The organism is Sporosarcina sp. FSL W7-1349, from assembly GCF_038003045.1.
GTDB lineage: Bacteria > Bacillota > Bacilli > Bacillales_A > Planococcaceae > Sporosarcina.
Genome location: NZ_JBBOOK010000001.1, coordinates 1,902,079 through 1,959,749, shown reverse-complemented (window position 1 = coordinate 1,959,749; position 57,671 = coordinate 1,902,079). Strand labels below are relative to the sequence as shown.

Annotated in this window: 51 protein-coding genes (2 of these 51 only partly in view); 33 read left to right on the top strand and 18 right to left on the bottom strand. The window is 45.2% G+C overall.

The features are described 5' to 3' along the window. Positions 1 to 1,100, top strand: partial view of a polysaccharide pyruvyl transferase family protein gene (locus tag MKY41_RS09690; RefSeq protein ID WP_340744810.1) — the 3' portion only. It extends 43 nt beyond the left edge of the window; 1,100 of the gene's 1,143 nt are visible here — the last part of the coding sequence; its start codon lies beyond the left edge, outside the window; its stop codon occupies positions 1,098 to 1,100. Between the two features lie 342 nt (positions 1,101 to 1,442). Here MKY41_RS09690 and MKY41_RS09685 read toward each other — a convergent pair whose 3' ends face one another. Together MKY41_RS09685 and MKY41_RS09680 are read right to left on the bottom strand one after the other, a co-directional pair. Further along, positions 1,443 to 1,610: a hypothetical protein gene (locus MKY41_RS09685; RefSeq protein WP_340744809.1), complete on the bottom strand. Its 168-nt coding sequence runs from the start codon at positions 1,608 to 1,610 to the stop codon at positions 1,443 to 1,445. A gap of 55 nt (positions 1,611 to 1,665) precedes the next feature. Next, on the bottom strand, positions 1,666 to 2,310 hold the full coding sequence (locus tag MKY41_RS09680; RefSeq protein ID WP_340744808.1) for a LytTR family DNA-binding domain-containing protein: 645 nt from the start codon (positions 2,308 to 2,310) through the stop codon (positions 1,666 to 1,668). A gap of 221 nt (positions 2,311 to 2,531) precedes the next feature. On the opposite strand from MKY41_RS09680, the gene aceA reads away from it, so the two are divergent. The 3 genes from aceA to MKY41_RS09665 all read left to right on the top strand — a co-directional run bounded on the left by aceA (position 2,532) and on the right by MKY41_RS09665 (position 5,319). Then, positions 2,532 to 3,815, top strand: coding sequence for an isocitrate lyase (aceA, locus tag MKY41_RS09675; protein ID WP_041076508.1), 1,284 nt, complete (start codon positions 2,532 to 2,534; stop codon positions 3,813 to 3,815). An 88-nt stretch (positions 3,816 to 3,903) separates the two neighbouring features. Further along, entirely contained in the window at positions 3,904 to 4,032 is a 129-nt protein-coding gene (gene yhfH / locus MKY41_RS09670) for a protein YhfH (RefSeq protein ID WP_144399668.1), read from the top strand. 120 nt (positions 4,033 to 4,152) lie between these two features. After that, positions 4,153 to 5,319, top strand: a complete 1,167-nt coding sequence (locus MKY41_RS09665; protein WP_340744807.1) for a pyridoxal-phosphate-dependent aminotransferase family protein — start codon at positions 4,153 to 4,155, stop codon at positions 5,317 to 5,319. A gap of 69 nt (positions 5,320 to 5,388) precedes the next feature. On the opposite strand, the gene MKY41_RS09660 is transcribed toward MKY41_RS09665, so the two are convergent. From MKY41_RS09660 to MKY41_RS09645, 4 genes are all read right to left on the bottom strand, one after another. Then, positions 5,389 to 5,829: an SRPBCC family protein gene (locus tag MKY41_RS09660; RefSeq protein WP_340744806.1), complete on the bottom strand. Its 441-nt coding sequence runs from the start codon at positions 5,827 to 5,829 to the stop codon at positions 5,389 to 5,391. A 30-nt stretch (positions 5,830 to 5,859) separates the two neighbouring features. After that, the gene (locus tag MKY41_RS09655) at positions 5,860 to 6,291 is read right to left on the bottom strand and encodes a hypothetical protein (RefSeq protein ID WP_340744805.1); all 432 of its coding nucleotides are present in this window, start codon (positions 6,289 to 6,291) and stop codon (positions 5,860 to 5,862) included. Between the two features lie 319 nt (positions 6,292 to 6,610). Beyond that, positions 6,611 to 8,314 carry an N-acetylmuramoyl-L-alanine amidase gene (locus MKY41_RS09650; RefSeq protein ID WP_340744804.1) on the bottom strand — a complete coding sequence of 568 codons (1,704 nt, stop codon included), beginning with the start codon at positions 8,312 to 8,314 and terminating at the stop codon, positions 6,611 to 6,613. A 224-nt stretch (positions 8,315 to 8,538) separates the two neighbouring features. Then, entirely contained in the window at positions 8,539 to 9,438 is a 900-nt protein-coding gene (locus MKY41_RS09645) for a C40 family peptidase (protein ID WP_340744803.1), read from the bottom strand. 362 nt (positions 9,439 to 9,800) lie between these two features. Between MKY41_RS09645 and MKY41_RS09640 the strand changes: the two genes are divergently transcribed. The 23 genes from MKY41_RS09640 (at position 9,801) to MKY41_RS09530 (ending at position 34,852) form a co-directional block, all read left to right on the top strand. Next, a complete protein-coding gene (locus tag MKY41_RS09640) occupies positions 9,801 to 10,907 on the top strand; it encodes a glycosyltransferase family 4 protein (protein WP_340744802.1) in 1,107 nt (368 codons plus the stop codon). Beyond that, positions 10,900 to 12,183, top strand: a complete 1,284-nt coding sequence (gene murJ / locus MKY41_RS09635; protein ID WP_340744801.1) for a murein biosynthesis integral membrane protein MurJ — start codon at positions 10,900 to 10,902, stop codon at positions 12,181 to 12,183. Before MKY41_RS09640 ends, murJ begins: the two co-directional genes overlap by 8 nt. 707 nt (positions 12,184 to 12,890) lie before the next feature. Further along, on the top strand, positions 12,891 to 14,276 hold the full coding sequence (locus tag MKY41_RS09630) for an aspartate aminotransferase family protein (RefSeq protein ID WP_340744800.1): 1,386 nt from the start codon (positions 12,891 to 12,893) through the stop codon (positions 14,274 to 14,276). Between the two features lie 41 nt (positions 14,277 to 14,317). Further along, positions 14,318 to 15,316, top strand: a complete 999-nt coding sequence (locus tag MKY41_RS09625; RefSeq protein ID WP_340744799.1) for a TAXI family TRAP transporter solute-binding subunit — start codon at positions 14,318 to 14,320, stop codon at positions 15,314 to 15,316. A gap of 34 nt (positions 15,317 to 15,350) precedes the next feature. Next, the gene (locus MKY41_RS09620) at positions 15,351 to 17,306 is read left to right on the top strand and encodes a TRAP transporter permease (RefSeq protein ID WP_340744798.1); all 1,956 of its coding nucleotides are present in this window, start codon (positions 15,351 to 15,353) and stop codon (positions 17,304 to 17,306) included. 361 nt (positions 17,307 to 17,667) lie between these two features. Next, positions 17,668 to 18,684, top strand: coding sequence for a LacI family DNA-binding transcriptional regulator (locus MKY41_RS09615; protein ID WP_340744797.1), 1,017 nt, complete (start codon positions 17,668 to 17,670; stop codon positions 18,682 to 18,684). A gap of 9 nt (positions 18,685 to 18,693) precedes the next feature. Continuing rightward, positions 18,694 to 20,046, top strand: coding sequence for an adenylosuccinate lyase (gene purB / locus MKY41_RS09610; protein ID WP_340744796.1), 1,353 nt, complete (start codon positions 18,694 to 18,696; stop codon positions 20,044 to 20,046). Positions 20,047 to 20,048: 2 nt separating this feature from the next. Continuing rightward, positions 20,049 to 20,237: a tautomerase family protein gene (locus MKY41_RS09605; protein ID WP_340744795.1), complete on the top strand. Its 189-nt coding sequence runs from the start codon at positions 20,049 to 20,051 to the stop codon at positions 20,235 to 20,237. Between the two features lie 20 nt (positions 20,238 to 20,257). Further along, on the top strand, positions 20,258 to 21,250 hold the full coding sequence (locus MKY41_RS09600) for a thiamine pyrophosphate-dependent dehydrogenase E1 component subunit alpha (RefSeq protein ID WP_340744794.1): 993 nt from the start codon (positions 20,258 to 20,260) through the stop codon (positions 21,248 to 21,250). Further along, entirely contained in the window at positions 21,240 to 22,244 is a 1,005-nt protein-coding gene (locus tag MKY41_RS09595; protein ID WP_340744793.1) for an alpha-ketoacid dehydrogenase subunit beta, read from the top strand. The genes MKY41_RS09600 and MKY41_RS09595 overlap by 11 nt, the downstream gene beginning before the upstream one ends. Further along, positions 22,241 to 22,711, top strand: a complete 471-nt coding sequence (locus MKY41_RS09590; protein ID WP_340744792.1) for a VOC family protein — start codon at positions 22,241 to 22,243, stop codon at positions 22,709 to 22,711. Before MKY41_RS09595 ends, MKY41_RS09590 begins: the two co-directional genes overlap by 4 nt. Then, entirely contained in the window at positions 22,712 to 24,130 is a 1,419-nt protein-coding gene (lpdA, locus tag MKY41_RS09585) for a dihydrolipoyl dehydrogenase (RefSeq protein WP_340744791.1), read from the top strand. A 15-nt stretch (positions 24,131 to 24,145) separates the two neighbouring features. Continuing rightward, complete coding sequence (locus tag MKY41_RS09580; protein WP_340744790.1) at positions 24,146 to 25,381, top strand: dihydrolipoamide acetyltransferase family protein; 1,236 nt, start codon at positions 24,146 to 24,148, stop codon at positions 25,379 to 25,381. A gap of 20 nt (positions 25,382 to 25,401) precedes the next feature. Beyond that, positions 25,402 to 26,172, top strand: a complete 771-nt coding sequence (locus MKY41_RS09575) for an SDR family NAD(P)-dependent oxidoreductase (RefSeq protein ID WP_340744789.1) — start codon at positions 25,402 to 25,404, stop codon at positions 26,170 to 26,172. A gap of 20 nt (positions 26,173 to 26,192) precedes the next feature. Continuing rightward, positions 26,193 to 27,023, top strand: coding sequence for an amidohydrolase family protein (locus MKY41_RS09570; protein WP_340744788.1), 831 nt, complete (start codon positions 26,193 to 26,195; stop codon positions 27,021 to 27,023). A 19-nt stretch (positions 27,024 to 27,042) separates the two neighbouring features. Next, on the top strand, positions 27,043 to 27,366 hold the full coding sequence (locus MKY41_RS09565) for an L-rhamnose mutarotase (RefSeq protein ID WP_340744787.1): 324 nt from the start codon (positions 27,043 to 27,045) through the stop codon (positions 27,364 to 27,366). Between the two features lie 21 nt (positions 27,367 to 27,387). After that, entirely contained in the window at positions 27,388 to 28,464 is a 1,077-nt protein-coding gene (locus MKY41_RS09560) for a Gfo/Idh/MocA family protein (RefSeq protein ID WP_340744786.1), read from the top strand. 26 nt (positions 28,465 to 28,490) lie between these two features. Next, the gene (locus MKY41_RS09555; protein WP_340744785.1) at positions 28,491 to 29,480 is read left to right on the top strand and encodes a substrate-binding domain-containing protein; all 990 of its coding nucleotides are present in this window, start codon (positions 28,491 to 28,493) and stop codon (positions 29,478 to 29,480) included. A gap of 16 nt (positions 29,481 to 29,496) precedes the next feature. Then, positions 29,497 to 30,996, top strand: a complete 1,500-nt coding sequence (locus MKY41_RS09550) for a sugar ABC transporter ATP-binding protein (RefSeq protein WP_340744784.1) — start codon at positions 29,497 to 29,499, stop codon at positions 30,994 to 30,996. Continuing rightward, positions 30,997 to 32,010 (top strand): ABC transporter permease, encoded by a 1,014-nt coding sequence (locus tag MKY41_RS09545; protein WP_340744783.1) that lies wholly within the window; start codon positions 30,997 to 30,999, stop codon positions 32,008 to 32,010. Positions 32,011 to 32,035: 25 nt separating this feature from the next. Next, entirely contained in the window at positions 32,036 to 33,049 is a 1,014-nt protein-coding gene (locus tag MKY41_RS09540) for a C4-dicarboxylate TRAP transporter substrate-binding protein (RefSeq protein WP_340744782.1), read from the top strand. A gap of 63 nt (positions 33,050 to 33,112) precedes the next feature. Continuing rightward, the gene (locus MKY41_RS09535) at positions 33,113 to 33,580 is read left to right on the top strand and encodes a TRAP transporter small permease (RefSeq protein ID WP_340744781.1); all 468 of its coding nucleotides are present in this window, start codon (positions 33,113 to 33,115) and stop codon (positions 33,578 to 33,580) included. 3 nt (positions 33,581 to 33,583) lie between these two features. Continuing rightward, the gene (locus MKY41_RS09530) at positions 33,584 to 34,852 is read left to right on the top strand and encodes a TRAP transporter large permease (RefSeq protein WP_340744780.1); all 1,269 of its coding nucleotides are present in this window, start codon (positions 33,584 to 33,586) and stop codon (positions 34,850 to 34,852) included. A 202-nt stretch (positions 34,853 to 35,054) separates the two neighbouring features. On the opposite strand, the gene MKY41_RS09525 is transcribed toward MKY41_RS09530, so the two are convergent. The 4 genes from MKY41_RS09525 to brnQ form a co-directional block, all read right to left on the bottom strand. Continuing rightward, complete coding sequence (locus tag MKY41_RS09525; RefSeq protein ID WP_340745675.1) at positions 35,055 to 36,413, bottom strand: IS1182 family transposase; 1,359 nt, start codon at positions 36,411 to 36,413, stop codon at positions 35,055 to 35,057. A gap of 314 nt (positions 36,414 to 36,727) precedes the next feature. Then, entirely contained in the window at positions 36,728 to 38,317 is a 1,590-nt protein-coding gene (locus MKY41_RS09520) for a SulP family inorganic anion transporter (RefSeq protein ID WP_340744779.1), read from the bottom strand. Between the two features lie 307 nt (positions 38,318 to 38,624). After that, entirely contained in the window at positions 38,625 to 39,416 is a 792-nt protein-coding gene (locus MKY41_RS09515) for a C40 family peptidase (protein WP_340744778.1), read from the bottom strand. 192 nt (positions 39,417 to 39,608) lie between these two features. Continuing rightward, positions 39,609 to 40,925, bottom strand: a complete 1,317-nt coding sequence (gene brnQ, locus MKY41_RS09510) for a branched-chain amino acid transport system II carrier protein (RefSeq protein WP_340744777.1) — start codon at positions 40,923 to 40,925, stop codon at positions 39,609 to 39,611. A gap of 652 nt (positions 40,926 to 41,577) precedes the next feature. On the opposite strand from brnQ, the gene MKY41_RS09505 reads away from it, so the two are divergent. Continuing rightward, positions 41,578 to 43,476 (top strand): sensor domain-containing phosphodiesterase, encoded by a 1,899-nt coding sequence (locus MKY41_RS09505; RefSeq protein WP_340744776.1) that lies wholly within the window; start codon positions 41,578 to 41,580, stop codon positions 43,474 to 43,476. Between the two features lie 110 nt (positions 43,477 to 43,586). Beyond that, positions 43,587 to 44,912, top strand: coding sequence for an NAD-dependent malic enzyme (locus MKY41_RS09500; protein WP_340744775.1), 1,326 nt, complete (start codon positions 43,587 to 43,589; stop codon positions 44,910 to 44,912). A gap of 129 nt (positions 44,913 to 45,041) precedes the next feature. On the opposite strand, the gene MKY41_RS09495 is transcribed toward MKY41_RS09500, so the two are convergent. The 3 genes from MKY41_RS09495 to MKY41_RS09485 are packed head-to-tail and all read right to left on the bottom strand — an operon-like array spanning position 45,042 to position 47,368. Continuing rightward, entirely contained in the window at positions 45,042 to 46,700 is a 1,659-nt protein-coding gene (locus tag MKY41_RS09495; protein WP_340744774.1) for a b(o/a)3-type cytochrome-c oxidase subunit 1, read from the bottom strand. Further along, a complete protein-coding gene (locus MKY41_RS09490; protein WP_340744773.1) occupies positions 46,697 to 47,200 on the bottom strand; it encodes a cytochrome c oxidase subunit II in 504 nt (167 codons plus the stop codon). The genes MKY41_RS09495 and MKY41_RS09490 overlap by 4 nt, the downstream gene beginning before the upstream one ends. Positions 47,201 to 47,221: 21 nt before the next feature. Beyond that, on the bottom strand, positions 47,222 to 47,368 hold the full coding sequence (locus tag MKY41_RS09485; RefSeq protein WP_340744772.1) for a cytochrome c oxidase subunit 2A: 147 nt from the start codon (positions 47,366 to 47,368) through the stop codon (positions 47,222 to 47,224). 443 nt (positions 47,369 to 47,811) lie between these two features. Here MKY41_RS09485 and MKY41_RS09480 point away from each other — a divergent pair, with 443 nt between their 5' ends. Beyond that, entirely contained in the window at positions 47,812 to 48,504 is a 693-nt protein-coding gene (locus MKY41_RS09480; RefSeq protein ID WP_445683330.1) for a glucosamine-6-phosphate deaminase, read from the top strand. A 100-nt stretch (positions 48,505 to 48,604) separates the two neighbouring features. On the opposite strand, the gene MKY41_RS09475 is transcribed toward MKY41_RS09480, so the two are convergent. Further along, a complete protein-coding gene (locus MKY41_RS09475) occupies positions 48,605 to 48,919 on the bottom strand; it encodes a hypothetical protein (RefSeq protein ID WP_340744770.1) in 315 nt (104 codons plus the stop codon). A gap of 215 nt (positions 48,920 to 49,134) precedes the next feature. Here MKY41_RS09475 and MKY41_RS09470 point away from each other — a divergent pair, with 215 nt between their 5' ends. Beyond that, positions 49,135 to 49,632, top strand: a complete 498-nt coding sequence (locus MKY41_RS09470; RefSeq protein WP_340744769.1) for a C40 family peptidase — start codon at positions 49,135 to 49,137, stop codon at positions 49,630 to 49,632. A 598-nt stretch (positions 49,633 to 50,230) separates the two neighbouring features. Here MKY41_RS09470 and MKY41_RS09465 read toward each other — a convergent pair. Together MKY41_RS09465 and secA2 are read right to left on the bottom strand one after the other, a co-directional pair. Further along, positions 50,231 to 51,124: an accessory Sec system S-layer assembly protein gene (locus tag MKY41_RS09465; protein ID WP_340744768.1), complete on the bottom strand. Its 894-nt coding sequence runs from the start codon at positions 51,122 to 51,124 to the stop codon at positions 50,231 to 50,233. Next, a complete protein-coding gene (gene secA2 / locus MKY41_RS09460) occupies positions 51,121 to 53,487 on the bottom strand; it encodes an accessory Sec system translocase SecA2 (RefSeq protein WP_340744767.1) in 2,367 nt (788 codons plus the stop codon). The genes MKY41_RS09465 and secA2 overlap by 4 nt, the downstream gene beginning before the upstream one ends. A gap of 258 nt (positions 53,488 to 53,745) precedes the next feature. On the opposite strand from secA2, the gene MKY41_RS09455 reads away from it, so the two are divergent. After that, positions 53,746 to 54,789, top strand: coding sequence for a glycosyltransferase family 4 protein (locus MKY41_RS09455; protein ID WP_340744766.1), 1,044 nt, complete (start codon positions 53,746 to 53,748; stop codon positions 54,787 to 54,789). A 323-nt stretch (positions 54,790 to 55,112) separates the two neighbouring features. Here the strand turns inward: MKY41_RS09455 and MKY41_RS09450 are convergent, their stop codons facing one another. After that, positions 55,113 to 56,162, bottom strand: coding sequence for an LCP family protein (locus MKY41_RS09450; RefSeq protein WP_340744765.1), 1,050 nt, complete (start codon positions 56,160 to 56,162; stop codon positions 55,113 to 55,115). 165 nt (positions 56,163 to 56,327) lie between these two features. Further along, on the bottom strand, positions 56,328 to 56,960 hold the full coding sequence (locus MKY41_RS09445) for a YigZ family protein (RefSeq protein WP_340744764.1): 633 nt from the start codon (positions 56,958 to 56,960) through the stop codon (positions 56,328 to 56,330). A gap of 376 nt (positions 56,961 to 57,336) precedes the next feature. Here MKY41_RS09445 and MKY41_RS09440 point away from each other — a divergent pair, with 376 nt between their 5' ends. After that, positions 57,337 to 57,671 carry the beginning of a sensor histidine kinase gene (locus MKY41_RS09440; RefSeq protein WP_340744763.1) on the top strand. Its footprint extends 823 nt past the window's final position, so only the first 335 of its 1,158 coding nucleotides appear in the window; its start codon is at positions 57,337 to 57,339; the stop codon falls past the right edge of the window.

Sequence of the window (57,671 nt, the reverse complement as noted above, 5' to 3'; positions counted from 1 at the left end):
GGGATGAGGCGATCCTGCTCAGCATCATCAAGCAGGTGACGTCCACTTTCGATATAGGTCGGAGCGATTTGACGGTGTTCAGCAATAATCCGAAACAGACGGCGACACGCTACGGTGTGACAAGCTTTCCGCTTTATTATAAAAACGGAAATGCCGTCAAGACGTTCGGGAAGACGTTTTCAGCAAACCGGAAAATCGTCAAGACACTCGATTTGCTCATCATCGGGGGCGGCGGTATCCTTATGGACTTATATGGAAGGGAAGCGCCGTTATTCGGATCGTATGCGATGATGGCAAAAAACAGTGGGGTACCCTACGTCGTCTATGGCTGTGGAGCCGGTCCGCTTAACACCGGGCTTGGGAAATGGTTCATCCGCTATATGTGCAAGCACGCCGACAGCGTGTCCGTCCGGGATCCAGAATCAAAGGAATTGCTGCAGTCGATCGGCGTGAAGCAGTCCATTCAGGTGATCGGCGACCCGGCATTCTCATTGCGAGAGGGCACACGGGAACCTTCCGCGGTGCCGGTGAGTATTGGGGTGACGGCAGTTCCGTATTACCATGCCGGTTATTGGCCGGAGGAAGACGTTTCGCGATATGACGACTACGTGGAAGGGATGGCGCGGAATCTCGACCGCTTGGCAGAGCAGCATGATGTAAAAATCAATTTCTTCGCTACAAAATATCCGCAGGACGCGGACGTGACAAAGGATATTCAAGCGAAGATGACATACGCGGATCGCACGTCGATCATCGACGAGAATCTGTTGCCGGAACGGATTTTGGACGTCACGGCACAGCAAGACATCGTCATCGGGACACGCCTGCACTCCTTGATCTTGGCCACATGCACAGAAACGCCCGTCATGGCGATTTCCTATCATCATAAAGTAAATGATTTCATGAAGCTGGCAGAATTGGAGCAATTCGCATTCCCCATTTCCGAAATTAATCAAAACCATGATTTATTTTTGGAAGCCTTTACTGAAATGGAAGGGGACTGGACAGGAACCTCCGAGCGAACGAAGGAGCTATCCGTCCTCCTCTACGAGGATGCAATGAAGGGAACCGAGCAATTCCGAAGCGCTGTGAAGAAATGATCAAAACCTGGGGGCAGCATGCGTGCTGCTTCCGGGTTTTTCAATTTGAAGGGATGAATCAAAGGAATTGCAACGTGGTGATAGTAATTGACGAGTGATTGCAGAAAATGGGGAAACAACCGCACTCCTAAAACCGTTGTCGTGCTCATAACTTCGTGTTTCGCGCTCATAACTCCAGGTCAAGCGCCGATAAATCCGTTTCCCGCGCTTATAACTATGCTTCCACGCCCATAAGTCTGTAGTTCGCGCTGATAACTTTAGCTTCCCCGCTCATAGTCTATTGTCCGCGCCGAAAATTCGCGTTAAGTGCTGATAACTTCCTGTGCCTGCTGAAAACTCGCGTCAAGTGCTGATACCTTCGTTTAGCCAGACCTGCATTTGATTTTGGCTGAAATGTGGGCTGCCCGGAAAGGCTCGCGCGTCGACGAGCCGCTGGATTTCGCTGTCCTGCAACAGTTTCAGAAACCCCTCCTCCGAGTGTGTGGAATGGCCGATTGTGATAAGTTCCAAAGTGTATCACTCCTCCTTCTATCCATTCCCTTCCTAATTAATGCCGAATCCGCCCTTAAAAACCAAGCGTCATCCGCAGTTCGCCCATATACTTTTGACTGACAGGCAGTTCTGTTCCATCCTTCAGTTGGACAATGAAATTAGAGGAGAAGTCCCTCGTAATCTTTCCTATATAAGAAATATTGACGATATAGGAACGGTGGATGCGCAGAAAGTTTTTCGGAAGCCGTATCTGCAATTCTTTTAACGTCCGGCTTGTGCTGTATTGCTCTTCTTCGGCATAGAACCATGTTTTCTTCTGCATGCTTTCAATGTGTGTGACTTGTTCGATGGCAATCGGGCACCATTCATCCTCCTGTTTCCCCGTTAAATATTGGTATGTCTCCAAGACTTGATAATTGGGCGGTAGGATAATGATCAAGGCGCCTGGGGTTCCTTGGACGTCGATCGGGTAACTGATGCCATAATAGGGGACGCCGAACCATGTATCATTCATCAAATCTTCTACTTTAACGCCTTTTTGAATCGTGCGGTCCGCCAAACTGCCGGGCTGAACCGCTTGCCCCTCTTTCAAAAGGATGTCGTGAAGGCCGGCAGCATAGTAGATATACCGGTCGCCCGCCGCAATGGCAAGGGACGCATCCTTTGGAATCCAGTCTTTCAACAGTCCGGTGTATTGATGCAAAATCTCTTTTTTCATCTCAAACTCCCCTTTTTAACATTTCTACTAATCTGAAAAAATACTTATTCATCAGGCTCATTCCCATTTCATCCTGAATTTTCCCTCATTCATCAAAATGTTGTGACTTTTAAAACATACTGTTATATATTACTGTATAACAACTTCAACTGTTGTGAAACAGTCCAAAAGAATTATTTTAATTCTAAATGAAGTCAACTATTTTGGAAGGCGGGATTGGAATGTCAACAAGACAAGAACAAATTGCACAACTGGAGAAAAGCTGGGCGGAAGATAGCAGATGGAAAGGGATTAAACGGAGCTACACAGCTGAAGATGTTGTGAAACTACGCGGATCTTTGCAAATTAGACATACATTGGCTGAAAAAGGTGCGGCTCGCCTGTGGAAATCTCTTCACGAAGAAGATTTCATCAATGCACTTGGCGCACTGACAGGGAACCAGGCCGTTCAACAAGTCAAAGCAGGACTTCAAGCCATCTATCTAAGTGGGTGGCAAGTGGCGGCAGATGCGAACCTCGCAGGCCATATGTATCCTGACCAAAGCTTATATCCGGCAAACTCGGTGCCGGCTGTTGTAAAACGCATCAACCAAGCGCTTCAGCGTGCTGACCAGATCGATCACGCGGAAGGCCGCGAAGACGAGTTCGACTGGTTCGCTCCAATCGTAGCCGACATGGAAGCCGGTTTCGGTGGACCATTGAACGTTTTCGAATTGATGAAGGGCATGATCGAAGCGGGTGCTGCAGGGGTTCACTTGGAAGACCAACTCGCTTCCGAGAAGAAATGCGGTCACTTGGGCGGAAAAGTTCTTCTACCTACGCAAAACGCAATCCGCAACTTGACAGCTGCTCGTCTAGCTGCTGACGTTCTGGGTGTTGACACGATTATCATCGCTCGTACGGATGCTGATGCTGCCGACATGGTAACAAGCGACATCGATCCGGCTGACAAAGAATTCATCACAGGAGAGCGCACGCCGGAAGGTTTCTTCAAAACGAACCCAGGCATCAAGCAAGCAATTGCTCGTGGACTCGCTTACGCAGAATATGCTGATCTTGTATGGTGTGAAACATCCCACCCATCACTAGAAGAAGCGAAAGAATTCGCGGATGCTATCCATGCGAAGTTCCCAGGAAAAATGTTGGCTTATAACTGCTCGCCTTCATTCAACTGGAAAGCGAACTTGGATGATGAAACAATCGAGAAATACCAAGTTGAGCTTGGCAAAATGGGTTACAAGTTCCAATTCGTTACACTTGCAGGTTTCCACACATTGAACCACAGCATGTTCGAATTGGCTCATGGCTATAAAACTCGCGGAATGGGTGCATACTCCGAGCTTCAACAAGCGGAATTCGACAACGAAGCAAAAGGATACACTGCAACACGTCACCAGCGTGAAGTGGGTACAGGATACTTCGACGAAGTGGCACAAGTCATTTCCGAAGGGAAGTCTTCGACAACAGCAATGGCAGGTTCTACTGAAACAGCGCAATTCGTTTGATTTGGAAACAAGGGGAATCTGTGAGGAAACCTTCACCAGCTAGACAAAGTGCAGGGGTCATAAAATAAAAAAATTGGAGGAGATCGTTATGCACACAATGAAACCTGAGAAAGAATACTCGAAAAAGATTTGCCGGGAGTGCGGATGCGTAATTGTAGAGCAGGTCGAATCCTATCTATATGAATGTGAACGTTGCATCGGCACGACTGAGCAGTGAGAGGGAAACGGCTTTATTCTCCAAGGAGAGTAGGCCGTTTTTCTTTATTGTCGAACAGGGAAGGGATTCGACTTCCTTCTATTGAAATAGATACCACACTGAATTAAAGGGGGATGGAAGATGCGTAACGAAGAAATGCTCCTCATACCAGGACCGACACCGGTCGTGGATTCGATCTACGATGCGATAGCCAGCGAAACAAGAGGACACACCGATCCGCGATTTGTCGCCATTTATAAAAATGCGATTGAAAAGACAAGGAAGATGTTGAAGACAGACGGCGAGGTGTTCGTCATCTCCGGTTCCGGTACGATTGCGATGGAAATGGCACTTGTCAATACGGTGGCAGCTGGGGAGAAAATATTGATTGTCAGCCAAGGGTATTTTGGCGACCGGTTCATTACACTCGGAAAAGCGTTCGGCATCGAAGTCGATGTCATCCAGTCGGAATGGGGCCGGCAAGTCGATCCCGATGAAGTCGACCGGAAACTGGCGGCGGGCGGGTATAAAGCCGTCACCTTGACGCATGCCGATACATCGACCGGCGCGGCCGCAGACTTGGATGCCCTTGTTCCGATTATCAAAAAGCACGGGGCGTTAGTCATCTTGGATGGTGTTTGCGCGACTGCCGCGATGGACGAAGATATGAGTAAAACATACGGAAGTCCCGAAGCGAAAATCGACGTCGTGCTGACCGGTTCACAAAAAGCGATCGGAGTACCCCCGGGTCTCGCCATCGTGGCGTTCAATCAAACCGCTTTGGCAGCTCGGGAGAAAATCGAACGAGTGCCGGCATACTACTGTGATATTTACAATTGGTTGCCAATCATGCACGATCCGTCAAAATATTTTGCGACGCCTCCGGTGAACCTGATTTACGCGTATGATGAAGGGATGCGTCTCGTCTTGGAAGAAGGGATGGAAAAGCGGATCATCCGCCATACCGCCTTTGGAAAAGCGGTACGAGCTGCACTATCTGAATACGGCATGGCCGCGTTGGCCAATGAAGAAGCGGCTGCTTCAACACTGAGCTGCATCCTGTATCCAGAAGGGGTAGACGACGCAGCCTTCCGGGCAGCCCTCGCGAAAAAAGGGGTCATCGTCGCCGGAGCGCTCGCCCATCTAGGCGGCAAAGCATTCCGCATCGGCCATATGGGCAACACGACTGAAGCCATGCTTGGACAAGCTATCGAGAAAATCGGAGAAACCTTGAAGGAACTTGGAGTCGAAGCGAATATTGATAAAGCTGTTGCGCGATTTAAGGAAGAAGTATCTGTCGTCGTTTAAGTAAAAAATCAACCGCCCAACTGCTGGCGTGCAACGGGCGGTTGTATTTTTTAGGATCAACGTAAAAATTTAATGAATTAAGGATGCCCTTAAATTAGTAACTCCGCTTTCCAAATATCCCTTTAGGCAAGTTAATGTATAGACCCAACCTTCTTTTTGTCCCATCATTTTCGCCATAATCTCGGGGTCATCTTCTTTAAGTCCTGATTCATTTACTTCAATAATTGTACTTGTTTCATCCTCTTGTAATGTAATGGCAACAACCGTTTCTTCACCATGTTCTTCTCCCCAAGAAAATACTATTTTCTTATTTTCCTCGATTTCGAGCACATTAATAACCCCTTCTGCATTGTACTCGTCATATTTTAGTGTAATCCTTTTCCCTTTTTCCCATCGTTCAGAGCTTGATGAAAACCAAAAATTCCCTATCGTTGTAGGAGATACGAAAGCTTCAAAGACCTCATTTGAAGGCTTGTTAATTTTTAATGTAGTAATAACTTGAGTACTCATAATGTATCGCCATCCTTTTAGTTACTAAATTCATTGCTCAGCACGCTTTCGTATTACCTCCATTTGCATCTCCCAGCCCTTATCATTTTCTTTATGAAATTTAATTTGGTCTTCCTCGGATAGTGCAAGGGTTGAAAAGCCACTTTCAATTACTTGGAGTATAGTTCCTCCATTCATTGGAGTTAATTTGAATTCCACCAGCGTAGAGTTACCTTCTTTTGGTTCCTCTCCAGGAAATGGACTTGCCCATCGACATGCAAGGTAGTTTAGCGGTTCCGATTGTTCGATTAAAACTGGAAATTTGCCGTACTTTGTATCGGCCATAACACGTAATCCATCCATCTGTATTTTATCTGGACCGGGTACATCTCCCACCCACCAGGCTGGTTGGCTAATTAACTCCCAGATAGTTTGAATGGATGCGTTAATGAAAAATTCTTTTTCGATTCGATCATGATCCATTTTTGTTCCTACCTTTTTTAGTACATAGTATCCCTTATGCAGCTACTATTTATCCGCCCAGATCGCGCAATCCGCTAAGGAAGACGTCCGCCGTAGCGCCTGTCGGCTTTTGCAACAACGGCATAAGCGGGTGTTATGGAAGTAACAGCGTAGGGGCTGTGATATACGAAAACTGCCCATAACTTGTGTCAAGCGATCATAACTCCGTACACGCCACATACTTTGTCGCGAATGTTCCCAGCGAGAGACCGGGGGAGAGGGGCAGCTACCATAATAAAAAACCGGAAAGAATGGCATCCATTCTTTCCGGTTCTCTGAATCACTCAGCAGAATAATATTGGACGAGTCCTTGATAGATAGATTCTGCGAAGATTTCAATATATTCATCGCTCGCTAGTTTGTTGAAATCTTGTGAATTAGAAATGAAGCCAAGCTCCACTAAAACTGCAGCGACGTTGTTGTTTCGGATGACGTAGAAGCGTTGGTCTTTCACACCGCGGTCATTCATGTTGGCCCGTTTCACGATATTGTTTTTAATCGCGGTGGCGAGCAATTTACTTTCGGCCGAGTTTTCATTGACGGAGGAGTCGAAGTAGACTTCCGTTCCTTTGGCCGAACTCGATCCTGCCGAGTTGACATGGATGGAGACGAAGGCTTCGGCATAATGCTTTTTCGCGAATTCTGTCCGCTGTTCTAGGGACAGGAATGTGTCAGTAGAACGTGTCATCAACACTTTGGCTCCCGCTTTTTTAAGTTTGCTTTCGACCAATTTCGCGACTTTTAGGTTGACGGCCTTTTCGGTTAATCCGCTTTTGGATGCGCCCGGGTCATGTGCTCCGTGACCCGCGTCAATGACGATGATGCGATCTTTCAGCGGATTGCCGGATGTGTTGATCAGTTTTAAATAAGATTTGTGGACATAAGCCGTTTCGGAATTGAACTTGATTTTCGCCCAGTATCCATCAATGGAAATGACTTCAACCTTTTGGCCACGGTTCAGTTTTCCTACCGCTTTTGCTGTACCGCTGGCAGCTGCCCGGACGTTCAGATTATTCACGGTCGCTTTACCGACCAGGTTGCCAGTGACTGCAGGCGGCTCGGGTTTCACCGGCTCCGCTGGCTCAGTTGGCTTCGGATCTTCTGCCACATCGTTGTCTTCCGGTGCAGTCGGAGGCTTAGTCGTGCCTAGTTCAATGGTGTATCTTCCATTAATGTACCCTTCGCCTTGTTCGAGAAGGACGAGCAGCCAGTCGCCGGATTGCCCAACCACTTCTACGACCGCTCCATCTTGAAGGCTGCCTAGAATGGCTCCATTAACGGAAGGCTGGTTCCGAACATTCAACGTGTCGCCTTTCGTATCCACTTTGACAAAATAAGTTCTGGAGGTTTGCTCGGGCTGTTTAACGGGTAATTTATACTTATCATTGAGTCCACGAGCGACAAACAGGGCAAATTGCTTCCGTGTCAAGTACTGATTCGGCAAGAATTTCCCAGCGTCCCCTTGTGTGACACCGCCGTAATACAGACCGTTAATGCGTTCTGCATATGGATGACTGGCCATATCGGTCAACACCATCGGATGATCAAGTGTGATCGGTTGGTTCAAATTAAAGGCGATAGCCAAGGCATAGCCCATTTCGTCGCGTTTCAATTTTTCATTCGGTTTGAAACGGTTGTCCGAACCGACTTTGAAATAACCGAGTGAGACGGCGCGGCTTGCATACTCATACTGTTCCGTACCTGGCTTTAAATCTTTGAATTGGATGGCCGGAGTCGGGATGTTTTGCTTTTTCGAAGCGATGACCAGCATTTTGGCGGCTTGCGCGCGTGTCAGGTTATCGCTTGGGTTGAACTTCGCAACCTTATTGATAATGCCGAGATCTGCTATGTAGTGGACCTCTTCAAAAGCTTCATCTTTGGCATTGATGTCCGAAAACTTGAATTGTGCGGATGATTGGCCCGGGACGATGGATAACAGAGTGAAGAGCATCAGGGACACTGCTGCCCACTTAAAAATTCTCATTTTGTCCTCCCTTGTTTCTTCTAGGTTTCTACTAGAGTTCTAGGTTCAGTTTACCAATAATATCGTTCTATTTCTATAATAACATGTGACCATTTTGCATTCTTTTGTAGAATGAAAGAGAATGGTGCTACTCTTGCATTCCGTAGACTTCCGAACTTCTATCGACTGGGGTGTAGAATTAAAAAAACCGGATGCCCGTGGTAATCGGAACATCCAGTTTGGGGTCATTGTGCTTCAATTTTTTTCATGAACTTTTGAAGTTGTGCAGCCGTTACATTATCATTCAGGCCGTAATTGCCATCGCCATAACCTGAAGTGACATTGTTGTGGGCGAGAGTATTGATATATTCCGTTGCCCAGTGATCGCTTGGCACATCTTTGAAGTTGGCATTAGATGTACCTTCCATGTCGAATGTTTCGACAAGAACTTTTGCCATTTGTGCTCGAGTCAAGAGACCGTCCGGATTGAATTCCCCGTTATTGCCCGAAAAAATACCAGCTTCCGCCACAGCTCTGATTGCATCGGCTTGTGGGTGATCAGCTGGAACATCTGAGAATACAGCTTGTCCGTCCGGAATCGGTAATCCGACTTCTTTGACAATCGTTTCAGCAATTTCAGCACGAGTTGCATATTTTACTTTTTTCACTGTATCGGCAGCCGCAACCGCTTTTTCCGGAGTGAGGTCCGTCACTCGGCGAGCTCCGATATAGCGTTTGCCCCAATAGTATGGATCGTTAATAGATGAAATCATGACCCCTTTACTAGTGGAAGCGTGGATGAAGTTGTTCGCTCCGATATAGATTCCGGCGTGTGATACACCGCGGCCGCTCGTATTGAAGAATACGAGATCACCAGTTTGCAGAGCGCTTTTCGCAACAGTTTTTCCCATATTATACTGTTGCCCAGTAGTGCGAGGCAGCGATTTGCCTTCTTTTTTGAATACATATTGGATAAACCCTGAGCAGTCGAAACCGGAAGTGGTTGTCCCTCCATAAGAATAAGGCACGCCTATATAAGATTTCGCAGTACTTACGAGCGAAGTCGTAGAATTTGCGGAAGCCATGGATGGTAGTGACGATGAGATGATCAAACTTGCCAAGACAAAAAACAACAATCGTTTCATACGGTTCTCAAATTCCCCTTTCGCACATATACTTGCGATGTGCTTTATCTGAGAACATATTAGCATAGCAATACGGTCAACTCGGTTACAGTTACATTACAAAACTATTACAAGGAACTATGCTAGAATTGAGAATACTATAATCTTGCCATCGACAGGGACTGAAAGCCTTGTAGATGGCGTTTTTTGGGGAGGAAAAGAGTCTAACGGGTTGGAGAAGATTGTCGAAGGATGGTCATTTATGAAAATACGAAGTTACTAGATATTACCGGAAAAGCGTTCTGTTCGGAAGTATGTTAAAATGGTGCAATGTGTAGAATGCCAATTCGTTGGCAGCTCAAAAAAGATGGGATGAATGAATTATGCAGAAAATCGTGGTATTCAGCAATATGTACCCGTCGTCCGACCATCCGACGTACGGAATTTTTGTCAAAAACCAGGTCAATCTGCTGAAATCAGCGGGGCTCGATGTCGATGTCATTGCCATTGAGGAGCCAGGAAAAGGGAAATTTCGGACATTGCAAAAATATGCGGGCTGGTTTTTCCGTTCGCTTGCCTATTTGATGAAACAGAAAAAGAAGCTGGCATTAACGCATGCCCATTATGCCTTTCCGACGGGGCTCCTTTCATTGATCGGGAAGAAGTGGCTGGGCTTGCCCTATGTCGTTACGGTGCATGGCGGGGATATCGATAAGATGGCCGCGAAAAGTGCGCGCATCGCAAAGTTGACGAAATCGATCCTGCAACAAGCCCATGCGGTCATCGTCGTCGGGGAGAAGTTGAAAGCAGATGTGATGGAACGATTCGGCGTTCCGGAAAGTCGGGTCCACCTGATCAGCATGGGTGTCGATACAGACGTGTTCAAGCCAATTCCGAAACTTGAGGCGAAGGAGACGCTTGGATTTCCGAAGGACAAGCGCATTATCCTGTTCGTCGGCAATGTCATCAAGGCGAAAGGGTTAGTAGAGCTTACCGAGGCGTTCGGGGATATCAAACCGGACTTTCCGGATATCGTGCTGTTCATCGCCGGTTCTCAGAAAGATGAAAACTTTACAGCCGAGTTACGGCAATTCATTGAAACTCAATCGATTAAAGATGTCCAGTTCAAGGGCCCGCTGAGCCAGTCTGTTCTGGCAAGGTGGATGGCCGCCGCCGATGTGCTCGCGTTGCCGTCGCATCATGAAGGGTTCGGCCTGGTCGCACTGGAAGCGATGGCAGCTGGAACGACAGTAGTCGGAACGGACGTCGGAGGCCTTTCTTATCTATTGGCAAATCAAGCAGGGATCCTCGTGCAACCCAAGCAGCCGGACTCCTTAGCGGATGGCTTGCGGAAGGCTTTGGACCATAATTCGGCACATATCGATGAAAACAAGATGCAAGAAACCGTCGAACTGCATTCATATGACAGGATCTTACATAATTTATTGTCGATTTATGAAGCTGTCGGGAAGGATGGGACCCGTGAATAAATTCATGAAAATCATCGGGGCCGTCGCGGTCATCAATATTGTGGCGCGGCTCTTCGGCTTTCTTCGTGAAGTGGCTATCGCGGATGAATATGGAACAACAGATCCCGCGAACGCTATTATCACGGCGTATACCATCCCCAATTTCATCTATTTAGTAGTGGGAGGGGCTCTGACAACGGCCTTCATCTCTGTCTATCATTCGTCTAAATCCGATAAAGGGGAATACGTCCGGAAGGCTTTCGGAACAGTTCTCCTTGCAGCCGTTGGAATTACAGTCGTTTTACTTTTGTTGACAGACCCGGTGCTGAATACATTTTTTAAAGATTTGAATGAAGAGGAATTCACGTTGACGCGGGAATTGTATCTTTGGATGATGCCTTCCACCATCGTCCTCGTGCTATCGACGTGGATGAGTGGATTATTCAACATCAACGGCAAGTTTAATCTGTCGAGCATGGCCATCCTCCTCTACAATGCCGCTTTTGTCGGCATTGCCGTCGCCCTGACGAGTACGTTTGGCGTTCAAGCTTATGGAATCGGTGCGCTAGTCTCCGCATTGCTCATGGGGATCTTCCTCTACGCGGGACTGCGGAAAGCGCAATTCTATTCATTGAAACCATCATTCGAAATGTCGGACGACATCAAGCGACTATGGGTCATCGCTTTGCCAATCCTATTCGGCGGCGCCTCGCTGCAATTTTACAATGTCATATACCGGATAGCGGCAACGACGCTCGAGGGAGGGGCCGTCTCTGTCGTCAACTACGCCTCCAAGCTGAGCGCGTTCCCACAAGCGATCATGATGACCGCCGTGACAACGGTCGTCTATCCGCTCCTCAGCAAGAAGGAAGGGGAGGGGGATGACAAAACGGTTAGGGCTCTCTATAAAAAGGGGCTGCTCTACATGGTTGCGCTGTTCGTACCTGCAACCTTGATCGCTTATTTTTTCGCCGAGCCAATTATTTCGCTCGTCTACGGCCGCGGGGAATTCGGCTACAAGGAAATCATGGCGACAACTCCAGTGTTCCAGGCTTTCAACTGGTCTATGTTCTTCCTGGCCGCTACGACGTATGTCACCCGGTTTTATTATGCGAAAGGCAACTCGATGACCCCCGTCATCTTTAGCCTGATCAGCGTGTTCGGCATCAACCTCACCGTCATCTATCTGATGATCGACTCGCATGGTGCAACGGCCATCGCCTACGGCACTGTCATCAGCGCCGCCATCAATTTCCTTATGCTGGCTGCATACGCGAGATGGAAATGGAAACTATGATTTCTGGGGGACCCCATTCTTTGGCACTTGTGCCGGAGGACGGGGTTTTATTTTGATTGAAATGAACTTTGAAACCATATCATTGGACTTCAGGGTGTTTTCTTCTGATTTCGAAATAATCTTCTTCAACCCCTCCATGTTTTTCGGTTCGAAACGTTTTCCAGTCCGAAACGATTATTCCGAGCCTCCCAATGAAATAGCCCAATTTCGAAACATATTTCCCCAACTTCAAAACATTATCGCTCAACCTCCCAACGTTTTCGCCACCTCTCAATGTTTTGGATGAACCTCGAAACATTTAAGTCCGACTTCCCGATGTTTCCAGGGAACCTCTCAACATTTACCGCCCACCTTAAAATGTTCTCCTCCAACCTCGAAACGTTCTACAGTTCGAAGCATATATCTCGAACCTCCCAACGATGTCCGCCAACTTCAAAACATATTTCTTCAACTTCAAAACGTTTCCTACAAACCTATCAACGCTTCAACCGCCTCTCAACATTATCCCCGAACCTCGAAACGTTCGCCTTCGATTTCTAAACGTTTCCAAAGAACAGCACAACATTCCTCTCCAAATTCGAAACGCTACCACCCAACCTCAAAACGTTCTTCTCCAACCCCCCCACCCCCTCCCAAAGTGATAATCCCCCACCGCCTTTCATATGAATGAGATAAGTACTTACAATTTGGAATAGGTGGGGCTGCCGATGCAGATGAAGAATGTTTCGGGAATGGAGGCATTCAAGAAGAAGACGCCGACTTCTTACGCAATATCCCAGAGGGCGAGGCAAGTGATGCCGGGGGGCGTGACGGCGAATATTAAGTTTTTCGAACCGTATCCCATTGTGATGAAATCCGGGGCGGGCGCGTATTTGACGGATGTTGATGGCAATGAATACATCGATTATCTGTTGTCCTATGGTGCCTCGATGACGGGGCATGGGCATCCGAAAATCACTGAAGCGATTGAGGCCCAATTGGCGCGGGACGGCACGTATTTATTCGGAACACCGCATGAATTGGAACTAACGATGGGAGAGAAGATTCAGCAGCTCTACCCAAGCATGGAAAAGGTGCGCTACACGAATTCCGGGACGGAAGCGACGTTACTCGCCACCCGGATGGCTCATGCGTATACAGGTAAGCCGAAGATTGCCAAGTTTGAGGGGCATTATCATGGGGGTTATGATCAGATGTTGCTCAGTGTCAATCCACCCATAGATCTTGCCGGGCCCCTAAGCAATCCGACCGCCGTACCGGAATCGAAGGGCATTCATCCGTACCACGCCGAACATACCGTCGTTCTGCCTTTTAATCAATGGGACGAAACGAAGGAGATCTTGACCAACCGCCAAGGCGAGATTGCAGCTGTCATCATGGAGCCGATTCAAAGCGGTTTCATTCCTGCGGAGCAGTCGTTTGTCGAGAATCTCCGCAAGTTGACTGCCGAGTTAGGGATGCTACTCATTTTCGACGAGGTGAAAACCGGTTTCCGCATAGGGCTAGGAGGAGCCCAGGAACTGTATGGTATCCGGCCGGATCTGACGACGCTTGGCAAAGTGGTTGGAGGCGGCTTTCCGATCGGCATGGTCGGCGGAAAGAAAGAAATCATGGAAATCAGCGCTCCGTCCGCGGCATCGGATGTATTCGACAGTAGCCAAAGCAAGAAATCCCGCGCCCAGGATGTCCTTTTCCATAGTGGGACATACAATGGGCATCCGACGATTCTGGCGGCGGGCCTTGCGACAATCGAGTTGCTGGAACAGGAGATGGCATCCGTTTTACGGAACACGGAACGTCTGAAAAGAGGGATCACGGATTTATTTGCCGCCAAAGGGGTGGGAGCTTTGCCGGTCGGGAAGGGATCCATTTTCAACCTCGTCGTCACGGAACAAAATAGCATTCGAAATTACCGCGATTTGCAAGCAGCGGCCAATTTCAAAGTACGAAAAGAAGTCGACTATCATTTATTGGCGCACGGCATTTACACGAAACCGCTAAACCGCTACAGCATGGCGACCGTCCACGGGGACAAGGAAATCGACCGGACTTTGGAGGCGTATGATACGGTGCTGACGACATTATTCGGCTGATTTAAGAGTACTTCATCCATTACAAAAAGGGGGTTCGGGACATGAAAAAGATTGGAAGTATCATGATGGTGTTGGCCGCAATGATTCTCATCTTGTCGGCATGCGGCGGAGGCGGCAAGAAGAATATTGCAATCGGTCCGGCTGCGAGTGAGACGAATAATGTTTCCAAGATTATTCTGGAAGCGTATGGGCTGGATGACGGCGATTACAAGGCATACCAGGAAGGCTTTGGAGATGCGGCAGACGGAGTGCAGGATGGAAATATCGACATCTCCATCGGTATTCTCGGTCTTCCAGCTGCAAGTATTGAGAGTCTGCAAGCATCGACCGGTGATGTAAAAATGCTTGGACTGTCGGACGAGGCCATTGCGCATATCGAGGAAAATTCGGAGTATAAGCGGTTGACGATTCCGAAAGGGACTTATGATTTCCAGACAGAAGATATCGAAACAGTGACCGCTTATGCGATTCTTATGGGCAATGTGGACACGATTGATGAAGAGCTCGGCTATGAGCTGGCGAAAAGCATGGTTGAAAACGCGAGTGAAAATACACATGCCCAGGCGGTGCAGATGACGCTTGAAAATGCGCTGCGCGGGGCGGAAGGATTGCCGATCCATCCGGGCGCTAAACGTTATTATGAAGAGCAAGGTCTGACGGTGGACAATGAAGTTGCAACGTTGACCGCAGACGCGAGCAACCGGAAATCGGAGTTCATCCTTGGAACGGGGAGCCAGGGAGGGACATATTACCCGCTAGGCGGTGAAATGGCCAATCTTTGGAATAAATATATTGACGGTGTCAATGTGACGAATACCGAAACGGGGGCGTCCGTGGAAAACTTGGTGACAATCCGTGACGGCAAGATGGACCTTGGCATGACCGTCCATGTACCGGCACTGCAGGCGTTAAGAGGAGAAGGGGACTTCAAGGACAGTAAAGTGGAAAACGCCGCATTTATCGGCCATATTTATCCAGAAGTTGTCCAAATCGTCACGAGAGAAAAGACGAAGATTAAGAGCCTAGATAGTTTGAAATAAACCAAAGGAGCCCGTCTGGGAGGGAGGTAGCCGATTGGGAAAGAAAGAACAGATAGACGCACAACAGATTCTTGAAAAATATGATAAAGAAAACCAGTTTCGCCTGCAGATCGGGAAATGGGCATGGGTTGTCACCTTCCTTGGTGTCGCCCTAACCCTTTTTCATCTATATACCGGGTATTTCGGAACTCTCCCTTCCCAGAAACAGGGCGCCGCCCATCTGGGAACAGCGCTCGGCATCATTTTTCTGTTGTACCCTGCAAAAAAAGCATGGATGCGGACGCAAAAAACAGTTCCGTGGTATGATGTTGCGCTGGCGTTCACAGCGATGTATGTGACCTACCATAAGATCATCTTTTTTGATTCGATCTTGCAGAGCCGGATTTCGGGTTACAGTCCATTGGATGTCCTCATTTCCATCATTGGAATCGCACTTGTCTTGGAAGCGACAAGACGGACGGTCGGATTGCCGATTGTTATGGTGGCAAGTGTGGCTATCCTCTATACGCTATTCGGGAAATATATTCCAACCCAAATCTTGTCGCATCCTGGATTTTCACTCGATCGGATTACGACGAATCTTTGGTTCCGGGAGAGCGGTGTCTTCGGCACTCCAATTCAGATCTCGGCAAAATTCATTTACCTTTTTCTCTTTTTTGGCGTCATTCTTGTCCATACGCCGATTGGGAAGTTTTTCAACGATCTCGCTTTTGCCTTGACGGGCCGTTATACGGGCGGTACGGCAAAAGCAGCGGTTGTGGCAAGTGCATTGCAAGGGACAGTATCGGGAAGTTCAGTCGGAAACACGGTAGCCTCCGGTTCCTTCACGATTCCGATGATGAAGAGGGCAGGGTTCACCCCGGAATTTGCGGGCGCGACGGAAGCTTCCGCATCAACGGGCGGGCAAATCATGCCTCCGATGATGGGGGCGGCCGCGTTTATCATGATGGAATATCTCGGCGTGTCGTATGCCGTCATCATGTTGGCCGCCGTTGTTCCTGCCATCTTGTACTTCACCGGCATTTTCATCGGGACCCATTTCGAAGCGAAACGGCTTAAAATTTTCGGTTTGCCGAAATCGGAGTTGCCTGTGTTGAAAACATTGATAATCCGAAATGGGTATATGCTCATTCCGCTGTTTGTTATCATCGGGACGATCATGTACGGTTTCACACCGCAACGGGCGGCGTTGTATGGGATTCTTTCGGCTTTTCTTGTGACGCTCGTCCGGAAGGAATCCAGAATGTCATTGCGAGATATTGTCAATATGCTTGAGCAGGGCGCCCGGGTCGCATTGCCCGTCATTTCAGCTGTCGCAACTGCGGGAATCATCGCGGGGGTCGTGAGTATTACGGGACTCGGCGCGAAATTCGCTTCGGGTATTATCGCACTGTCGGGCGGGTTCCTTATCTTGGCGCTGTTCTTTACGATGGTGGCATGCATTGTCCTTGGAATGGGGCTTCCGACAACGGCGAATTATGTCGTCACCGCTACCATTGCCGCACCAGTATTGATCAATGAATTTGGCATCGCCCCATTGGCTGCGCATATGTTCGTCTTCTATTTCGGCATCGTGGCGGATATTACGCCGCCCGTCTGTCTCGCAGCCTATGCGGGTGCAGGCATCGCGAAAGCGAATCCGTTCAAGACCGGCGTGACCGCCGTGAAACTGGCGATTGCCGCCTTCATTGTCCCATATATCTTCATCTACAATCCGATACTAGTGTTGGTGGATGTCACAGCGTTGAAATTGCTCTTGGCGATTACGACAGCCTTAGTCGGAATGATCGGAGTCAGCAGTGCGGTCATCGGCTTTTTCATCCGCACTTCGAGGGTTTGGGAACGCATCGTACTCTTTGGAGCGGGGCTGCTGTTGATTATCCCGGAAATCCAGTCGAGTTTGATCGGATTGGCGATCATCATCCTCGTTTGGTTCATTCAAAAAAAGCGGCCGCCCGAAGAAGGTCCTCGAAAAGCCGCGGTAGTGTAATGAAAAGCAGTCTTGTCTCCAGTAGAGATGAGGCTGCTTTTCTGTTCATAGATAGGCGGAAAGGCTTGATTTGCAAGCAAATGAACGGCTGGTGCAAGCAATCGTCGCCCAAATGATCAGGTTAGTGCAACGAAATTGGAGTGAAGCGCCCGAGTACAAGCGGATCAGTATATAAGCAAGTTTTTCGTCTGGTATTAATTTATTGTTAAATCAATATCCATGTTACGGTTGTTCTAAAAACTTTAAATAAATATTTTAAAAAACATTTTGACAATTATAAAAGTATGTGATAAGTTTTTAGTGAAACGATTCACTGAAACGTTTCACTCGTATATTTCACTGTTTTAGGAATAATTTAGGGGTGATTGAATCGGCTACCTTAAAGGATGTGGCAAAGGAAGCGGGAGTAGGAGTAACAACGGTTTCCCGGTTTTTAAATAATGATGCCACTTTGAAAATCTCAAGTTCTACCAAAGAAAAAATAGAGTTGGCAGTGGAAAAACTGAATTATAGGCCGAATGCTTTGGCAAGATCATTAAAGTCGGGAAAAACATTTACTTTCGGCCTCGTAATACCTGATTTTAATAATCCTGTGTATAGCAAAATTATTACTGGAGTTGAGCAGGCTTTAATTGAACAAGGATATGATCTTTTGGTCACTAGTGATAAGCGTGCCGAAAAGAAAAGATCCTACTTAAATTTAGTTTCTGAAGGAAAGGTTGATGGGCTGTTAATCGCTTCAAGTAAGTTGAACGATGAAGAAATTGAGAAGTTAAACGGAACTAATATTCCATATGTGTTCATAAATCGTTTAGGCAAAGGTGCAAAAAACTATGTAATTGCTAATGATGAAATGGGTGCGTATAAGGCAGTTTCTTATCTCTTAGATAATAATCATGAACAAATTATCCATCTCACCGGTGATATTGATACGGATACAAGTACGAGGAGACTACAAGGTTATAAGAAAGCTTTGGTCGATCGACAACTTCAGGTAAATGACAAATTGATTATCCAGACAGAGTACACGGAAAAAAGCGGATATGAGGAAATGGCAGCGGTTTTACAAAAAGGGGAGTTGGATTTTACAGCTGTCTTTGCTGCAAATGTAAGAGTCGCCTTCGGTGCAATGGCAGCTCTTCGGGATTTTGATTTACGTGTTCCAGAGGATGTCTCGATCATTGGTTTTCATGATATTACGCTTTGTACAATTACAGCTCCCCCTCTCACAACTATTAAAATCCCATTGTATGAAATGGGTATGAAGGCGGGAAACGTTCTTATCGATCTTATTCAGAATCATTCAGAAGAACATAAAATTGTGGTTGAAGAATCTGATTTGATTATTAGAAACAGTGTAAAAAAATTAGAAAAATAGGAGGAAAAGATGCAAGCACATATGATAGATTCTGCTCTTTATAGAGATTTATACGGAAATGAAAAAATGCGTTACATATTCTCAGATGTAAATATGTTAGAAAAATGGATTGATGTAGAAAAAGCGCTGGCTCAGGCGGAATCAGAATTAGGTGTCATTCCTACAAAAGCGTATGAGGAGATAAGCAAAAATAGTTTAGTAGATAAATTTAATGTTGATGAGATTCGGAAGGGAATTGAAAGTACAGCACATCCTTTAATTACTTTCATTAGACAATTTGAGGAGAACTGTTCTGAAGCTTGGGGCGAGTATATCCATTATGGTGCTACCACGCAGGATATCATTGACACTGGATTAATTCTACAACTTAAAGAAGGTTATAAAGTTATATATGAGCAGGTCGAGTCCATGATTGCTAGTCTTGAAAAAGCGACTATTCAATACAGACATACGATTATGCCAGGAAGGACACATGGCCAGCATGCTCTTCCCATTACATTAGGATTTAAGATTGCAACTTGGCTTTCTGAGATGCACAGACACCGAGTACGATTGGAAGAAATAGAAGATCGTGTTTTTGTAGGTCAATTAGGAGGGGCGGCTGGCACTTTAGCTTCTTTACAAGAAAATGCACTAGACGTTCAACAGCGTACACTTGAAATTCTAAGTTTAAAAATACCTGATATTACATGGCATACTTCCCGGGATAATTTAACGGAGTTAGCTTCTGTTTATGCCATGATAGCGGGGACCATTGGAAAGATTGCCAATGAAATTATTAATTTACAGCGAACTGAAATCGCCGAAATCGAGGAAGGATTTGAAAATGGGAAAGTCGGCAGCAGTACTATGCCGCATAAAAGGAACCCGATGATTTGCGAGTATGTGGTGGGTCTTTCCAGATTAGTGCGTATGCAGTTGCCTTTAATTTATGATTCCTTAGTGCAAGAACACGAACGAGATATGGGGCTTTGGCTAGTTGAGCTAGAGGTTATGCCCGAGATGTCCACTTATTTAAGCAGAATGCTGGAACAAATGGAGCAAGTGCTGCTAAACATGAATGTCAATGAAGAAAAAATGCGGTCCAATGTAGATATTACCGGTGGATTGATTTTAAGTGAACAACTCATGTTCTATATCTCTGGGGCTTTAGGCAAGCAGACTGCTCATGAAGTTGTGTATGAAGCGAGTATGAAGGCATATGAGAAAAACATCCCATTAATTGATGCAATTTGCCAAGATGAGCGGGTCACAACACATTATGGTCGAGAGGAAGTAGAAGGTTTCCTTAAGCCAGAAAACTATCTAGGCCTCTGTTCCGTTTTTATTGACCAAGTTTTAAATGGAAAGAAGGGCGGATGACTATGCCATATTTGACAATGAAACTGATGGAAGGCCGTTCGATAGAGACGAAGGAAAAGTTAGTGTATAACATGACAAAAGCAATAACAGAGAGTTTGGAAATTGATTCAAGTGATGTCAGGATCGAACTGATTGAATTAAAAAAAGGTCTTTTTGCAAAAGAGGGAAAATTAGTTCGGGATATTGACTAAGGAGAAAGGCGGGAGGAACTTTGGAAATCAACTTTTTTGAAGCAACTGAAGATCTTTATAAGGTAGACAAATCAGAAGCAACATCTATTTGGCATGGGCTCAATCAAATCCGTTTTTTTGAAGAAGCGAGTATTAAGGCATATAAGAAAGGGTTAATTGGCGGGTCCGTACATCCATATATTGGTCAAGAAGCTGTTGCCGTCGGAATTTGCAGGAACTTGAATAATACAGACTATATGACAACCACTTATCGAGGAAGAGGACATGCCTTAGCAAAGGGAGCAGATCCATTCAAATTATTCGCCGAAATGTTTGGAAGGAAGAGTGGCTATTGTAAAGGAAAGGGTGGCCCGATGCATATTGCTTCTAAAGAGCTAGGAATGCTTGGAGCAAATGGCATTGTAGCGGGAGGCATTCCGATTGCTGTCGGAGGTGCGTTAACAGCAAAACGTAAAGGAGAAGGGAAAGTTGCAGTCACTTTCTTCGGAGATGGTGCTACTAACCAAGGTGTTTTTCATGAATCACTAAATTTAGCCGCCGTGCTGCAACTTCCAATCATATTCGTTTGTGAGAATAACTTATATTCTGAGATGACACCAATTTCAGATTCATTGTTAAATAAAGATTTGGCGGAGAGAGGTATTGCCTATCATATTCACTCTGTTGTCGTCGATGGGAATGATCCATTGGCTGTGGATGCCGTTGCAAAAGAAGCTATTGAGCGGGCGAGAAGCGGCAATGGACCGACATTTATAGAAGCAAAAACCTACCGATTATTAGGTCATATGTTTGGAGATAGCGAGACTTATAGAACGAAGGAAGAGGTACAAGAATGGTGGGCCAAAGAACCTCTTAAAATCTTCAAAGAACAGTGCTTGCAATACGAATGGCTTTCCGAAAGGGAATTGGAGGAAGTGGCAGAAGAGGCAAAAGAAGAGATTAATGCTAGCTATGAACAAGCTGTATTGGATGAGGAGCCGTCTTTAGAGGAGGTATACACAGATGTCTACTAATGAAAGAATGATCACTTATGCAGAAGCGTTAAATGAAGCTCTTAAAGAAGAAATGGAAAAAAATGAAGATATTATTTTATTGGGGGAAGATATAGGTCCTTATGGAGGAGTTTTTAACGTTACTAAAGGTCTGTTTGAACGATACGGGGCGGAACGGGTGATTGATACACCTATTTCGGAGGCTGGTTTCGCTGGCGCGGGTATCGGTGCTGCTATGACTGGATTGAAACCAATCGTTGAATTTATGTGGATTGATTTTACATTTGTGGCGATGGATCAGATTTTAAATCAAGGAGCGAAGATGGCATATATGTCCGGTGGGCAAACCACGGTACCCATTGTTTTTAGAACGCAAGGCGGGGGCGGGCGTGGAAATGCAGCTCAACACTCCCAAAGTCTCGAAACTATTTTTGCTCATGTACCGGGAATGAAAGTCGTTCTACCTTCCAGTCCTTATGATGCAAAGGGACTTCTAAAAACGGCAATTCGAGAAAACTGCCCGGTTATGTTTATTGAGAATAAGCTCTTATACAATACGAAAGGCCATGTCCCTGAAGAAGAATATACAATAGCTTTTGGACAAGCCAACGTATTAGTGGAAGGCGAAGATATTACGATGGTAAGCATTTCTAGAAGTGTGCATCTCAGCTTGGAAGCGGCCGAGGCATTAAAAGCTGAAGGCATTCATGCCGAAGTGATTGACTTGCGGACATTGGTTCCTTTAGATATCGAAACGATCAAAGACTCCGTGAAAAAGACGAATCGGCTCATCATTGTTCATGAAGCGGCAAAGTCTTTTGGGTGGGGCGCGGAATTAGCGGCTCAAATCTCAGAAGAAGTGTTTGATTATTTAGATGCACCTGTATATAGGATTGGTGCGAAAGATACGCCAATTCCTTACAATATGAAATTGGAAAAAGAAGTGTTGCCTAAAGTAGAAGATATTGTGGATGACATTAAAAAATCACTATATATGAAAGAGGGTTCAAAATGATAATAGGTCTTTGGCACACTAGCTTTACGGTGGAAAACCTGGATAAATCGATTCCATTTTATCGGGATCTATTAGGCCTGACGTTGGTTCATGAACAGGCCCAAAATAATGAATACACGAGAAAACTGGTTGGATATCCCGATGCCAATTTGAAGGTAGCTATGTTTTCCATTGATGGATTAGATGTCGGCCCTTCAGGACATGTATTAGAGTTAGTTGAATATGTATCTCCTAAAGGATTGGAAGTCCCAGAAGGAACTGTTCATACCCGCAGTGCTCACCTAGCTTTTAGAGTAACAGATATTTTTCAGACTGTTCATCGATTAACAGAACATGGCGTAGCGTTTAAATCTGAAATCGTGGCAATTCAAGAAGGACGCAACAAGGGAGGCTACACTGTATATTTCAAAGATCCGGACGGGATAACTTTAGAGTTAGTTCAACCCCCATCAAAGGAGAGAGTGTAAATGTTTGATGTAGTCGTTATAGGAGGAGGAATTGGGGGCTATACGGCAGCAATTCGTGGAGCAAAAAAAGGATTGAAAGTTTTGCTCATTGAAAAAGAAAAATTAGGAGGAACCTGTCTACATAAGGGCTGTATTCCTACAAAAATTATGTTGGAGTTATCAAAAAAAGTACAAGCATTGAAACATAGTCATGAGTGGGGAATCAAGTCAGTTGACGAAAATAATGTAGAGAAAGTAGATTATCCCAAGTTTCTTGAAAAAAGAGAGGGGATCATCGATCAGCTTTTCTCAGGACTGCGATTTTTAATGAAGAAAAATAAGATTACAGTAGTTGAAGGCCAAGCTGAAGCTATCTTGAAAATGGCTGAAACCTTTCTGATTAAAGTAAGAAGATTAACAAACGAAATTGAAGAATTTGAAGGAAAACATGTCATTTTGGCCACAGGAACCGTCCCCCTTGTTCCAAAGAATGTTGATGAACACAGTGAGAAAATCGTTACAAGCGACACTTTATTGGATTTAGATTATCTTCCTAATTCTATTTCAATTATGGGCGGAGGCGTTATTGGAGTGGAGTATGCTACATTTTTCAGTGAAATGGGATGCGCAGTAACTATCATTGAGAAAGAAAAGCATTTGATACCGACTAATGATGAAGAGATATGCAATGAACTCGAAAAGAGCTTGAGAAAAAAAGGTGTCAATCTTTACTTGGGACATGAAGTGATTTTAGAAGAGATTCAAGATAATAATGATCACTTAGAAATTACATTACAAAATAATGAAACGAGTTTAACAACCGCTATTCCTTCAGACATTTTACTTGTAGCTACTGGCAGGAAGACTACATTTGCCGATCTTCAACTAAATTTCGATATGGAAACTGAAAATCACTTTGTGAAAACGAATGAGTTTATGGAGACATCTCTTAAGGGATTATACGCTGTTGGAGATATCACTGGTTCCTATCAGTTGGCTCACCTGGCAGCACATCAAGGCACGATTGCAATCGATAGCATTCTAGGTGACTATGTTGAGCCAGTAAATGAACAGTATATTCCAAAATGTATATATACAAATCCCGAAATAGCAAGTATTGGTTTAACTGAATCCGAATGTATAAGAAGCGGGAGGAAATTTCAAGTTGGTAAGTTCCACTACACAGGTAATGGAAAAGCTTTAATAAGTTCTAACAACCAAGGGTTCGCCAAAGTAATAACGGATATAAAGACAGACCAAGTGGTCGGAGTCCATCTAATCGGAGAAAAAGCTACTGAATTAATTGGAGAATTATCGTTAGGAATGCTCCTGGAAACTACGTCTTGGGAAATGAGTACAGCGATTCATCCGCATCCAAGCATAAGTGAAATTTTAGGGGAAGCGGCTTTAGCGGTTCAAGGATTGGAAATTAACGGTTGAGTAGGGGTGAGTAGAATGGCGGCTGACATTATTTTACCTAAAATGGGATTAACCATGGATGAAGCAACAATTGTCACTTGGCTTAAACAAGTTGGTGATACGGTTAATGAAGAAGAGCCGATCGTGGAAGTACAAACAGATAAATCCATTTTGGAAGTGGAGGCACCTCATACAGGAGTCTTGACAGAAATCTTGTATGAGGAGGGAGAATTAGTTCAGGTTGGGGAGATATTGGGAAGCATTGGGGTTTCGGAAGTAAGTAGTAAAGAAGGTAATGGACAAAAAGAATCCATGTCAATTCAACCAACGGAAGTTGAAAAAGTAAAAAAACCTAGTCCTCAGAAAGCAACAGCAGTGCATACAAACCAATCTGATCGAATCCGCATATCTCCGGCGGCTAGAAGGTTGCTAAAAGAAAATGATCTTTTGGCTCATGAACTTGTTGGAAGCGGTCCACTTGGAAGAATTGTTTTAACGGACGTCTACAAAGCGCTTGATGCAAGGAAAACCAACATAACAAAATCAAGAGAGACAGTGGAACAGGTTGGCAATGATACACAAAAAGAACCGGTCAGCGGTATACGTCAAGTTATCGCCACGCGGATGACCGATAGCTTTATGAACGTCCCTCAATTCCAATTGAACCGGGATATGAACGTGACCAATATGGAAACATTACGCAAAAAAGTGAATGAACTAGGTAATAAAGGCGTGAAGTTATCCATCAATGATTTTTTAATCAAAGCTGTGGCATTAGCAATAGCGAAGCAGCCAATTTTTAATAGCAGTTATGAGTATAGTGAAAAACAGCATGCGATTATAAAGAAAAAAGATATTAATGTTGGTCTTGCAGTCGCCGTGAACGACAGCTTGCTAGTTCCCGTTATTTGCAACGCGGATCAATTATCGGTAATTGAAATCGCCAAGGAAAGGGACAGATTAGTTAACAAAGCCAAAGCAGGGAAACTAACGGTGGATGAGATGAGTAATGGGTCATTTACAATCTCAAACTTGGGGGCTTTTGGAATAGATGACTTTACTGCTTTAGTAAATCCTCCAGAGTCAGGGATTTTAGCGGTAGGCTCTTCCAAGCTTAAACCAGTCGTGAATGAGCAAGGAGAAATTGAAGTGAAACCAATCTTGCGCTTATCGGCATCATTCGATCATAGGTTGATTGATGGCGCTGTAGGGGCTGTGTTTCTGCAAAATCTTATTGAACAATTGGAATCGAAAGAATGGGAACTATTCTAAGGTAGGTGGATCGGATAGATATGACATACGGAGTAAAAGGAAAAAATGCTATTGTGACAGGGGCTTACCAAGGAATCGGAAAGTCAATTGCTCTCAAGCTGGCCAGCCACGGGGTAAATGTATTGCTGGTCGATTTGAATCCAGAGATCCATTCTATCGTCACAGAAGAACAGCATCAAGTGGAAGGGCAACTATTTTCATTTGTGACTGATTTAACAAACAGTGAAAATTTAACGGAATTGGTGGAGTTCTCCAAGGAGAAGTTTCAGGTAATCGACATTTTGGTCAATAACGCAGGTATTATGCAAACTAAACCATTTCTGGATATTACGGAGGAAGATTGGGACAGGGTGTTGTCCATTAATTTAAAGAGCGTATTTTTGTTATCCCAAGCTATTGTAGCCCAAATGCTTACGCAAAAAGAGGGAAGGATTATCAATATTTCTTCGATAGCAGGAAGGAGCGGTCGGCCATACTCCCCTCACTATGCCGCCAGTAAAGCGGGTATTATTAGCTTGACAAAATCCATGGCAGAAGCTTTTGGAAAACAAAATATAAGAACAAATGCAATTTGTCCAGGGGTTATTTTAACTCCCATGATGGAAGAAATATACGAAAAAAGAAGAAATCTGGGAGAGAGTCCCGAGGAGAAATTTCTGCAAACCATTAAATTAGATCGCTTAGGTACACCAGAAGACGTCTCGGATACAGCACTGTTTTTATGTTCCGATCAAAGTTCCTACATTAATGGACAAGCTTTAAATGTTTGTGGTGGGTATGAGATGGACTAAGAAAAAGGAGGACAAGGTTCATGAGAATTGATGCGCATCAACATTTTTGGAATTTTGATCGTGTACCCTATATATGGCCCACCAAAGATGAAGAACCGATTTTTCGTAGTATCGAGCCACCTGAATTAGCGGGGATACTGAAAGAGGTTCATATTGATAAAACAATTCTTGTTCAAGCAGATAACTCCTACGAAGACACACTGTATATGTTGGAAATTGCTGAGAAATACAACTGGGTGGCTGGCGTTGTAGGATGGGTCCCTTTAGACAAACCGGATGAGACGGCTATTCGTTTAGAAAAGTTTTTAGAAAACCCATATTTCAAAGGGGTTCGTCACCTAATCCATAATGAAAAGGATGTCAATTGGCTAATCCAGCCCCAAGTTATTGAAGGCTTAAATGTTTTACAAGCTAATGACGTGCCATTTGATGTTGTCGCTGTTTTACCGGAGCATCTCAAATTGATCCCTATACTTTCTGAAAAATTGCCTAATTTGAGAATGGTAATCGACCATCTAGGAAAACCGCCGATCGCTTCTGCTCAGTTTGAGCCTTGGCAGGAACTTATAAAACAAGCCGCTTCCAATCCAAATGTATATGCAAAAATTTCGGGGTTAAATACGGCTGCTTCCCCTGATTGGAATGCGGAAGACATACAACCTTATATTGATATTGCTTTTACTCTATTTGGTGCGGATAGATTAATGTTCGGTAGCGATTGGCCTGTTTTAAATTTAGCAGGTGATTATAAACAGGTATTGGATTCAGTAGAGATTGCAATGACAGAACGCACTGATAAGGAATATCAAGCTGTTTTTGATAAAACTGCCACCAAGTTCTATCAGCTTTGAATTAAAAGAGGTGAATAGGATGTTAAGAGTAGCCAGCGTAATCCATATAACCGATGAACATATCGATGAATATAAAAAGCTTCATCAACGAGTATGGCCTGAGGTAATCGATCGTATCAAAAGAAGTAATATTCAAAATTACTCCATCCATATAAAGGATAATACATTATTTAGTTACTACGAATATGTTGGAGAAAATTATGAAAAAGATATGGCTGAAATGGAGAAAGATGAAACAACTCAAAGATGGTGGGCTATTTGTAAGCCCTTGCAAGAGCCGCTCGTGACCCGATCGGAAAATGAATGGTGGGCAAGTATGAAGGAAGTATTCTATTTAGAATAAATTCGGGGGAGGGAAAAGAAAATGTTCGAGGTGGACTATAAGCCAGCAGTTCCTAAAAATAAAAACTTGCGTATCGGAATTATTGGTGCAGGAGAGATCGTACGGGATGCTCACTTACCCGCATATCAATTGGCAGGTTTTGAGGTAGTTGGTATATACAATCGAACGGTCCAGCGGGCTGAATCTGTCGCCCAACAATTTAATATACCAAACGTATGTAAGACAATGGAAGAGTTAATCAACCATCCTGAAGTAGATATTGTAGATATAGCTGTAACCGCTGACTTACAGCCAAAAGTTGTTGAATTAGCTGCAAAAGCAGGTAAACATATATTATGTCAAAAACCGCTTGCTGATACCATGGAAAATGCTAAGAAAATTGTAGCGCTTGGCGAAAAATATAATGTGAAAATAGCGATTAATCAGCAAATGAGATGGGCACCATCAATCAGGGCCAGTCACGACATCATTAGTAAAGGCCTTCTTGGAGAACTAACGAACGCTTCAATCCAAGTAAATGTATTGACGCAATTTGAAAACTGGCCTTTTCTAAAAAAGATAAAAAATCTAGAAATTATGTACCATAGTATACACTATTTAGATTCAATTCGGTTTTTGTTTGGAACCCCCGAGTATATCTATGCAGATGGCGCAAAATATCCAGATCAGCAAGTGGAGGGTGAAACTAGAACTCTTATCCATATGAAGTTTCCCGGATATGCCAGGGGCCTTGTCTATGATAACCATAATAACTGGTCGACACAAGACGATTGGTATGCAACATATCGATTTGAAGGTACGGAAGGCATCATTAAGGGACAAAATGGAGCATTGTATAATTATCCGTTTGGACAAGAAGACACGATTGAATTCACCTCAAATAAATTAATCAAAGATACATGGTTTAAACCAAATCTAGAAGGAAAATGGTTTCCGCACGCATTTATAGGAACAATGGGTGAATTGATGAGGGCTATCGAAGAAAATAGAGAACCTGAAAATAGTGTGAATGATAATTTATTAACATTAAAAATGGTTTATGCTGCCTATCAATCAATGAAAGAAAATAGACCTGTATGGCTTGAAGAAATTAATTGAAGACGGATAAGGGGAGGCGGAAAATTATGAAGGTATTTAATAAAGCGGCTCTAGTAATTTTGTTAATCAGTCTATTGGTGCTAACTGCATGTAATGAAAATACTACAAATAGTGAGTCGAGTAACACTGATAATAAAAAGTATGAAATAGCAGGGATTCTAATGCAATCGGATGTAGAATGGTTTAAGCAAATTCAATTGGGAATGGAAAAGGCGGCAAAAGATTATAACGTAAATCTAAAGATTGGAAATTCTAATTTGGATTTAGCTGAAGAATCTAACCTGATAGACACCTATTCATCTCAAGGGATGGATGCTATTGTAATGTCTGCAATTGATTCATCTTCATCTACGCAAGCAATTAAACGTGCTTTAGAAAAAGATGTAACAGTGATCAATTATAATACAAACGTGGATGAAGAGGTTATGAAGTATTTTGTGGGGATTGATAATTTTGAACTGGGCGCTCAGGCAGGCAAAATTTTAGTTGACTATGTAAATGAACACTTGAACGGGGAAGCAAAGCTAGGGATGGTTACGCTTTCCATGTTTGAAGTAGGTAAAGATCGTGAAAGAGGTTTTCTTTCAGAAGTAGAAAAAGCACCGGGAATCGAAATTGTGAGCAAACAAGATGCAAATGGGCCGGAAAACGGAATGTCCGTTGCTGAAACGATGATACAAGCCAATCCGGATATGAATGTCATGTGGGCAGCAAATGGCGGAACGACAATGGGAGTCGTTCAAGGGATCATTTCTAAAGGACTTCAAGAAAAAATTAAGTTCTTCGGAACGGATATGGATGTACAAACAGGCAATGCTTTATTGGATAGTACGAACCCATATCAAGCAGTTTCCACACAAGATCCTGAAAAGATCGGTTATCAGTCAGTAGAAGCGGCCGTTCAAGTATTGCAGGGTGAAGAAGTAGAAAGCGAAATTATTGTGGACTTGGATGTTTTTACAAAGGATGACAAAGAAAAGGTTCAACAATATGTAGAAAAATACTCGAATATTTAAATGAGGAGAGTTTTGCATGTCAGAATTTCTACTAGAATTAAAAAAAATTAATAAAGTATTTGGAAATGTTCATGCGCTAAACTCTGTAGATTTTAATTTAAGGCATGGAGAAGTCCATGCCTTATTAGGTGCTAATGGGGCTGGAAAGTCAACATTAGTTAAAATGATATCCGGGGCATATGAGCCTGACAGCGGGGAAATCATACTTGAGGGAACTCCGATTAAATTAAGTAGTACTCAAATGTCTAAAGACTTAGGGATTTCTATAGTCTATCAGGAGTTTAGCCTATTTAATGATTTGAGCATTGCTGAAAACATTTTTGCTGGCAGAATTCCTTTGTTATCTAAACTTCCTCCGATAATCGATGAGCATAAAATGAAGAGAGATGCAGAAAGTGTACTGAAAAATGTAGGGATCGCATTGGATGTTAAAAAGTTGGTGAGAGAATTACCAGTTGGAGAACAACAAATTATTGAAATTTGTAAAGCCATCTCTTTAAAGGCCAAAGTACTTATCTTAGATGAGCCAACTTCTGCTCTCAATGCCCAAGAAATTGAACAATTGTTTAAGATTATTAAAAATTTAAAGGACCAGAGGGTTGGGATCATTTATATAACTCATAGACTGAGTGAATTAACTGAAATTTGTGATAAAGTGACGATAATGAGAGATGGAAGAAATATTGGTACTCATTCTATTAAAGACAAAAGCATGGGCGAAATGGTGGATTTAATGTTGGGCGAATCTGGTCAAGCTGCTGAAAAAGTAAAGAAGAATATACAAAGCGATAAAAAAGTTCTTGAGTTATTAAACTTGAAAACAAAAGATCTTAATAATATAAGCCTTTATGTCAGACCTGGTGAAATTTTAGGGCTGGCTGGTCAAATGGGGTCCGGCCGAACTGAAATTTTCAAATCTATCTTTGGCTACGAAAAAATTGAGGCAGGTGTTATTAAAATTGAAAATACCGAATTTAAAAATCCGATAAGAAAAAAAATGATCCGCAAGGGAATCGGTTTTGTTTCAGAAGACAGGAAAACAGAAGGGATACTTCCAGGAAGAAGTATAAAAGAAAATATTGTTGTTTCAATCATGAATCAAATCACGACGAGAGGATTTATCTCTAATCAAAAAGAAGAAAAGGCATCCCAAACTGCAATAACTCAGACGGGACTTTATCCAAATCTCCCTAATCGAAATATTGAATTTTTAAGTGGTGGTAATCAACAAAAAGCAATCTTAGGAAGATGGCTGGCCCTTAATAATTTAAAAGTTCTATTGCTTGATGAGCCTACAAGGGGAATTGATGTAGGTGCAAAAGGACAAATATATAGCTTGTTAAATGAAATAACTCAAAAAGGGATCGCTATTATAATAGCTTCCTCGGATTTAGACGAATTAGTGCAAATTACAGATCGAATCCTTATTATGGAAAATGGCACAATCCAACGTGAAATGAAAAATGAGAATGTTTCGGTTAATGATTTGACAAAGGCAATTTTGGGAGGGAAATAGATGTTGCAACAAGGCTTGCAGGAAAGTAATAAATTGAGAAAATTTTCGATTAAAGATTATTGGAAAACGTATCAAAATATTCTTGGATTGTTAGGTGTATTACTACTTCTAATAATTGTATTCAGCGTAATTGCTCCTAACTTTTTGACAACAAGCAATTTTATTGATGTTTTAAGACAGATGTCGATGATTTCAATAATAGCAATTGGAATGACGATGGTTATTATTACTGCGGAAATCGATCTGTCTGTAGGGTCCTTAGTTGCAGCGAGTAGTGCAGTCCTCGGATTCTTGGCAATTTCTATGAATTTTAATATATGGATCGCGATGATACTGACTATTTTATTAGGTGGTGTCAGTGGATATAGCATCGGATTCTTACGAAATCGATATGGAATTCCAACATTTATTACAAGTCTTGGATGGTTATCTGTATGGCGGGGAATTGCCTATTTAATTACCGGTGGCTTTCCATTATCTCCATTTCCAGAGGGATTTTCCTTCCTGGGTAGTGGATTTATAGGGCCTATTCCCTTTGTTGTAATATTAATGATTTTCCTTTACATCATCTTTTATTATGTATTAGTGAAAACTCCGTTTGGACGTAATGTTTACGCAGTGGGAAGCAATATTAAAGCAGCGCAATTATCTGGAGTACCGGTAGCAAAAGTTAAAACGGCAGTGTTTGTTATTACGGGAATGTTGGCTGCACTAGCTGGAATTATTTTGTCGTCCAGATTAATGTCAGGGAATCCGACAGTAGCGAATGGTTGGGAATTAGATGTAATTGCGGCTGTCATTGTTGGTGGGACTAGTTTGGCTGGAGGAAGAGGCTCCATCATCGGAACATTTTTAGGTGCTTTATTTATTGCTGTCTTAAGCAATGGCATGGTTCTTCTAGGGGTATCTCCCTATCTTCAGTTGGTTGTTAAAGGCTCTATTATTGTATTTGCAGTCATACTGAATGCGGTTCAAATTTATGGTATTAAAGGAATGCAAAAAGATATCGAATAGACAGTTTTAATATAAGGAGGATCATATGAGGAAAATTTACTTGCAATTTGCAATGCTATTGACACTGTTGGTTCTAGTAATGGCTGGTTGTAGTGATTCGAATGTAGAATCTTCTGAAGGAACAGATGAAAAAGTAACATTGCGCATGGGATATGTTATGGCTGAAGGTTCACCTACTCATGAATCCGTTAAGCAGTTTGCTAAAAATGTAGCAGAACGGACAAATGGAACGATTGAAATAGAACTGTTTCCAAATTCTACATTGGGCAGTGATGCGGATGTATTGGAACAAGCCAAATTAGGAACACCGGTTATCGCTTACAATAATCCATCAGGTTTGCAAGATATGGCTCCAGATTTATCCGTGCTGGGCGGTCCTTTCCTAGTAGAGGATTGGAACCAGCTCCAAAAAGTAATTGACTCTGATTTTATGAAAGAACAAGAGGCACTACTAGAAGAAAATGGTTTACGCGTATTAGCTTTTAATTGGTATTTTGGTGGAAGGCATGTCATTTCTGATCGTGTAGTAGAAACACCTGAAGATTTAAAAGGTGCAAAAGTTCGATCTTCTCCACTCCCAATGTGGCAAGAAACGATTAAAGCTATGGGCGCAAATCCAACGTCTCTTGAATGGGCGGAAGTTTACCCGGGGCTAGAGCAAGGGATTATCGTCGGTGCTGAAGCTCCATTGGAAACGCTATACTCCAGTAAAATTCACGAAGTAGCGGATCATATATCCTTAACAGGTCACTTTAAACAAGTTAACGGTTGGTTAATGAGTGAGAAGGTATTCTCAGGATTGTCTGAAGAAAATCAACAGATTTTATTAGAGGAAGCCAAGGCTGCCGGGGAGCTAGCGACACAAGCAACCATTGAGCAGGAAAAGGAGTATGAGCAAAAACTTAAAGATGAGGGCGTTACCATTACACAACCTGATGTCGACGCTTTTAAAGAAGCAACTTCAAGTGTGTATGACATCTTGTCTGATAGTTGGTCTGACGGCACATATGAAAGAGTTAAGGAGATAATTAATAATTGATTTTACATTACATAGAGTAGGACAAATTGTCTTACTCTATTTTTATCCAAGGGGGGAAACACGGTGTTCTTAAAGATCATGTCAAGGCTGGAAGAGGCTCTTGTTAATGTAATTATGGTTATATTAGTAATTTTAACGTTCATTAATGTGGTTTTACGATATATTTTTGATTACTCAATTCCAGGATCTGTTGAATTATCTATTTTGTTATTTGCCTGGATTATCTTTATAGGATCTAGTGTTGCTATGAAAAATAAAGGTCATATTAAGATCGATCTATTAGAAGCTATCTTACCAAAAAAAGGTACAAGATTTCTCTCCATTTTAATAGGCATAATGTTGATAACTTTGTCGGCTTTCATGTGTTTTTACGGATTTATATTTACATATGACGTAATAGGTGAAACGTTAGGAGCTTCCAATATACCGAAAGCTCTGGTCTACCTAGCTTTTCCCATAGGATTTGGACTTATGGGGATACACCTCATTAACCATTTAGTAATAACGATTAAAGAGATAAGTGGTGAATAGAATATGACAATTTTTATTATCTTCTTAATGTTAGGTTTGATGCTTATAGGAGTACCAGTTGTATTCTCTATTATGATTGCTACTCTATTATTTTTTATAGTGGAACCTTCCGTAACGATAGAGGTGTTCATTCAGCGAATTATTTCAGGCACTCAATCTTTTCCACTTTTAGCAATCCCATTTTTCGTATTGACAGGTTACCTTATGAATGTCAGTGACATTTCAAGAAGGCTTATTAATCTATCTTCTGCTTCTATTGGCCACATTAAGGGCGGTATTGGATATGTTAATATTCTAGTGAATACCTTTATGGCTGGAATGTCGGGTTCTTCTAATGCAGACTCCGCAGTATTATCGAAATTATTAGTTACCCCAATGGAAGAAAAGGGATATAGCAGGGGGCTAGCTGCTGGCCTGACAGCCTCAGCTTCACTGATAGCTCCGATCATCCCCCCGAGTATCGCGCTCATTATGTATGGATTCATGGCGGAGGTGTCCATAGGTAAACTTTTTATGGCAGGTATCTTACCCGGAATTCTTATGGCAGTTCTACTTTTTATTTTTAATTTTGTCATTGCTCGTAAAAATGACTTACCTAAAGAGCATGAGAATTTCTCAATTGGAGAAGTAGCGCGTACATTTAAATATGCTGTCCTCGCATTGTTTACCCCTGTTATTATAGTAGGGGGAATCAGGTTAGGTATAATGACGCCTACTGAGGCGGGGGCTATAACTGTAGTCTACGCATTTCTAATCGGATACTTTGTTTATAAAAAGATTACTATGAAAATGCTAAAAGAAGTCATCGGTGAATCTGTCACCTTAACAGCCGTGGTAATGATTATTGTAGCGGCATCTTCTGCTTTCGGTTGGGTACTAACTTGGGAAAGAATCCCACAACAAGTTGCGGAATTAGTGTTAGGTTTATCTGAAAACCCAATTATTGTTTTACTTCTAATTAACATTATGCTTTTAATTATAGGAATGTTTATAGAGGGTACAGCGAGTATCGTTTTGTTAACACCATTGTTGACCCCGCTGGTTGCAGAAATTGGAGTAGATTTGGTTCACTTTGGAATCATTGTAGCAATGAATTTAGCAATAGGAAGTATAACCCCTCCTCTTGGAACAGTTATGTTTACGACAAGCGCTGCAGCCAATATTTCGATTGTTGAGTTTCTGAGAAAAAGTTGGCCGTTGTACATCGTTTTGCTTATAGCCCTATTTATGGTGACGTATATTCCAGCAATTTCATTAGCTTTGGTGAAGTGAGACAGTATTTTCTGGTTGATTAAAATGGGATGGCTTTTTATTAAAGTGGAAGCGCTTGAATAAACTCGAGTTCGGTAATTTTATACCGAACTCTCAGACTGTAGACAAAAGGGTTGGAAATCAATTTGATTTCCAACCCTTTTCCTGTTTTAAGCGTTTTTTTACGGAAATGAGCCCTACCACTCTTCTATTTTTCTTTCTATTACGCCGTGGCTGGCGCTTTCCACGTCCAGCTGGCCAACTTCTTAAGATTCAAAGCAGCAAACGTAAGCATCGCCTGCATGGACAATTTTTTTAGCCCTCGTAGGGTTGTCCATCGCATGCCATGCTTTTCTTTGGCGTCGGCAAAGACACGTTCAATCGTCTCTTTACGCCTCCCGTATATCTCTTTGATCTCATGATGATGTCTCAAATCCTCCGCTACATCCAGGTAATCCTGCCAGATATGACGTTGAATGATCTTCTGCTGATTCTTACTTTGAGTGCATTGACTGATCACCGGGCACGATGCACAAATGGATGGTGCCGAGGCATACTGACGGTATCCCTCCCTTGTGGTCGTCCTATAGGGTAAGACTTGTCCTTCCGGACAGAGATAGCAGTCATAGTGCTCGTCATAGACATACTCGTGTTTTCGGAAGAAACCCTCCTTGGTCATTGGCCGTTTGTAAGGAAGTGCAGGAAGGATCTGATGTTCAATCAGGAAGTTCGCAATCGCGGGCGTCTTGTAGGCTGCATCGGCGGCAACGGCAATTGGCCGCTTCACTTTGTCGATGATCTTCTGTACCAGCGGCTCAAGCATATGGCTGTCATGGACATTACCTGGAGTGACGATGTTTGCGAGAACAAATCCCTTTTCATCCGTAGCTGCATGGAAGGAATAGGCGAACTGCTTGGTCCGTTCGTCCTTTACATAGTAGCCACTCTCCGGGTCTGTCGTTGACTCCTTGATCTCTTTATGTTCTTCCTTTTCGAACTTCTCCGGAGGGAACGGTTTCTTCCCATTCTCTTCTCGGTCCATGTTGAGCTCCTCCTGGAGCTTCTTCTCATATGCCCGGGTCTCTTTCCGAACCACTTTCTTTTGAAACTTGCGCTTGTTCGCACTCGCTTTCACATGGGTGGAGTCGATAAAGACATGATCCGGGCTAAGAAGCCCACGATCTGCGACCTCCTTCAGCACCCGATAGAAGATCTGTTCAAATAGATCCGTATCTTTAAAACGGCGAATGTAGTTCTTCCCGAATGTGGAAAAATGGGGCACCTCTGTATGAAAGCCAAAGCCGAGAAACCAGCGGTATGCCATATTCGTTTCAATTTCTTTGATCGTTTGGCGCATGGATCGTATGCCGAAGGTATATTGGATGAATGTCATTTTGATCAGTACCACCGGGTCGATACTGGGTCTCCCGATTGTCGAGTACAGGTCTTCCACCAATGGATAGATGAACGCGAAGTCAATGGCTGCATCCAGTTTACGTACCAAATGATCCTGGGGCACCAACTGTTCAATAGTCAGCATTTCCAACTGTTCTCGTTGGTTCATTTGATTCTTCGTCATCATATCCATCACCTCTGTAAGTTTGAAGGAAAAACTGTTGATTGGAGCGGAGGATGGCGACTCCAGCGGGAACAGCACGAGCGGAAGACCCTGGACTGAGCGCAGCGAGGGAAGCGGCTGAAGCCGTGCCCGCGGAAAGCGTCCATCCGCAGCGGAAATCAACATTTCCTAAGATTACTTCCATTGTAAAAGAAAAAAGACTGTAGGCAAACTCCAAAATTTCTGGAGTTTGTCTACAGTCTGCGAGTTCGGTAATTTTATACCGAACTCTTTGTATTTTAATATCTCCTTTCAGTTATTAAGAATAATATCTACCCTCACATAAAGAAGTTCTCTTCTCCGACCTTTTCGTAAAGGCCGCTTTTTTTGAAAATCGGGATCTTCTCTTTCGGGAGCCGTTTGACGATAATCTGGATGCCCGCTTTTTTGGCATCGTCGAGCAGAGCTGAAAGGGCAGCCTCGCCGGTTGCGTCAATGACGGATAGGTGCTCCAGATCGAGGATCATTCGCTTCGCCTTCGTTTGTAACAGAGCAGGGAGCTGGTCTTCGAACACTTTGGCGGTACCGAAAAATATCGGTCCGTCGATAATATATTTTTGGATGGCTTCCGGATTGTTGCCTCCGAATTTCACCAATTCCACTTCGGACAGTTTGCCTTCTTTAATGCTTAGTTTGCCGCTCATTTTGCGTAAGAAAGACAAAGCTGCCAGGAGAATCCCGACTTGTACAGCGATGGTCAAATTGACGAAAATAGTCAGCAGGAACGTCGTTACTAAAACGATCGAATCGCTCGAACGAATGGACAGAATATGGACGAACGCTTGGCGGGCGCTCATATTCCAGGCGACATACATGAGAATCGGCGCCATCGCGGCGAGTGGGATGTAGGAAGCGTACGGTGCGAAAAGCAACAGGAAAGCGAGAACGAAAAGGCTTTGTGTCACACCCGAAACCGGGCTGACGGCCCCGGACCGGATATTCGTCGCCGTCCGTGCAATTGCTCCAGTGGCTGGAATCCCGCCGAACAGCGGTGTGACGATATTGGCGATTCCTTGGCCAAACAGTTCCCGTTTGGAATTATGTTTCGGTTCTTCCGGTTTCATGCCATCTGCAACGACCGCGGATAACAGGGATTCGATGGCGCCCAACGCCGCGATAACGAGGGCAGGCTGCCAAAGATTGACCAGTTTGGACAAGGAGATGTCCGGGAATGAAAAGCTGGGAAGCGTTTTGGGAATCCCTCCAAAGGCGGTCCCGATTGTTTCTACCTTTCCTGGAAATAAAAAGATCGAAAGGAGCGTCGGGACGAGCAGCGCAACGAGCAGGAGCGGAACTTTCGGTGCAATCCGCGGCAACACGAGAATGACCGATAAGCCGATGAGCGCGGTCAGGACACTGAACCAATTGATCATATGCAGGTTTCGGAATAGACCAATCATATTTTCATGGAAAAATTCCTTCTGTTCCAGTCCGGTCAGCCCAAGGAAATTCCCAATTTGACCGGTGAAAATTATAATGGCGATTCCGGATGTAAATCCGATTGTAACCGATTTCGGAACGAAATGAATTAAATTACTGACGCCGAGAAAACTCATGATGACGAGAAAGACGCCGGCCAGCAACCCGGCGATGAGAAGATCTTCATATCCGTATTGGAGCACAACTCCGAGCAGGATGGGGATGAATGCGCCGGTAGGACCTGCAATCTGATACCTGGACCCTCCGAACAAGGCGACCAGGAGCCCGGCAATAATTGTTGTGTAAAGGCCGTATTCCGGCTTCACTCCCGAGGCAATAGCAAAAGCCATCCCAAGCGGAATGGCCACGATACCTACAGTGACCCCCGCAATAAGATCTTGACGGAAACCGGCTACATTGTAATTTATATAACGATTGTCTTTCAACATTCCATTCATCTCCGGAATAAGGTATTTCTTACAAGTTCTTATACCAAGTGTACCGTACAAATGGCATAGTGACAAGGGTGCTTCCGCCCAGCAGAAGGTCAGTTGGGCGATGCGGGAAGTGGAAAATAGCTTAAAAATTATCTTAGGCAGAGATATATGTATTGGAATAATTGAATGAATCAATTTGAAATCAGAATGGCATGGGAGAGCCTACGAAATAGACGAACTTATAGTGAAAATGCAAAAAAACACCGCCCGGCTGTTGTCGCCGAGCGGTGTTTTACTATTTCGGAAAAGTTTGTCTTCGTTATTTGATTTGATTGAATCGCTTATAGCCGACAAGTTTTTCCTGCCAATAGGGATAATCGACGGAGGAAATTTCCACTTGCTTCGTTCCGGCGTGGATGAACTTCCCGTCTCCCAAATAGATTCCGGCGTGGGAGATACCTTCCCGGTAGGTATTTTCGAAGAAGACAAGGTCCCCGGGAACCGGTTGCGCGACTGCCGTCGATTGGTTGAACATGCCGATCGTGTCAAGGCGAGGAAGGGCAAGTCCAGCTTTATTGAAGACATAATAAATGAACCCGCTGCAATCGAAGCCCTCTTCCGTCGCGCCCGCCCATACATAAGGTGTGCCGAGGAGCGGCATGGAGACGTCAACTGCCGCGGCCAAGACGCCATTCGATGGTGCCGCCGGGGCCTTCGGAGCAGGCGGTTTTGAATCGTTCACTTGCGGGTTTGCCGGTTTCGCGGGCGCTTTCGCCCATGAATTGATGGACGACGTCGCGATTTTATCTTTGCTGATGGCTTGTCCTACTGAAACGGTCTGCTTCGCTGCCGGTTTGGACGATGCCGCCGGTTTCTTGGCATTTGTCTGTTTCGGTGAAACGATGAGCTTTTGATCGATTTTAATAGAATCCGAGGCCAGGTTATTCATGCTTTTCAATTCATCCACAGTCAATTTATGCTGCGATGCGATTTTCCAAAGCGTATCCCCCGGTTTGACGACATGGGTATCCGTTGAAGCCTGCGCGCTTCCAGCAGCGATTAAGGTCGCCAGCGAGACGGAAGCCAATACCGAAAAAGCCTTCTTTTTCATCTCAATTCCCCTTTCAAACGACAAACCCTTTTCTTCTATTTTAATAGTTTACAAGAAATACTACAATGTTACATAGGGTTACATTTGTGTTACAGTTTTATAAATATAATAAATACGACGCATTTCGAAATCATTACATGACGAAAAAGCTGCCGCGGTATCATCCTGCGGCAGCTTTTTCGATTTCATTTTTCAAATGGTATGTTTCGGTTTCGTCAATTTTCCAATTAAGACGCCGATCAGTGCACCAATGATGGCAGGCACGAGCCATCCAATCTGCTGCTCGTATAACGGGAGGTGGGAAAGTATGGAGGTGACCGGCTTGACATCAATTTCCGCTCCCCGGAGTCCATCGAAGATACTGACGACTGCCGTTGCCAGCAAAGCAAGTACGTAGACGATCGGCTGTCTGTTGAAGGATTTGTCAATAAACGACAGGAGCATCAAGACAATTGCCAGTGGGTAAATCATGAGCAGCACTGGAATAGAAAAAGAAATGAGCTGCGTCAAACCGACATTGGCGATTACTGTACTGAAACCCGCAAAGATCAACACGAAAAGCTTGTAAGACGTGTTAGGAAAAAGTTCCTTGAAGTACTGTGCACATGCCGAGACGAGACCGATGGACGTAGTCAGACACGCGAAAATAATCGTAACGGCAAGAATAATGGAACCGTACTGCCCGTATAACACATTGGAAGCAAGAGCCAGCACAGCGCCTCCGTTACTTTGAACCCCGATTGCTTCCACACTCGTCGCCCCGATATAACCGAGAGAAATATAGACGAATGCCAATCCGGCCGCTGCGATACTGCCTGCGATAACCATGGCCTTCAGGACGGGACGCCTCTCCGTCACACCTTCCGCTTTTAGTGCGTTAATCACGACAATTCCGAAAACTAAGGCGGCGATGACATCCATCGTCAAATAACCTTCCACGAAGCTGCGGAAAAAGGGTTGATTTACAAAATCGCCCTGTGGTTGTCTAATGTCCCCGATCGGTGAGATGATGCTTTTGACAGCTAACGCCCCGATTACGACAAATAGAACAGGAGTCAACCATTTTCCGATCCGGTCGACAAGCTTCGCCGGGTTCAGTGCAAGCACCACCGTAATGAAGAAAAAGAGAATGGTGAAAATAACGAGCGGCCAATGGGAGGAAGCAACCGTTTCCGGCAAAAAGGGTACGACTCCAATCTCGAATGAGACGGTGGCTGTCCGGGGGATACCGAAGAACGGGCCGATCGCCATGTAGACAATCATCGTGAAAATGATGCCGAAAAGGGGATGTACACGCCCTGCAATGGTTTGTAATCCGCCGCCCGCGTTAGCGATGGACAGGACTGCCAAAAGGGGCAGGCCGACCCCGGTGATGAGAAAGCCAATCATGGCAATAAATAATTCATCCCCTGCCATTTGGCCGAGCAAGGGTGGAAATATAATATTACCGGCTCCAAGAAACAAGGCGAAAAGCATCAAGCCGATTATAAAGTTTTTTCGAAAAGACAAAGTAGTCTCAGCTCCTTAAAAAATAGACGTTCAGCAATAGGTTCATTATAAATCTATAAAGTAAAAACGTCTATGAAACCTAATCCAATCCGAGTAGGTCAATTGTAGTGCGAGTGTTTAAAAAACGTATAGATATTTTGTATCACTTATGGTATTCTCTGTAAGACGATAAATTTCGACAATTTCGCCTTTGTAACAAGGAGATCATGGGGAAAAGCTTCTTCTTCAAAGAGATTCACATGAATAAAACAGGAAGTCAGGGCCCGCTAGTCTTACGAACAATGTGCTCGTTCCGTGCTATCGGTGTCTTGAAGAGTGGTTAGAGGAACGTAGAACAGGGAAAACAGTAAATAATCGACGTTTCCTCTTTTTAAAAAAATAATGGAATCTGTTACAAAGCACTTTGACAAGAGCGATGTTCCTTTACCAAACAATCCGCTGTCGGAGTTCAAGAAGAAATACGAGAAAACGCCAAACAATTGGCGGAAATTTTTGATGCCATTTCCACGTCGGTCGGACGATTCATTGCTTAAAAACTACTAACTATTAACCTATTAATTGAATTAGTAGACTATAAGAGAATCACTAAAATATGCTAAAAAAAAGCCGATATAATAGAATTGAACAGGCTGAAAAGGGAGGTGCTGATCTAATGGAACGTTCAATCGAAACAATCAATACGACGCTGGAAAAAATTCGTCAACAGCAGCAATTGCTCTTTTCTCATGCCAAACAGTTGAAGCTCACCCGGGAATCGGTCAAGCATACGCTGGAAGAGATTTGTCAGCAGATTGCCGAAGTAATGGCATGTGAGCGAGTCGGAATCTGGCTGTTCAATGAAAAGAGGACCATCCTGACCGCGCGGAATTACTATGATGCCACACGTCATGAACAATCCTCCGGAGAATGCCTATTCCAACAAGATATGCCTACCTATTTCGAAGCTGTTCAGCAGGGCCGGACATTAATGGTAAAAGATGTGACAACCGATCCGGCTACAGAGGAGTTGTATCGAAAAGGGTACTACGATCCCAAGACACAATCCATGTTGGATGCTTCCATTATTCTAAGCAGGGGGATTGGCGGTGTCTTATGTTGTGAAACAACCGAAAAGCGAGAGTGGTCAGTTTTTGATCAAGTGATCATTTCAGCTTTGGCAGACATGGTCGCTTTTATTTTCGACCGGATTTACCGGATTGAAATCGAGGAGCATATACATACGCTGGCCTACACCGACCCGCTGACCGGCCTCGACAATCAGCATGCCTTCCTTAGAAATGTGGATGAGTTGCTGCCGAACCTACCGATGGATGGACAAGGCGTCTTCCTCTACCTGATCCTTGATCAATTTACCGAGATTCAGGGCGTCCTAGGCCATGATGGGGGAGACGAAGTTCTGAAGGAAACGGCGAGGCGCTTGCGGTACCTATTCCCGGCTCCTGCCATTACCGCGCGCATCGGATTTGACCATTTCATTGTTTTTATTCCCCATGGGTATGCTGCCGAAACAGCCACCTTGTTCATGGATCGATTGGCGGATGAAATAAGGAGGCCAATGCACATCGGAGGTCATGAAGTCTACTTGACTTTCAGTTATGGAGTCTCCTATTATCCGGAACATGTACAGACCGCGAAAGAGGGGCTGCAGACGGCCCATGTCGCATTGCAATCGGGAAGGAAGAAAAAGACCCGCAAAGCGGGCCGAGTCTATAAGCCAGGCATGCATACGACTATGAAGGAAATGATGCTATCGGAAATCAACCTTCGAAAAGGCCTGGACCTCAACGAATTTTGTCTCTTCTACCAACCGCAAGTCGATGGGAAAACGGGAGAGTTGAGAGGCTTCGAAGCGCTTATCCGCTGGAAACATCCGGAACGGGGGCTGATCTATCCGGGGGACTTTATCGACCTTGCCGAATCGACTGGGTTGATCTTGCCGATCGGGGAGTGGGTCATCAAAGAAGCGTTCACCCAACTACGTAGATGGGAGGATGAAGGTCGGGGCCATTTGAAAGTATCTATCAATTTGTCACCGCGCCATTTTCTGCATCATACTCTTCCTGATTATTTGATCCGATGTGCCGAAGAATCGGGAATTGAACCGAATCGGCTGAAACTGGAGATTACAGAAAACGTCGCATTGCAAGACCAAGTAGCAGTCAAACGGAGAATCAAGCAATTGGTCGACCTCGGATTTGATATTTCCATCGATGATTTCGGAACAGGATATTCCGCATTTATTTATTTACAACATTTTTCGGTCCAAGAAATTAAAATCGACCGCCAATTCATCATGGATTTGACAATCGATCCAAAGAGCTCAGCCATTGTCCAAACGATTATCCGATTAGCTAAGATGCTTGGACTTTCCGTTATAGCGGAAGGTGTGGAAACCGAGGAGCAATGGATGCGTTTAAAGCAGTTGGGCTGCACGAAGATTCAGGGCTATTATTTCAGCAGACCGCTTCCCGCAGATGAAATCGATAAACTTTTGGAAGACACGGGTGGCAAACTTCCTGTGCAGGCTGCAACCGCAGATCAAAATGAATAGAAAATGACGTTTGAGGGTACATGACGTATCGTAGTGGTACGATTTCTTGTCACCCTTTTTTCTGTGTGTACAATGGTGGGACAACTAATGCGAAACGAGGAGGCAGGGATATGGAACTGAGTCAGTTTATGCGAAACCTGATTATCGAAACTCCTTCTATCCCCGGCAATTTAGCAAAAGTAGCCACGGCAATCGCACAATGGAAAGGCGATATCGGCGACATCCAGACGATCAAAGTCGGTACTCTTTCCACCTTGCGAGATATATCCATCCAGTGTAAGGATGAAGAGAATCTGAAACAGATCGTCGATGCGATCAACGCAATCGGCAGCGGCATCCATGTGCTCGCCGTGACGGACGAAGTTCTGCAAGCGCATGAAGGGGGAAAAATCCAGATGAAAGGACGGATGGAAATCCGGTCCCTCGGCGATTTGCGGAGAGTGTACACCCCCGGCGTGGCGAATGTATGTGGAGTGATAAAAAATGATCCGTCCCAAGCCAATTATTTTACAGGGATTTCAAATTCCGTTGCCATCGTGACGGACGGCACCGCCATTCTGGGCCTTGGCAATATCGGCCCAGTTGCGGGAATGCCCGTGATGGAAGGGAAGGCTGTCCTGTTCGACCAGTTTGCAGGTATCAGCGGCATCCCGATCCTGCTTGATACGAGCGATCCGGACGAAGTGGTCAAGACAGTGAAGCATATCCATAAAGGATTTGGCGGGATTTTATTGGAAGATATCGGATCGCCGCATTGTTTTGAGATTGAGGAACGGCTGAAAGCGGAACTCCCGATTCCTGTCATGCATGACGACCAGCATGGCACGGCAGTCGTGACACTCGCTTCCGTTTTGTCCGCCTGTAAACAGGCTGGCGTGGATCTCAGCGATTCCGTTGTCGGACAAGTCGGCCTGGGAGCGGCGGGCTTAGCGATTAGCCGAATGCTCATGGAATACGGAGTCCGGGAAATGCACGGAGTCGACCGCAATGAAGCGGCGCTCGAACGGATGAAGCATTACGATGGCAACGTCCTCGATTCGCTGGAAGAACTAATGGAAACTTGCGATATTGTCATAGCGACGACAGGGGTTGCGGGGTTGATTCGACCTGAAATGGTGCGGAAAGGGCAGATTATCTTGGCGCTGTCCAATCCAAATGCGGAAATCAAACCGGAAGTAGCGCTCGAGGCGGGTGCGGCCTTCGCGGCGGACGGTCGCCAAGTGAATAATGTCCTTGGCTTCCCGGGCATTTTCCGCGGTGCCCTGAACGCGCAAGCAAAGGCAATCACCTATCCGATGCTCATCGCAGCCGCCTTGGCCATCGTCGAGACGACGAAACCGGGGGATCTGGTCCCTCATCCGCTTGACCCGCAAGTCCATCAAAACGTAGCCGAAGCGGTCGAACGGGTGGCCAATGAAACCCAATCGCTGCAATGAGGTGTGGAAGGAAGTCGGAAAGTTCTGGTTTGTAAGTAAAGCCTAGGTGAGCGCAAGCAACCGGACGTACAGGTGCAGCACGAAAAACCCTCCCTGGAGCGGATGCCCTAGGGAGGGTTTCGTCATTGTTTATCTTCCAATTGGCCAATCGAATGGAGACGAGCCCGGAGGAGAGTGTTTCAGGATGTCGAAGACTGGAATCGTGTACGCGAACAGGATGAGCGCAACGGTGACACCGATCCATAGATACCAGTTCTCGAGCACTTTCGGAGTCGGATCCGCATCTTCTTCCTCCTCGGCAATCGGGTATTCTTCCACACCGCGCGGCGCGAAGAAGGTAAGTTGAATGAAGATATACACCATCAAGATGATGCCGATGAACAAGATTGTTCCGCCGATTGCTTGGGAAAGCTGGTAGCTGATCCATGTCTGCACCTGCTCGCCGCCTGCATATTCAGAGTAGTTGGAACGGCGCGGGCCGCCAAGCAAGCCTTGAATGTGCATCGACGTTGACATGATCGTCATTCCGAATGTCCAGATGATGGACTGGATGATGCCCAGTTTGTTGAGTTTCGGAGTCAATCGTCTGCCTGTCAAATGCGGGATTAGCCAGTACGAGATACCGAAGAACGTCAGGATGACCGTAGTAGCAACAGTCAAATGGAAGTGACCGGTGACCCAAATCGTATTATGGACGAGTGCATTCATCTGGTGGGAAGCGTTGATGATCCCGCCGGCTCCGCCCGGTATGAAAGCGACCATACCGATGAATGGTGCAAAGAAACGGACATCTTTCCACGGCAGTTTCTTGAACCAGCCGAACAGGCTCGTATATCCTTTTTTCCGTCCAGTCGTTTCAAATGTTGCAAAAATCGAGAAAGCTGTCATCAAAGTCGGAATGACAACCATGAATGTCAGGACGACTTGGATGAATTTCCATGTCGGATCGATACCGGGCTCTGTGAGCTGGTGGTGGAAGCCGACCGGAATGGAGAACATCAACAATAAGATGAATGACAATCTAGCGAGAGAATCACTGAATAATTTTCCGCCGATAATTTTCGGGATGATCGCATACCATGCCATGTAAGCCGGCAACAGCCAGAAATAGACGAGTGGGTGACCGAAATACCAGAACAACGTACGACTCATCAGGACATTGATCGTTTCCGCATATCCGAGCGACCAAGGGATGAATTGAATCAACACCGAGGAAGCGACCCCCAATGAAGCGATGAACCACATTAACATATTAATCGTCACCATGAAGGCAAGAAGCGGTGATTTCTGCCCTTTATGCGCCTTCTTCCAAACATACAACTGGCGGAAGTTAACGAACGCCGCAACCCAGCTTCCGACAATGACTAACGCAAGACCGAAATAGAACGCTGGATGCGCCCGCAACGGAGCGTAGAATGTATACAGGACAGACGCCTCGCCGACTAGAATCGTGATGGCCGCCATAATGGTCCCGACGAGCATCGTCCAGAAGGAAATCCAAGCGACTTTCATCTGTTTATCCGAAATACCGACCGTTTTCCCCATCAAGGAAAATTGGAATCCGATAATGAAAAACGTAGTCAGAACAAGTCCGAGGATGACGCCGTGCACTGTCAAAATCGTATAATAATCGATATTGAAAGGCAATGTGAACCTTCCTGATCGCACCAATGTCTGCAAGAGACCCATCAAGCCGCCGACCAGAAGGGAAATATAGGTGACATACATGAAGGACATATATAATCGCGATTGTTTTTTAGAGAGTGGCAATTGGTTGGCTTCCATCATTCATACACCTCCACTGTACCGAACATCTGATGATGCCCGATGCCGCAGTATTCATTACATACGATTGTAAATTCGCCGTTCTTTTTCATAACCGCCTCGAAACGGCTAATATGGCCCGGTTCGACCATCATATTGATATTCGTCCCTGCAACCTGGAATCCGTGGACGACGTCCTTCGTAGTGATTTGGAAGAGAACCGTCGAGCCTTTAGGAACCCGGATCTTCCGGACCGCTTTGTCTTCCGCATCCCGTCCCATATCATAGTTGAAAGCCGATGCGACGATATTCACTTTATACTTTCCGTCCGCCACTTCCCGGAGCCCCAAGTTTTCAGGTTTGAATTCCTCATGGGCTTCGACGTTGTTGGGATCGATGGTTTCAATATGGCTTTGCGGGTGAGTTCCTTTCCAGAATGCAGCGAACCCGATGATAAGGAGAAATAGGGCAAGGGAGCCCATTCCGAATGCAAGCCATACTTTTTCATATTTATGCAGATGCATAGAGTACCCTCCTGACATATATTATCTAGATAAAAAGAGTGCGTAAGATCCGAACCAAGTTAGTAGGATGAAAACACCAAGCAACATGACCGCGATGAAAGTCCCTTTCAAACTGATTTCAGATGGACCTTGATCGGAGTGTGGCGGTGTCGGTTTTCGTTTGCCCATTGTGTACCCTCCATTTCGTTAAGTGTTCTGATTCATACTTTCATCATAAGCTTCTGGGACGATAAGGGAATTAGGGGATTCCCTAGGTTTTATTCAAACGGCGCGAACTTCACAATTCGTTCACTCGCTCTTCATCGTTTTGACAAAATGATTTGCTAGCTAAGCGGGAATAAAGAGTGTCTGGCTGTTGGGATCCGCAGTGGGCAATTGCTTTATCCTCCTCGTCCGACACTTGTATATGAAGGCATATTTCCTGTGGATAGAGGGGAAGATAATATAGGTCGAAATGTTTGGGAGCAAGCGGTTAGGGATATAGGACACTAGTGTCAAGGCCAGTAATTAAAAAATTAAATTGAAAAAATGTTGACCATACTGTTTATGGAAATTACAATTAGCAATGTGGTGAAATCCTAAGTGGAAGTAGGTTGGAGAGAATGGAAAACATGCAACTGATTAAAGTGGAAAACCCCGAACAAGGGGCGGAGCGTGTATTTGAAATCATCAGGGAAGAACTGGAGAACGGCCGACTGAACGTGCTTGGGTTGGCAACAGGAAGCACCATGATCCCCGTCTATAAAATGTGGACGGATTCCGATTTGGACTTCAGCAACGTGACTTCATTCAATTTGGATGAGTATGTCGGAATCGCAGCGGATAGTCCGAATAGTTATGCGTATTTTATGAAAGATCATTTATTCAATAAAAAGAAATTCAAAGAGACGAATATACCGGATGGGATGGCGGCAGACTTGGACGCGGAATGCCGGGCATACGAGGAACTGCTAGTGAAACATCCGCTCGACATCCAGTTGCTGGGTGTTGGGGAGAATGGCCATATCGCGTTCAATGAGCCAGGTACGTCGTTCGAGTCGGTCACGCATGTAGCGCATCTGACGGAATCGACCTTGGGCGTCAACAGCCAATACTTCGAGAACGATGAAAAAATTCCAGAAACGGCCCTGACGATGGGCATCATGTCTATCATGCGAGCGAAAAAACTTATTTTGCTTGCATTCGGTGAGAAAAAGCGAGATGCCATCGCCAAATTATTGGAAGGCGAAGTGACGCTGGAATGGCCGATTACGAACTTGTTGAAGCATGAAGATTTCATTGTCATAACGGATCTTGAATTGTAAGCATATGAAAAGACTGCTTCCCGACGGAGGCAGTCTTTTCACGTTTCTTATGGTCTAGCAATTGTCGAGTGGTAAAAGATGCAGTGGATGGCGGTAGGATTCACTCTTGTTCCATGTCCGGGGGCGTTGTAGAGTTGGTGTTCGTTTCGTCCCGTTCCGGGTTTCGCTCTTTTTCGATAATGCTCAGTGGGGCGCGTCCAGACGGAGAGGCGGGTTCCTCTTTGGGATGGTATCGTTCATACTCACCGGCTGCCGGCGGGAGGTGATCATCCCGTTTCAACTCCTTTTTTCGGGAAGGAAAGACGGGGTCGGATTGCATCCTCCCAATATTCGGCGGGGTTCCCGCGGTCGACTGATTTTCTGTCTCATGAACTGGCTTTTGCGGGCGTTTTGGAAAATTCCCTTCATTTTTCACGCACAGAGCCTCCAATCCTATTTTAGCATTCTTCTTACATTCCCTTTATTCGACGGGCATAAACCTCAAAATCTATTACAATATTTCAATAAAGTGAGACAATCGAGTTATTCGTAATGACTTTGTTACATAAATGTAATATTAGGTCGTTTTGAAACATGGTAAGGTTATTGCGGATGGTTTTTTACATATAAATTAAGCCAATGGGGGAACACATGAAACTTACATTTACAATGCAAAAAACGATTACGATCTTTGTAATGGCATTACTATTATTCGTCGCACCGTTCACTGGACAAGCTGAAGCGTCGTCTTCCAAATCGGAAGCGATTTCAAAAACGGCAACTAGCCTAACAGGCATTAAATACGTATACGGCGGGACGACTACGAGTGGTTTCGACTGCTCCGGTTATGTATCGTACGTATTCAAACAAAATGGTATCGACCTGGCACGCACGTCTTCCGGCATGTACGCATCCGGAACAGCGGTGAAGAAAGCCGATCTGGAAACAGGGGACCTCGTATTCTTTAATACATCGGGCAAAGGGGTTTCTCACGTAGGCATCTACATAGGGGATGGCAAGTTTGCACACGCATCTACCTCCCGTGGTACGCGTGTCGACCAATTGGACGACCCTTACTATTGGGGCAGCCGTTACGTTGGGGCAAAACGCATCTCAGGCGTCAACTCCGTAGCCTCTGCAACAAAATAATAAATACATATAGCGCAGAATGTCGAATTGCTGACACTCTGCGCTTTTTTCATTGTTTACTGTGTAGTAGTCCCCATGTGACTTCAACCTCCATTTTTGTGAGTGTGTTGATGAGATGGAGTTCCCTGTCAGGTACTCCTATCTTACTTGAAGTCGCTGGGGCTTTTTTGTGGTTAATCAAGGTAATTTGATTATTTCATACACCAGGAAATTATAAAATTCTGGCTTGTGGATAACTTTCCAGCCGGATGCCTTTTCGGCCAGAATCCGGGCGCTGTTTTTAATGCAGACCATTTAAGGTGCCTTAATTTCTGCAAAGTTCGCAGAAATTCGGCAAATCAAGCCCTTCGCTGCTTGATTTGCAATGTAAGGCGGAGGGAGTGCAAGTAAATCGGCGGCGGATGCAAGCTAATAAGCGGTGAGTGCAAGCAAGGGCAGGGGAGATGCGAGCAAGTTGGGATTGTCATACGAGAGAAGAAAAGGTCCGGGGGATGCCCGTATTCTCCCAGGATGTACGAGTTCTGCCCGAAGGTATGCCAACCCCACCTTTTTCAATAAAAAAAGAGGCTGCTTTGGCAGCCTCTTTTCATCCAATCTTTCATTGCGGGACGCGGACGGTCCAGCGGGAGAAATCGGGTTCTTCTTTTTGGACCATTTCCTTCGGATAGATGAAAGTCCATGGTTTCGATGTGTTCGCTTTAACCGAAAGCGGAGCCAGTTCGAAGGAGCCGCGGGCGACTTGATCGCCGGCTGCGTCGACGAGCTCGAGTGGCAACTTTTCGATATTGATCTGCTTGGAGTGGCCGTTGCGGATGAAGACGGAGGCCGCGATGCTGCCGTCGTCTTGCTGTTTCACTTGGAATCCGCTGATGTTCACTTCACGCGGCTTCAATTTCGGCAAGCCTTCCACAACTTTCGCCAATGCCTCTTTCTGCTCGGCCGTCAAGCCTTCTTCCCAAGTCGGTTCGAGTTCCAACTTGTGAGGCACCATCGACTGGACGTTGAAAGCGAGCTTCCAATTTTCTGCCGGCGGTTCTTCAGCAAAGATGTTCTCTTTTGTGAAGACGAATACCCAAGGCCGTGCGCTCCGTGGCGGGATATCGCCGAGTTCTTTCAAGTCGAACTCGTCAGATGCGACAGTTTTCCCTTCGCCGTCGAGCAAGAGCAATTCGACTGATCCGACAGAAATCTGCTGGTCGAGCGAGGAACGGAAGAACGCTTTGACGAGCCAGCTGCCATTCGCCGGTTCGACATCGATGTCGATCCCTGATAGCGAAATTTGGTTCGGTTTTAGCGGTTCCAGTTCATTCGACAAGAAGCGGAAGACGTACTCCTGCTCTTGCGGGATGGTCCATGACGGATGAAGGGAAAGCGGGGTTTCCACATCGTCGGTGCTTGTTGAAGACTGGACGCCCTCTACGATCTCTTCGGATCCGATTGTGCTGTCGGATCCTGTTTTTTCCACTTTCTTAAAAAAGGAGAATAGTTTCATTGTTGTTGTGCCTCCAATTGTTCATTAATCTGTTTCATGAACCCGATTACCTCGGATGCGATGTTCCGACGCAATTTCTGGTAATGCTTGGCGAAAAGCTGGAGCCCTTCCCGCTGATAAATTCGCATCGGATCTTCCTGGCCATATGAACGGAGTCCGATCCCTTCCTTCAGACGAGTCATCACTTCCAAATGTTTCACCCATGTCGTATCGATATGGGACAGCATTACTTGAGGGATGAACTGCAAGATTTGCTCGTGCTCGGCAAATGAATCGATGAACGCGAGTAGATTATCGATTGGTTCCTCGTAAAGTTTCATAATATCGGCCACCCGCTCGACCGTAGGCGGAATGGACACCTGTTCCAGCAGCATGGCATTCATCGTCCGCTCGATCCGTTGCAGATCCCAGCTATCCGGTGACTCATTTTCCGGACAGCTATCGTACACGACGAATTCGACAGCTTCATGGAGCATCGTCTTCAATTGGCCCAGAATGTCTTCCCGTGCCAATACTTTGTCGCGCAATGAGTAAATGACTTCCCGCTGATCATTGATGACGTCATCGAGCTTCAAGTTGTACTCCCGCATGGAGAAGTGGGCGCCTTCGACGATGCGCTGCGTCCGCTCCGTCAGTTCATGGACATCCGCATTCTGGACGAGGCCGTCTGTGTCGGTTTCGACTTTCTTCATGAACTTCTCCAAATCGTCTTTCGCGAATCGTTTGAACATATCATCTTCGAGGGAAAGGAAAAACTGGCTTTCCCCGTGATCCCCCTGTCTTCCGGAACGTCCGCGCAGCTGGTTGTCGATTCGTCGGCTTTCATGCTTTTCCGTTCCAAGGACGAAGAGTCCACCGACTTCTTCAACCCCTTCACCAAGCACGATGTCCGTCCCGCGTCCCGCCATATTCGTTGCGACCGTAATATGACCGAGCTGCCCCGCTTGGGAAATCAAATCGACTTCCTGTTCTACGCTTTTCGCATTCAGCAGATGGTAGGACAATTTATATTCATCCAAATATTCGACGACTTTCTCCGATTGCAGGATGGAAGTGGTCCCAACCAGGACAGGTTGTCCTGTCTTATGACGTTCCGCCACTTCTTTCGCCACTGCTTTGTATTTCTGATCGATTGTTTCATAGACTTTATCCGGGGAATCAATCCGTTGGCGCGGACGGTTTGTCGGGATTTGGATGACTTCCATGCCATACACTTCACGGAATTCCTTCTCCTGTGTCTTCGCCGTTCCGGTCATACCGCTCAGCTGCGGATACATGCGGAAGTAGTTCTGGATCGTAATTTGGGCTTGCGCCTTGTTTTCCTCCGTGATCGGCAAGCCTTCCTTCGCTTCGATCGCCTGATGCAAGCCATCTGAAAGGGTACGGCCTTCCATGATGCGTCCTGTGAACATATCGACCAGCTCGATTTTTTCGTCTTTTACGATATAATCGACATCCCGTTTGAAGATGACATGGGCGCGGACAGCTTGAATCATATAATGGTAGAGAGTCTGGTGCTCCAAATCATAGAGGTTGTCCACACCGAATGCTTTCTCCACCTTCTCGATTCCGGTATCCGTCAAAGACGTCGCTTTCGTTTCATCTTCGAAATCAAAATCGACCCCTTGTTTGAACCGTTTCGCGAGACGTGCGGCGATGTTATGGAGATCGGCGTCCGCCTGCATCTTACCTGCGACGATCAACGGCGTTTTCGCCTCGTCGACAAGGACGCTGTCCACTTCGTCGATGATCGCGAAATGATAAGGGCGCTGCACTTTTTGTGAAATATGCTGCGTCATATTGTCCCGTAGGTAATCAAAACCGAATTCGGTACCAACGCCGTATGTAATGTCGGCATCATAGGCTTCCTTCTTTGCCGGGCCTTGCATCATCGGCACGTTGAGGCCGACCGTCAATCCGAGGAAACGATGAATCTGTCCGATCTGCTCATAGTCCCGCTTCGCCAAGTAGTCATTCACCGTAATGACATGAACGCCTTTGCCTTCGAGCGCCCGCACATAGGAAGGCAAGGAAGCAACAAGCGTCTTCCCTTCCCCCGTCGGCATCTCGGCAATATTTCCTTCGGTCAGCACCATGCCGCCGATAAGTTGTACATCAAAATGGCGCATGCCAAGCACCCGCTTCGACGCTTCCCGGACGACCGCGAAGGCGTCGGGTGTGATATCGGAAACGGTCGCTCCATCCAGCAACTTTTCTTTGAATCTATCCGTCATATTACGTAGCTCGTCATCCGACATCGCTTCATAAGTGGATTCCAATTTATTTATCTGGTTGACAAGTTTACGGTATTTCCGCAATTGTCTCTCGCTCGTCTGATTTGAACGTTTGAATAGTGATAACATGAATGAACGCTCCTTTTTCTAGTCCTGCTTACAAGGACACGTTCTTATTTTATCAAACAGAACGTCAAAAGACTACTCTTACAGGAAATCTGTATATATAAGGAAGGCGAAAAAACAGATTAGCTCGCCGGAGAAAGGGGAAGATAGGAACTAAGGAACCAACCGTGAAAAGTAATCTAGCAGAGAGTGCTTTCCGCAACCAATCATGCTATAATACTGTTGATTTGATAAATTATCGTTTATTCAGGGAGGAAGGACATGTTATTTGTTGCATTGGCCGCTGCTTTCATAGCGTCCATCATACTTACTCCACTCGTCATTAAATTCGCATTTAAAATCGGAGCGGTCGACCGGCCGAATTATCGAAAAGTGCATGCTTCCATCATGCCGCGTATCGGCGGTTTGGCGATATTTGGCGCATTCATGATCGGTTATTTCATTTTACGTCCGGATGACGAGCATGCAGTCGGCATCCTCATTGGTGCCTTGATCATCATTGTCACCGGTTTTCTGGATGATATGCTGGAAATTACGGCGAAAGCAAAAATGGCTGGTCAATTGGCTGCTGCCATCGTCGTGGTGACGTGGGGCGGATTGCAGATCGAGTTCATTAATCTACCGTTCATCGGGCCACTGGACTTTGGGTATTTGAGTATCCCAATTACGATCATTTGGATCATTGGAATCACCAATGCCATTAACCTGATTGATGGGCTGGATGGATTGGCTGCGGGCGTTTCCACGATCGCACTCATTTCGATGACAGTGATGGCGGTGCTCATGGCGGATGCTTTCGTTATCGCCACTGCCTCCATACTGGCGGCAAGTTCTCTTGGGTTTTTGTTTTACAACTTCCACCCGGCCAAGATTTTTATGGGAGATACGGGTTCCTTGTTCCTAGGCTACATGATCTCGGTACTCGCTCTTCTCGGATTCAAAAACATCGCGGTCGTATCGCTCGTCATTCCGATTATCATGCTAGGCGTTCCCATTTCGGACACATTCTTCGCTATCGTCCGCCGGGTTCGCATGAAGCAGGCGATTACGGCTCCAGATAAATCGCATTTGCATCATTGTCTGCTGCGCATCGGGTTCTCCCACCGCCAGACGGTATTGATTATTTATGGACTAGCTATCCTCTTCGGTGTAACGGGAATCCTATTCTCGCAAGCGACGGTGTGGGGCGCGATCCTGCTCATCCTCGTCATGCTGATCATCATCGAACTCTTTGTCGAAATCATAGGATTGGCTGGCTCGAATTATCGCCCGCTCTTGAACCTCGTTCGGATGATTGGAAAATAATAAAGATAAAATCCGGCTCTCCTGAGAAAAGGGGGAGCCGGATTTTTTTGTAGCCTCCATTAAGAGAAGGACATCCAATTGTAAGGGGATACGCTTTTAGAGGAATTTCCGTATGTTAAGATCAGTACTGCGGTGTTATTAGTTGGCTCTTATTGGAGGAAAGTGGAAAGAGAGGAGGGGGAGAAAAAAGTCATCCTCCTTTTGTTAATAGTATTGTTGTTTCTCATATCCGTTGCGGTCGAGTTGAATTTGGGGTTATGAATATACGCTCAGTTGAATAAAACCATTAAAAAACCGGAGCGCCCGTGAAGGCCTCCGGTTTTTCAATATTCGTTTTCAGGTGCACGATTGGCGGATTCGGTGACAGTGGTACCGTTATCTGTCAATTGAGAGGTGTCGGAATCCAACTCAAGATGCGATTTCAATTGGAATTTTACGTCCTCCAAGCTTTTTTCATCGAGTTTGAAGTAATAGCCGTATGGTGTCCAATCGTCGTATCCTTCGATGTTGACATTTTGGACGTCAGGCATGCCGCCTTTCGCATATTCCAGGAAAGACATCATTTCTTTGAACGTCATGTCGGTCTTCATGTTGTCGCCGAGCGCATCGATGACATCGCCGTATTTCGTAATTGATTTGACGGAAGTGGCTTCTTTGATCATCGCTTGGATGATCATTTGTTGCCGCTCTCCTCTCATCAAGTCACTATCTTGCTTACGCGTTCTCGCGAGGGCAAGCGCATGGCGTCCGTCCAGGCGATGGACCCCTTTGACAAGTTGGATGGCATTTTTGTCGTTTTCATCCTTCTCCAGGCGGTCGTAAGGGACCTCGACTTCGATGCCGCCCAGTGCGTCCACCACTTCGATAAACGCGTTGAAGTTCATTTTCACGTAGTAGTCGATTGGGATATCCAGCATTTCCTCGACGGTGTCAATTGCCGCTTTCGTACCGCCGTACGCATGGGCATGCGTAATTTTATCCTGCTTCCTGATTTCCGGAATATAGACATAGGCATCACGCGGAATGCTGAGCAACTTTACGGATTTCTCGGTTGGGTTCAATGTCGCAACGAGCAGGGCATCGGATCGGCTGCTGTCTCCTTGTGACCGTATGTCACTGTCATCGACGCCGATCAACAGGATCGATACATTGTCATGCGCAGGTTCCACTGCGACTTCCCGAGCTTCCGGTTTCGGCCGGTCCGGAACCGCCTCATATGCACGATCCACCGCGTCCGCCGCCTTCTGCTGCAAGGAGGCAGCGAATGCCGCTACAACGAAAAAAGCTGAAAGGGTGAGAAGTAGCCCGACCTTGAGAAATAGGCGCTTTTTGGACGATTTTTTCTGTCGTTTTTTAAAATCTCTTCTTTTCATTTGCGTTCCTCCGGAGTGGACTCCGCAGGGCAATAAGCCCGGAATCCTATCATATAAGGGGTAAAATGTCGGCACGCTTCCAATACAGGCATGGCGACGTTTCGCTTGCTTAGTAAACTACAATCTTTCCCATTATACTATTTTATCCGCCAAACGTATACCCTTTCAGCTATCGGTCTCAAGAAATTCGCTAGAAACCGACAAAATACCGGCCTGCCCATTTGTCATTTCCGTCATCCAGTCGGTGAACTTCTCGACTTCGGCTACCGGAACATAGAGGAAGAGGTCCACTCCATCCGCGTAAGAAATTTCCTTCAAAGGATAGGGGGATTGCCGGGCTTCATTCTCCACTTTGCCGAGCCAGGTGTAATCGATCGTCACTTTCATGAGCTCATGCAGTCTGCGGTGGACGACACCGGCCGCGTCAATCCCAATGGATGTGGCCCGTCCATAAGCGCGGATTAGTCCGCCTCCCCCTAGTTTAATGCCTCCGAAATAGCGTGTCACAACGACAACAGTGTCTTTTAGCCCTTGCTTTTTCAGCACCTCGAGCATTGGGACTCCCGCCGTTCCGGAAGGTTCTCCATCGTCGTTCGCCTTCTGGATCTGGTCATGTTCGCCAATCAGGTAGGCTGAGCAATTATGGGTGGCGGCATGGTGTTGCTTTTTGATTTCTTGGATAAATTCAAGGGCTTCCTCTTCCGTCTCCGCCCGTTTAATATAGGTAAGGAATCTGGACTTCTGAATAATCAATTCACTTTCCCCATACCCTTTTATGGTGTAATAATCTCCTCGCATTGGTAATACCTCCAAAATTTCTTGAATTTCGACCTAGACCGGGACGATCTATTCCTTCCTGAAGCAAGAGGAAAGTCCTTCTTCCATCCTCCGGTCTAGTGTTGTATAGGCATCGGTCTTATAAGGTTATTGTAGCCGTTCCTAAGGGAAAATGCGAACTGATTCACGATCGTATGTTCCTGTTCGCGGAGGAGTCCGTGATTCGTTTTCCGAGCGCTTGTAAACAGGTCTTTCCTAATTCAACAAATCTGTAATACAATTTTAACATGCAAATGGGACTATAATGATATAATGAGTGATGTGTGTCAGGAAGTTCATCATTCTTGCGATACTGCTCATCTAATGCGATGGTTCGGCTAGAAGCGGAGGAAGCGAATTGAAGGAAACTACATTTGATATCCAGACATTGGACACCATTTTCAACAACATGGTTCGCACAATGGATCAATCCAAAAATGATATATTCATTATAAGTGAACAGAGCCGGCAAAGCTTTGAAGAGATGCAAAGTGAGCTGAAAATGGTGAAAGAGGATATTTCCCGGGTAATAACAGAAGGCGATTATCTGGAAGATATGACACGCCACTCTCGGAGGAGACTTGCCGATGTATCGAAAAGTTTCATGAATTATTCCGAAGAAGAAGTGAGGCAAGCATACGAAGTTGCCAATGATTTGCTCGTCCGCCTCTCGATCAATAAGATGGAAGAAAA

What these genes read in the sequence shown, in the direction of transcription:
- MKY41_RS09630 (WP_340744800.1), top strand. Translation starts at nt 12,891, where the DNA reads ATGCAGATGAAGAATGTTTCGGGAATGGAGGCATTCAAGAAGAAGACG.
- MKY41_RS09490 (WP_340744773.1), bottom strand. Translation starts at nt 47,200, where the DNA reads ATGCATCTGCATAAATATGAAAAAGTATGGCTTGCATTCGGAATGGGC.
- MKY41_RS09520 (WP_340744779.1), bottom strand. Translation starts at nt 38,317, where the DNA reads ATGTTGAAAGACAATCGTTATATAAATTACAATGTAGCCGGTTTCCGT.
- MKY41_RS09505 (WP_340744776.1), top strand. Translation starts at nt 41,578, where the DNA reads ATGGAACGTTCAATCGAAACAATCAATACGACGCTGGAAAAAATTCGT.
- MKY41_RS09530 (WP_340744780.1), top strand. Translation starts at nt 33,584, where the DNA reads ATGACAATTTTTATTATCTTCTTAATGTTAGGTTTGATGCTTATAGGA.
- MKY41_RS09515 (WP_340744778.1), bottom strand. Translation starts at nt 39,416, where the DNA reads ATGAAAAAGAAGGCTTTTTCGGTATTGGCTTCCGTCTCGCTGGCGACC.
- MKY41_RS09445 (WP_340744764.1), bottom strand. Translation starts at nt 56,960, where the DNA reads ATGCGAGGAGATTATTACACCATAAAAGGGTATGGGGAAAGTGAATTG.
- MKY41_RS09590 (WP_340744792.1), top strand. Translation starts at nt 22,241, where the DNA reads ATGATAATAGGTCTTTGGCACACTAGCTTTACGGTGGAAAACCTGGAT.
- MKY41_RS09595 (WP_340744793.1), top strand. Translation starts at nt 21,240, where the DNA reads ATGTCTACTAATGAAAGAATGATCACTTATGCAGAAGCGTTAAATGAA.
- MKY41_RS09575 (WP_340744789.1), top strand. Translation starts at nt 25,402, where the DNA reads ATGACATACGGAGTAAAAGGAAAAAATGCTATTGTGACAGGGGCTTAC.
- MKY41_RS09540 (WP_340744782.1), top strand. Translation starts at nt 32,036, where the DNA reads ATGAGGAAAATTTACTTGCAATTTGCAATGCTATTGACACTGTTGGTT.
- MKY41_RS09470 (WP_340744769.1), top strand. Translation starts at nt 49,135, where the DNA reads ATGAAACTTACATTTACAATGCAAAAAACGATTACGATCTTTGTAATG.
- MKY41_RS09550 (WP_340744784.1), top strand. Translation starts at nt 29,497, where the DNA reads ATGTCAGAATTTCTACTAGAATTAAAAAAAATTAATAAAGTATTTGGA.
- secA2 (WP_340744767.1), bottom strand. Translation starts at nt 53,487, where the DNA reads ATGTTATCACTATTCAAACGTTCAAATCAGACGAGCGAGAGACAATTG.
- purB (WP_340744796.1), top strand. Translation starts at nt 18,694, where the DNA reads ATGCAAGCACATATGATAGATTCTGCTCTTTATAGAGATTTATACGGA.
- MKY41_RS09455 (WP_340744766.1), top strand. Translation starts at nt 53,746, where the DNA reads ATGTTATTTGTTGCATTGGCCGCTGCTTTCATAGCGTCCATCATACTT.
- MKY41_RS09605 (WP_340744795.1), top strand. Translation starts at nt 20,049, where the DNA reads ATGCCATATTTGACAATGAAACTGATGGAAGGCCGTTCGATAGAGACG.
- MKY41_RS09450 (WP_340744765.1), bottom strand. Translation starts at nt 56,162, where the DNA reads ATGAAAAGAAGAGATTTTAAAAAACGACAGAAAAAATCGTCCAAAAAG.
- MKY41_RS09480 (WP_445683330.1), top strand. Translation starts at nt 47,812, where the DNA reads ATGCAACTGATTAAAGTGGAAAACCCCGAACAAGGGGCGGAGCGTGTA.
- MKY41_RS09660 (WP_340744806.1), bottom strand. Translation starts at nt 5,829, where the DNA reads ATGAGTACTCAAGTTATTACTACATTAAAAATTAACAAGCCTTCAAAT.
- yhfH (WP_144399668.1), top strand. Translation starts at nt 3,904, where the DNA reads ATGCACACAATGAAACCTGAGAAAGAATACTCGAAAAAGATTTGCCGG.
- MKY41_RS09640 (WP_340744802.1), top strand. Translation starts at nt 9,801, where the DNA reads ATGCAGAAAATCGTGGTATTCAGCAATATGTACCCGTCGTCCGACCAT.
- MKY41_RS09560 (WP_340744786.1), top strand. Translation starts at nt 27,388, where the DNA reads ATGTTCGAGGTGGACTATAAGCCAGCAGTTCCTAAAAATAAAAACTTG.
- MKY41_RS09485 (WP_340744772.1), bottom strand. Translation starts at nt 47,368, where the DNA reads ATGGGCAAACGAAAACCGACACCGCCACACTCCGATCAAGGTCCATCT.
- MKY41_RS09495 (WP_340744774.1), bottom strand. Translation starts at nt 46,700, where the DNA reads ATGATGGAAGCCAACCAATTGCCACTCTCTAAAAAACAATCGCGATTA.
- lpdA (WP_340744791.1), top strand. Translation starts at nt 22,712, where the DNA reads ATGTTTGATGTAGTCGTTATAGGAGGAGGAATTGGGGGCTATACGGCA.
- MKY41_RS09680 (WP_340744808.1), bottom strand. Translation starts at nt 2,310, where the DNA reads ATGAAAAAAGAGATTTTGCATCAATACACCGGACTGTTGAAAGACTGG.
- MKY41_RS09650 (WP_340744804.1), bottom strand. Translation starts at nt 8,314, where the DNA reads ATGAGAATTTTTAAGTGGGCAGCAGTGTCCCTGATGCTCTTCACTCTG.
- MKY41_RS09570 (WP_340744788.1), top strand. Translation starts at nt 26,193, where the DNA reads ATGAGAATTGATGCGCATCAACATTTTTGGAATTTTGATCGTGTACCC.
- MKY41_RS09580 (WP_340744790.1), top strand. Translation starts at nt 24,146, where the DNA reads ATGGCGGCTGACATTATTTTACCTAAAATGGGATTAACCATGGATGAA.
- MKY41_RS09555 (WP_340744785.1), top strand. Translation starts at nt 28,491, where the DNA reads ATGAAGGTATTTAATAAAGCGGCTCTAGTAATTTTGTTAATCAGTCTA.
- MKY41_RS09645 (WP_340744803.1), bottom strand. Translation starts at nt 9,438, where the DNA reads ATGAAACGATTGTTGTTTTTTGTCTTGGCAAGTTTGATCATCTCATCG.
- aceA (WP_041076508.1), top strand. Translation starts at nt 2,532, where the DNA reads ATGTCAACAAGACAAGAACAAATTGCACAACTGGAGAAAAGCTGGGCG.
- MKY41_RS09525 (WP_340745675.1), bottom strand. Translation starts at nt 36,413, where the DNA reads ATGATGACGAAGAATCAAATGAACCAACGAGAACAGTTGGAAATGCTG.
- MKY41_RS09625 (WP_340744799.1), top strand. Translation starts at nt 14,318, where the DNA reads ATGAAAAAGATTGGAAGTATCATGATGGTGTTGGCCGCAATGATTCTC.
- MKY41_RS09465 (WP_340744768.1), bottom strand. Translation starts at nt 51,124, where the DNA reads ATGAAACTATTCTCCTTTTTTAAGAAAGTGGAAAAAACAGGATCCGAC.
- MKY41_RS09665 (WP_340744807.1), top strand. Translation starts at nt 4,153, where the DNA reads ATGCGTAACGAAGAAATGCTCCTCATACCAGGACCGACACCGGTCGTG.
- MKY41_RS09565 (WP_340744787.1), top strand. Translation starts at nt 27,043, where the DNA reads ATGTTAAGAGTAGCCAGCGTAATCCATATAACCGATGAACATATCGAT.
- MKY41_RS09655 (WP_340744805.1), bottom strand. Translation starts at nt 6,291, where the DNA reads ATGGATCATGATCGAATCGAAAAAGAATTTTTCATTAACGCATCCATT.
- MKY41_RS09545 (WP_340744783.1), top strand. Translation starts at nt 30,997, where the DNA reads ATGTTGCAACAAGGCTTGCAGGAAAGTAATAAATTGAGAAAATTTTCG.
- MKY41_RS09500 (WP_340744775.1), top strand. Translation starts at nt 43,587, where the DNA reads ATGGAACTGAGTCAGTTTATGCGAAACCTGATTATCGAAACTCCTTCT.